Annotated in this window: 52 protein-coding genes (1 of these 52 cut by a window edge); 41 read left to right on the forward strand and 11 right to left on the reverse strand. The window is 54.6% G+C overall.

The genetic code is table 11. The annotated features are described in order from the left end of the window. Positions 1 to 468: 468 nt before the first annotated feature. A complete protein-coding gene (locus J9880_RS12850; RefSeq protein ID WP_095923064.1) occupies positions 469 to 1,806 on the forward strand; it encodes an MFS transporter in 1,338 nt (445 codons plus the stop codon). Continuing rightward, positions 1,799 to 3,145 carry an enolase C-terminal domain-like protein gene (locus J9880_RS12855; RefSeq protein ID WP_131692884.1) on the forward strand — a complete coding sequence of 449 codons (1,347 nt, stop codon included), beginning with the start codon at positions 1,799 to 1,801 and terminating at the stop codon, positions 3,143 to 3,145. Before J9880_RS12850 ends, J9880_RS12855 begins: the two co-directional genes overlap by 8 nt. Before the next feature lie 22 nt (positions 3,146 to 3,167). On the opposite strand, the gene J9880_RS12860 is transcribed toward J9880_RS12855, so the two are convergent. Both J9880_RS12860 and J9880_RS12865 read right to left on the reverse strand, forming a co-directional pair. After that, complete coding sequence (locus J9880_RS12860; protein WP_095923062.1) at positions 3,168 to 3,371, reverse strand: hypothetical protein; 204 nt, start codon at positions 3,369 to 3,371, stop codon at positions 3,168 to 3,170. Positions 3,372 to 3,507: 136 nt separating this feature from the next. After that, positions 3,508 to 4,770: an L-lactate MFS transporter gene (locus J9880_RS12865; RefSeq protein ID WP_095923061.1), complete on the reverse strand. Its 1,263-nt coding sequence runs from the start codon at positions 4,768 to 4,770 to the stop codon at positions 3,508 to 3,510. 361 nt (positions 4,771 to 5,131) lie between these two features. Here J9880_RS12865 and J9880_RS12870 point away from each other — a divergent pair, with 361 nt between their 5' ends. From J9880_RS12870 to J9880_RS12895, 6 genes are all read left to right on the forward strand, one after another. Then, the gene (locus J9880_RS12870; RefSeq protein WP_119822686.1) at positions 5,132 to 6,181 is read left to right on the forward strand and encodes a FecCD family ABC transporter permease; all 1,050 of its coding nucleotides are present in this window, start codon (positions 5,132 to 5,134) and stop codon (positions 6,179 to 6,181) included. Further along, the gene (locus tag J9880_RS12875) at positions 6,178 to 6,939 is read left to right on the forward strand and encodes an ABC transporter ATP-binding protein (protein WP_232769437.1); all 762 of its coding nucleotides are present in this window, start codon (positions 6,178 to 6,180) and stop codon (positions 6,937 to 6,939) included. The genes J9880_RS12870 and J9880_RS12875 overlap by 4 nt, the downstream gene beginning before the upstream one ends. Before the next feature lie 14 nt (positions 6,940 to 6,953). Continuing rightward, positions 6,954 to 9,086 carry a TonB-dependent receptor gene (locus tag J9880_RS12880; protein WP_408637203.1) on the forward strand — a complete coding sequence of 711 codons (2,133 nt, stop codon included), beginning with the start codon at positions 6,954 to 6,956 and terminating at the stop codon, positions 9,084 to 9,086. Positions 9,087 to 9,104: 18 nt separating this feature from the next. After that, a complete protein-coding gene (locus J9880_RS12885; RefSeq protein ID WP_232769438.1) occupies positions 9,105 to 10,118 on the forward strand; it encodes an ABC transporter substrate-binding protein in 1,014 nt (337 codons plus the stop codon). Between the two features lie 155 nt (positions 10,119 to 10,273). Further along, positions 10,274 to 10,504: a hypothetical protein gene (locus J9880_RS12890; RefSeq protein ID WP_232769439.1), complete on the forward strand. Its 231-nt coding sequence runs from the start codon at positions 10,274 to 10,276 to the stop codon at positions 10,502 to 10,504. A 50-nt stretch (positions 10,505 to 10,554) separates the two neighbouring features. Further along, positions 10,555 to 11,109, forward strand: coding sequence for a DNA-binding protein (locus J9880_RS12895; protein ID WP_119822682.1), 555 nt, complete (start codon positions 10,555 to 10,557; stop codon positions 11,107 to 11,109). A 10-nt stretch (positions 11,110 to 11,119) separates the two neighbouring features. Here J9880_RS12895 and J9880_RS12900 read toward each other — a convergent pair whose 3' ends face one another. Further along, complete coding sequence (locus J9880_RS12900; RefSeq protein ID WP_119822681.1) at positions 11,120 to 11,896, reverse strand: alpha/beta fold hydrolase; 777 nt, start codon at positions 11,894 to 11,896, stop codon at positions 11,120 to 11,122. A 188-nt stretch (positions 11,897 to 12,084) separates the two neighbouring features. Between J9880_RS12900 and J9880_RS12905 the strand changes: the two genes are divergently transcribed. The 3 genes from J9880_RS12905 (at position 12,085) to mrdA (ending at position 15,364) form a co-directional block, all read left to right on the forward strand. Beyond that, complete coding sequence (locus tag J9880_RS12905; RefSeq protein WP_095923054.1) at positions 12,085 to 12,708, forward strand: LysE family translocator; 624 nt, start codon at positions 12,085 to 12,087, stop codon at positions 12,706 to 12,708. A gap of 100 nt (positions 12,709 to 12,808) precedes the next feature. Then, the gene (locus J9880_RS12910; RefSeq protein ID WP_229921073.1) at positions 12,809 to 13,207 is read left to right on the forward strand and encodes a hypothetical protein; all 399 of its coding nucleotides are present in this window, start codon (positions 12,809 to 12,811) and stop codon (positions 13,205 to 13,207) included. 210 nt (positions 13,208 to 13,417) lie between these two features. After that, a complete protein-coding gene (mrdA, locus tag J9880_RS12915; protein ID WP_119822680.1) occupies positions 13,418 to 15,364 on the forward strand; it encodes a penicillin-binding protein 2 in 1,947 nt (648 codons plus the stop codon). A gap of 13 nt (positions 15,365 to 15,377) precedes the next feature. Here the strand turns inward: mrdA and J9880_RS12920 are convergent, their stop codons facing one another. Beyond that, a complete protein-coding gene (locus J9880_RS12920) occupies positions 15,378 to 16,145 on the reverse strand; it encodes a hypothetical protein (protein WP_119822679.1) in 768 nt (255 codons plus the stop codon). Positions 16,146 to 16,659: 514 nt separating this feature from the next. On the opposite strand from J9880_RS12920, the gene J9880_RS12925 reads away from it, so the two are divergent. From J9880_RS12925 to J9880_RS12960, 8 genes are all read left to right on the forward strand, one after another. After that, positions 16,660 to 17,637 (forward strand): GGDEF domain-containing protein, encoded by a 978-nt coding sequence (locus tag J9880_RS12925; RefSeq protein ID WP_119822678.1) that lies wholly within the window; start codon positions 16,660 to 16,662, stop codon positions 17,635 to 17,637. A 561-nt stretch (positions 17,638 to 18,198) separates the two neighbouring features. Continuing rightward, positions 18,199 to 19,641, forward strand: coding sequence for a sensor histidine kinase (locus J9880_RS12930; RefSeq protein WP_095925195.1), 1,443 nt, complete (start codon positions 18,199 to 18,201; stop codon positions 19,639 to 19,641). Further along, entirely contained in the window at positions 19,638 to 20,396 is a 759-nt protein-coding gene (qseG, locus tag J9880_RS12935) for a two-component system QseEF-associated lipoprotein QseG (protein WP_232769440.1), read from the forward strand. Before J9880_RS12930 ends, qseG begins: the two co-directional genes overlap by 4 nt. Next, the gene (gene glrR / locus J9880_RS12940) at positions 20,393 to 21,730 is read left to right on the forward strand and encodes a two-component system response regulator GlrR (RefSeq protein WP_119822676.1); all 1,338 of its coding nucleotides are present in this window, start codon (positions 20,393 to 20,395) and stop codon (positions 21,728 to 21,730) included. The genes qseG and glrR overlap by 4 nt, the downstream gene beginning before the upstream one ends. A gap of 154 nt (positions 21,731 to 21,884) precedes the next feature. After that, positions 21,885 to 22,223 carry a nitrogen regulatory protein P-II gene (gene glnB / locus J9880_RS12945; protein WP_013574351.1) on the forward strand — a complete coding sequence of 113 codons (339 nt, stop codon included), beginning with the start codon at positions 21,885 to 21,887 and terminating at the stop codon, positions 22,221 to 22,223. Between the two features lie 356 nt (positions 22,224 to 22,579). Continuing rightward, positions 22,580 to 23,101 (forward strand): sorbitol dehydrogenase family protein, encoded by a 522-nt coding sequence (locus tag J9880_RS12950; protein ID WP_095923048.1) that lies wholly within the window; start codon positions 22,580 to 22,582, stop codon positions 23,099 to 23,101. Between the two features lie 26 nt (positions 23,102 to 23,127). After that, on the forward strand, positions 23,128 to 24,729 hold the full coding sequence (locus J9880_RS12955; protein WP_095923047.1) for a GMC family oxidoreductase: 1,602 nt from the start codon (positions 23,128 to 23,130) through the stop codon (positions 24,727 to 24,729). 10 nt (positions 24,730 to 24,739) lie between these two features. Next, the gene (locus J9880_RS12960; RefSeq protein ID WP_095923046.1) at positions 24,740 to 26,140 is read left to right on the forward strand and encodes a c-type cytochrome; all 1,401 of its coding nucleotides are present in this window, start codon (positions 24,740 to 24,742) and stop codon (positions 26,138 to 26,140) included. Positions 26,141 to 26,204: 64 nt separating this feature from the next. Here the strand turns inward: J9880_RS12960 and hmpA are convergent, their stop codons facing one another. Then, positions 26,205 to 27,395, reverse strand: coding sequence for an NO-inducible flavohemoprotein (gene hmpA / locus J9880_RS12965; RefSeq protein WP_095923045.1), 1,191 nt, complete (start codon positions 27,393 to 27,395; stop codon positions 26,205 to 26,207). Positions 27,396 to 27,728: 333 nt separating this feature from the next. Between hmpA and glyA the strand changes: the two genes are divergently transcribed. Both glyA and J9880_RS12975 read left to right on the forward strand, forming a co-directional pair. Next, positions 27,729 to 28,982 carry a serine hydroxymethyltransferase gene (glyA, locus tag J9880_RS12970; protein WP_232769441.1) on the forward strand — a complete coding sequence of 418 codons (1,254 nt, stop codon included), beginning with the start codon at positions 27,729 to 27,731 and terminating at the stop codon, positions 28,980 to 28,982. A 164-nt stretch (positions 28,983 to 29,146) separates the two neighbouring features. Continuing rightward, the gene (locus J9880_RS12975) at positions 29,147 to 30,307 is read left to right on the forward strand and encodes a 3-phenylpropionate MFS transporter (RefSeq protein ID WP_095923043.1); all 1,161 of its coding nucleotides are present in this window, start codon (positions 29,147 to 29,149) and stop codon (positions 30,305 to 30,307) included. Here the strand turns inward: J9880_RS12975 and csiE are convergent. Beyond that, positions 30,304 to 31,584, reverse strand: a complete 1,281-nt coding sequence (gene csiE / locus J9880_RS12980; protein WP_095923042.1) for a stationary phase inducible protein CsiE — start codon at positions 31,582 to 31,584, stop codon at positions 30,304 to 30,306. The two genes, J9880_RS12975 and csiE, sit on opposite strands and share 4 nt — an antisense overlap. 185 nt (positions 31,585 to 31,769) lie before the next feature. Between csiE and J9880_RS12985 the strand changes: the two genes are divergently transcribed. Next, a complete protein-coding gene (locus tag J9880_RS12985; protein ID WP_232769442.1) occupies positions 31,770 to 32,435 on the forward strand; it encodes a DUF1007 family protein in 666 nt (221 codons plus the stop codon). After that, positions 32,426 to 33,445: a nickel/cobalt transporter gene (locus J9880_RS12990; RefSeq protein WP_232769443.1), complete on the forward strand. Its 1,020-nt coding sequence runs from the start codon at positions 32,426 to 32,428 to the stop codon at positions 33,443 to 33,445. The genes J9880_RS12985 and J9880_RS12990 overlap by 10 nt, the downstream gene beginning before the upstream one ends. Positions 33,446 to 33,551: 106 nt before the next feature. On the opposite strand, the gene suhB is transcribed toward J9880_RS12990, so the two are convergent. Further along, positions 33,552 to 34,355, reverse strand: a complete 804-nt coding sequence (gene suhB, locus J9880_RS12995) for an inositol-1-monophosphatase (RefSeq protein WP_112288934.1) — start codon at positions 34,353 to 34,355, stop codon at positions 33,552 to 33,554. 127 nt (positions 34,356 to 34,482) lie between these two features. Between suhB and trmJ the strand changes: the two genes are divergently transcribed. The 16 genes from trmJ to J9880_RS13075 all read left to right on the forward strand — a co-directional run bounded on the left by trmJ (position 34,483) and on the right by J9880_RS13075 (position 51,049). Continuing rightward, positions 34,483 to 35,220 (forward strand): tRNA (cytosine(32)/uridine(32)-2'-O)-methyltransferase TrmJ, encoded by a 738-nt coding sequence (gene trmJ / locus J9880_RS13000; RefSeq protein WP_113875974.1) that lies wholly within the window; start codon positions 34,483 to 34,485, stop codon positions 35,218 to 35,220. A 215-nt stretch (positions 35,221 to 35,435) separates the two neighbouring features. Then, the gene (gene iscR / locus J9880_RS13005) at positions 35,436 to 35,933 is read left to right on the forward strand and encodes a Fe-S cluster assembly transcriptional regulator IscR (RefSeq protein ID WP_095923037.1); all 498 of its coding nucleotides are present in this window, start codon (positions 35,436 to 35,438) and stop codon (positions 35,931 to 35,933) included. A gap of 206 nt (positions 35,934 to 36,139) precedes the next feature. Further along, the gene (locus J9880_RS13010; protein ID WP_133822844.1) at positions 36,140 to 37,309 is read left to right on the forward strand and encodes an IscS subfamily cysteine desulfurase; all 1,170 of its coding nucleotides are present in this window, start codon (positions 36,140 to 36,142) and stop codon (positions 37,307 to 37,309) included. An 83-nt stretch (positions 37,310 to 37,392) separates the two neighbouring features. After that, positions 37,393 to 38,703, forward strand: coding sequence for an aminopeptidase PepB (gene pepB / locus J9880_RS13015; RefSeq protein WP_162928550.1), 1,311 nt, complete (start codon positions 37,393 to 37,395; stop codon positions 38,701 to 38,703). Between the two features lie 77 nt (positions 38,704 to 38,780). Next, positions 38,781 to 39,644 carry an enhanced serine sensitivity protein SseB gene (gene sseB / locus J9880_RS13020; protein ID WP_095923035.1) on the forward strand — a complete coding sequence of 288 codons (864 nt, stop codon included), beginning with the start codon at positions 38,781 to 38,783 and terminating at the stop codon, positions 39,642 to 39,644. A gap of 222 nt (positions 39,645 to 39,866) precedes the next feature. After that, positions 39,867 to 40,292, forward strand: a complete 426-nt coding sequence (gene ndk / locus J9880_RS13025) for a nucleoside-diphosphate kinase (RefSeq protein ID WP_013574367.1) — start codon at positions 39,867 to 39,869, stop codon at positions 40,290 to 40,292. Between the two features lie 227 nt (positions 40,293 to 40,519). Beyond that, positions 40,520 to 41,719, forward strand: coding sequence for a bifunctional tRNA (adenosine(37)-C2)-methyltransferase TrmG/ribosomal RNA large subunit methyltransferase RlmN (locus J9880_RS13030; RefSeq protein ID WP_095923034.1), 1,200 nt, complete (start codon positions 40,520 to 40,522; stop codon positions 41,717 to 41,719). Between the two features lie 110 nt (positions 41,720 to 41,829). Then, complete coding sequence (gene pilW / locus J9880_RS13035) at positions 41,830 to 42,567, forward strand: type IV pilus biogenesis/stability protein PilW (RefSeq protein WP_195817544.1); 738 nt, start codon at positions 41,830 to 41,832, stop codon at positions 42,565 to 42,567. Continuing rightward, positions 42,557 to 43,558: a cytoskeleton protein RodZ gene (gene rodZ, locus J9880_RS13040; RefSeq protein WP_095923032.1), complete on the forward strand. Its 1,002-nt coding sequence runs from the start codon at positions 42,557 to 42,559 to the stop codon at positions 43,556 to 43,558. The genes pilW and rodZ overlap by 11 nt, the downstream gene beginning before the upstream one ends. 42 nt (positions 43,559 to 43,600) lie before the next feature. After that, positions 43,601 to 44,722, forward strand: coding sequence for a flavodoxin-dependent (E)-4-hydroxy-3-methylbut-2-enyl-diphosphate synthase (ispG, locus tag J9880_RS13045; protein ID WP_095923031.1), 1,122 nt, complete (start codon positions 43,601 to 43,603; stop codon positions 44,720 to 44,722). Between the two features lie 260 nt (positions 44,723 to 44,982). Next, positions 44,983 to 46,257, forward strand: a complete 1,275-nt coding sequence (gene hisS, locus J9880_RS13050; RefSeq protein ID WP_095923030.1) for a histidine--tRNA ligase — start codon at positions 44,983 to 44,985, stop codon at positions 46,255 to 46,257. Positions 46,258 to 46,270: 13 nt separating this feature from the next. Beyond that, the gene (locus J9880_RS13055) at positions 46,271 to 46,891 is read left to right on the forward strand and encodes a YfgM family protein (protein ID WP_119822670.1); all 621 of its coding nucleotides are present in this window, start codon (positions 46,271 to 46,273) and stop codon (positions 46,889 to 46,891) included. 11 nt (positions 46,892 to 46,902) lie between these two features. Further along, positions 46,903 to 48,084 carry an outer membrane protein assembly factor BamB gene (gene bamB / locus J9880_RS13060; protein WP_095923028.1) on the forward strand — a complete coding sequence of 394 codons (1,182 nt, stop codon included), beginning with the start codon at positions 46,903 to 46,905 and terminating at the stop codon, positions 48,082 to 48,084. A 211-nt stretch (positions 48,085 to 48,295) separates the two neighbouring features. Then, positions 48,296 to 49,780: a ribosome biogenesis GTPase Der gene (gene der / locus J9880_RS13065; protein ID WP_095923027.1), complete on the forward strand. Its 1,485-nt coding sequence runs from the start codon at positions 48,296 to 48,298 to the stop codon at positions 49,778 to 49,780. 69 nt (positions 49,781 to 49,849) lie between these two features. Further along, positions 49,850 to 50,806 (forward strand): AEC family transporter, encoded by a 957-nt coding sequence (locus J9880_RS13070; protein WP_095923026.1) that lies wholly within the window; start codon positions 49,850 to 49,852, stop codon positions 50,804 to 50,806. A 12-nt stretch (positions 50,807 to 50,818) separates the two neighbouring features. After that, complete coding sequence (locus tag J9880_RS13075; RefSeq protein WP_232769444.1) at positions 50,819 to 51,049, forward strand: zinc ribbon domain-containing protein; 231 nt, start codon at positions 50,819 to 50,821, stop codon at positions 51,047 to 51,049. On the opposite strand, the gene J9880_RS13080 is transcribed toward J9880_RS13075, so the two are convergent. The 3 genes from J9880_RS13080 to J9880_RS13090 all read right to left on the reverse strand — a co-directional run bounded on the left by J9880_RS13080 (position 51,034) and on the right by J9880_RS13090 (position 53,569). Next, positions 51,034 to 51,378 carry a protealysin inhibitor emfourin gene (locus J9880_RS13080; protein WP_095923024.1) on the reverse strand — a complete coding sequence of 115 codons (345 nt, stop codon included), beginning with the start codon at positions 51,376 to 51,378 and terminating at the stop codon, positions 51,034 to 51,036. The genes J9880_RS13075 and J9880_RS13080 overlap by 16 nt on opposite strands. Continuing rightward, positions 51,379 to 52,413 (reverse strand): M4 family metallopeptidase, encoded by a 1,035-nt coding sequence (locus J9880_RS13085; RefSeq protein WP_232769445.1) that lies wholly within the window; start codon positions 52,411 to 52,413, stop codon positions 51,379 to 51,381. Positions 52,414 to 52,486: 73 nt separating this feature from the next. Beyond that, positions 52,487 to 53,569: a LacI family DNA-binding transcriptional regulator gene (locus J9880_RS13090; protein WP_095923022.1), complete on the reverse strand. Its 1,083-nt coding sequence runs from the start codon at positions 53,567 to 53,569 to the stop codon at positions 52,487 to 52,489. Positions 53,570 to 53,783: 214 nt separating this feature from the next. On the opposite strand from J9880_RS13090, the gene J9880_RS13095 reads away from it, so the two are divergent. Continuing rightward, positions 53,784 to 55,097 carry an MFS transporter gene (locus J9880_RS13095; RefSeq protein ID WP_095923021.1) on the forward strand — a complete coding sequence of 438 codons (1,314 nt, stop codon included), beginning with the start codon at positions 53,784 to 53,786 and terminating at the stop codon, positions 55,095 to 55,097. Further along, positions 55,094 to 57,457, forward strand: a complete 2,364-nt coding sequence (locus J9880_RS13100) for a glycoside hydrolase family 31 protein (protein WP_232769446.1) — start codon at positions 55,094 to 55,096, stop codon at positions 57,455 to 57,457. The genes J9880_RS13095 and J9880_RS13100 overlap by 4 nt, the downstream gene beginning before the upstream one ends. A 70-nt stretch (positions 57,458 to 57,527) precedes the next feature. On the opposite strand, the gene xseA is transcribed toward J9880_RS13100, so the two are convergent. Beyond that, on the reverse strand, positions 57,528 to 57,671 hold the final stretch of the coding sequence (xseA, locus tag J9880_RS13105) for an exodeoxyribonuclease VII large subunit (protein WP_133822847.1). 1,230 nt of this gene lie beyond the right edge of the window; only the last 144 of its 1,374 coding nucleotides appear in the window; its start codon lies off the right edge, out of view; its stop codon occupies positions 57,528 to 57,530.

A 57,671-nucleotide genomic window follows, 5' to 3' on the forward strand; every position in this document is an offset into this window, starting at 1 on the left:
CTTATTTATCCGTCACAACTCAACGTTGCAGAATCACAGAAGTTCCATCATCAGGGCCATCGCATAGCCGATCCCGACAGAGCCTCCGGCCATGACTAACCAAAATGCTGTTGCTTTCATCTCACACTCCTTGTGCGGGACGGGTTGTCCCATCGATAAGTTTTAAGTCGCAATTATAACAAACATATAATCCATATGGATAAACATGTGCTTTTATTTTAAACAAATCAGCGGAAAGATCCTACCCTGAACTGTGAAGCACCTCGCTAATCTGCCTAAAAGCCCGCAGGCGGCACGTCGGGGTGTTGTGCTAATGCACATCAGGTAATGCATTGAAAATATGCAGTAATTTTCCTGTTTTATCCTTGTCGCGGATCAAAGCTTGTGCGGCTGCACAATGGCAAATCCCGGTGTTCACTTCTTACTTAGTGTTGCAGTTGTTCATAATTTCAACGCTAAGGGAACACCATGAACGGTCATGAAAACAAAGCGGTACGCAGTGCAAACCGCAAATTCTTTGCCCGCACCATTCCTATGCTCATCCTGATGTTGATCATTAATCAAATCGACCGCACCAATGTGGGGTTCATCAAACACAGTCTGGAAACCGACGTCGGGATCAGCACCGCCGCCTTTGGTTTTGGTGCCGGACTGTTCTTCGTCGGCTACGCGCTGTTCGAAATTCCCAGCAATATGCTGATGGATAAATATGGCGCCCGCGTCTGGCTGACCCGCATCATGATCACCTGGGGCGCGGTGGTATTCGCCATGGGCTTTGTCACCACGCCGATGCAATTCTATGTACTGCGCTTCTTACTCGGCGTCGCCGAAGCCGGTTTCTTCCCGGGGATTTTGTTCTATTTCCGCAAATGGGTGCCCAACATCTATCGCGGGCGGGCTACGGCGTTGATCCTCACCGGTTCTGCGGCGGCGTATCTGTTGTCTGGCCCGGTCACCGGCGGTCTGCTGGAACTGCATGATTTTATGGGATTGCCGGGCTGGCAGTGGGTGCTGTTTATCGAAGGGGCGCTGTCGGTGCTGGTCGGGATTGTGGCGGCGTTTTTCCTTGTTTCAACACCGCAGGACGCCAAATGGCTGACGGATGAGGAGAAACTGGCGCTGAGCACGGCACTGAGCACGGAAGCCAGCTCGCGCGATGTGCATACGCAGGGGATGTCGCGTTGGAAGCTGATCACTGACGGCAAAATGGCCTATCTGTGTTTTCTGTTCTTTGTGATGTGTATGACCGGTTACACGCTGGTGTTCTGGCAGCCAGAAATCATTGGCCGCATTCAGGGGCTGTCGCCATTCCAGATCGGTATGCTTAATTCCGTGCCGTGGATTTGCGCCATTATCGCCATCAATATTCTTGGCCGTGTCAGCGACCGTTTCCGGGGAAACCGTGAAACCATTCTGGCGCTGGCGCTGATTGTGGCAGCCATCGGGACCTGTCTGTGCACCTTGGGCAGCCCGTGGTTCGGTCTGTTTGCGCTTTGCGTGGTGTGCATCGGTACCAAATCCAGTGCGGTACTGTTCTGGCCGATCCCGCAGAGTCAGCTGCCGTCCTCCATCGTCGCGCCGGGCATTGCGCTGATCAATTCGCTGGGCAATCTTGGCGGTTTCTTTGCGCCGGCGGTGTTTGGTTATCTGCAACAAACCACCGGCAGCACAACGGCGGGGCTGTATATCCTCAGTGGCATTTCGGTTTTCGCTGCCATCACGCTGTTCTTCACCAAAACTCACCGTACGCCAACGCAACCTGAATATCACGCCCCGCAGGGAATGGAGACCAAACGTCATGTCTGATACGCCAAAAATTGTCGAAATGCAGGTTATCCCGGTCGCCGGTTATGACAGCATGCTGCTGAACATTGCCGGTGCGCATCACTGCTATTTCACCCGTATTTTACTGGTACTGAAAGACAACGCCGGGCATACCGGTGTGGGCGAGGCACCGGCCACCGGCGTGGTGCTGAAGATCCTCAATGATGCGGTCCCGCATATTGTCGGGCAGGAAATCGGCATCATGAATCAGCTGGTCAGTGATTTGCACAAACGGGATCTGGACGAAAACCGCCAGCCGAAGCCGGTGCTGCCGGGCTTTCGTCCGTGGGATCTCGAGCGGCACCATAATGCGGTCGCGGTGCTGGAAACCGCGCTGCTGGATCTGATGGGGCAGTTCCTCAATCAGCCGGTCGCGCAACTGCTCGGCCCCGGTAAACAGCGCGATGAAGTGCCGGTGCTCGGTTATCTGTTTTATATCGCTGACCGGCAGAAAACCGATCTGGATTATCTGCCGGGAAATGCGCAGGCGGGGCAGCATCCGTGGTATCACCTGCGCCATCAGGAAGCCATGAGCCACGACAAGGTCGTGCAGCTGGCAGAAGCCGCGCAGGATAAATACGGTTTTAAGGATTTTAAACTCAAAGGCGGTGTGCAGGCGGGCGAGGTCGAAATCGAAACGGTCAGGGCGCTGAAAAAACGTTTTCCGCAGGCGCGGATCACCGTCGATCCGAATGCCTCCTGGTCGCTGGATCAGGCGATTTCGCTGTGCAAAGACATGCACGGGATTTTGTCTTACGTGGAAGATCCGTGCGGCGCGGAGCAGGGTTTTTCCGGGCGTGAGACGCTGGCGGAATTTAAACGCGCCACCGGATTACCGGTCGCGACCAATATGATTGCCAACGACTGGCGGCAAATGAGCCATGCGCTGCAACTGAATGCCATCGATATTCCGCTGGCCGATCCGCATTACTGGTCAATGCGCGGGGCGAATACTATCGGCACATTATGCAGCGCGTGGGGGCTGACGCTCGGCTGCCATTCGAACAATCACTTTGATGTGTCGCTGGCGATGCTGGCGCATCTCGGGGCGGCCGCACCGGGTGAGATCACGCCGTTTGATACGCACTGGATCTGGCAGGAAGGCCAGCATCTGACCAAAAATCCGTTACAGATTAAAGAGGGCAAACTGGCGCTGAACGGGCTGCCGGGGCTGGGTGTCGAGCTGGATATGGACGCCGTCGGCATTGCCCATCAGCGTTACAACAACCTGCGGCAAAAAGATCGCGATGATGCGGTTGCTATGCAGTATCTGATCCGCGGCTGGGCATTTGACGGTAAGCGCGCCACGCTGGTGCGCTGACGGGGCTTGTTTCAGGGATTTTTTATTTCAGATAATCGCTGCTGGCGGTCAGTTTATTGTGCGCGCTGGCATCGATCGTCGTCGAAGGGCGGGTACTGCTTTCGCTGGCTTTACGGTTCAGTTCAGAAGCCACTTCCTGTGCACTGGAAGGGTAAGCCTGAGCGAAACTATTAAAGGTGGTCATGGCGATCATCATGCCAAAAAGCGCGAGGGTGGTGCGTTTCATTTTACGGGTGTCCGGTCTGTTCACATTCTGTCATAGGTTTTGCGTGATTCAGCGGCCGATGTTAACTGCTTTATACATAAGAAACGGGAGCTAATTGTGCTCCCGTTCATCATTTATGCTGCGCTCAGCTGCTGTATTACACGTGCTGGAGCGTATTATGACCTGCTTCTGATTTATTCGGTAAGCGAATCGTGGCAGAAAGAACCAATGACACAATCAATAATACAGTGATGATGCTGAAGGTCACCGCAAAGCCACCGAACAGGGACGCGACCAGGGACGCGAAGATGCTGCCGATACCGAAGCCGAGATACAGCAGGCCGTAGTTTTTGGTCATGTTGTTCAGGCCGAAGAAGTCGCTGACCAGTGAAGGGTAGACGGTGATGGTGCCGCCGAAACTGAAGGCGACGCAGGCCACGGAGAGGAAGAACATCATTTCATTCATCTGCGTGAACAGCATCAGGCTCATACCGGCCAGTGACACAATCTGCGCGATAGAAATCACGCGGATACGCTGCATTTTGTCGGACAGCACACCCAGCACCAGACGGCCACTCAGGTTGGCAATCGCAATCACGGTCACGGCATTGGCGGCGGTCAGGGCATCCAGTTTGACCAGGCTCTGGCCGATATCTTTCGCCACACCAATCACATACAAACCACTCATGCAGGCGGTCAGGAACATCAGCGCCAGCATCCAGTATTGCGGTGCGCGGATGGCTTCGGCCAGCGTGAAATCACGGCTGTCATTGCTGTTGTCATTCAGGCTGTTTTCTTCACGGGTGACATTCGCATTCGCCGCGGAATTTTCCTGTTTCGGCGCATCTTTCATCATCAGCGCCCCGGCAATGACCATCACCATCGCCACACCGCCCCAGATCATAAAGGTATTTTGCAGACCTTCTGTCGCCAGCAGATGACCACAGACGAATTTGAATAACAGGCTGCCGAGACCGTACGCCCCGATAGAACAGGCGGAGATCAGACCTTTGCGTTCAGGGAACCATTTCACGCAGTTGGTGAGGGTCAGCAGATACCCGGCACCGTCCGCCAGACCGACCAGCACACCGGCGCTGATGTACAGCATGATGACGTTATCGGAATGAGCGGTCAGCGCGAAACCCGCCGCCATCAGCAGACCGGCGGCGATAGTGACGGTACGCACACCGAAACGTTCCTGAAGTTTACCCGCCACGGAAGAGGCCAGCGCCAGACACAGGCTGAGGATACCGAAGGTCAGCGCGACGCGGCTGATGGGCTCACCGAGTTTCTCGGACAACTGACCGTTAAACAGGCTCCAGGTATAAACAGAACCCAGAGCAAGCTGAGTAAGAATGGTACCGACCAGTGTCAGCCAGCGGGTACGGTTGTAATTCTGCATGCCAGATGTGTCGCTCATAGTGGGTTCTCCCGGGCGAAGTAGATTCAATTAACTGTGGCTATGATAAGTCTGCTGAATGAGGCCGGCGCATTTGCGGAGTGAGTTGCATGAGTTGCGGAATGAAATGCATCCAGTGAGGTATGAGTCGCCATTTTCGGGTCAAAAACAGTGCGGAATTGGACTTAAAACACCGCTGCAGCCCTTGCGGGGCGCGGGTTTTAGTTGATCTGGATCACTAATCCGTCATTTAGTTTTTTCGGGCCGGGTTACAAATTTTGTTACAAAGGTTTCGTTGTATCATTTGGTACATAACGTTGTGCTCACAGACATTTGGTCGTACCCTTCCGGCACTCCTCATTTTTACTTTTAGTGCGCATTCATGACTCTTTCTGCGGAACCGGCGCCTGCGTCACCGTTTCAACGCGCCCGGTTTCTGACGCCCCGCCGGTGTTTTATTCTCAGCCTGCTGCTGTTGCTGGGCGGAATAATGATTTCACTGACCCTTGGCCGGTATCCGGTTTCATTTGCGGCGCTGATACGTTTCGTCGGTGCCGACGCGTCTTCGCCCCAATACGCTCTGCTGCATAACATCCTGATTGATTCGCGCCTGCCGCGTATTCTGGCTGCCGTGCTGGTCGGCGCCGGGCTGTCGGTATCCGGTGCGGCCTATCAGGCGGTGTTCCGCAATCCGCTGGTGTCGCCGGGGTTACTCGGGGTGCTGAGCGGCTGCGCATTCGGTGCGGCATTGAGTATCGTGGCAGGGCTGAACGGGTTGTGGATCCCCGCGCTGGCCTGCGTGGCGGGATTGCTGGCGGTCGCCCTCGGCGTCGGTATTGCCAGCCTGTTTGCCTCGCCGTCGGTTCTGATGCTGATCCTCGGCGGGATCATCAGCAATGCGGTGTTTACCGGGTTGTTATCGGTCGTGAAATACGTTGCCGATCCGCAGGATCAGTTGCCCGCGATTGTCTACTGGATGCTGGGCAGTCTGAGCGCGGTAGATAATCATGCGCTGCTGCTGACCGCGCCGGTGCTGGCGGTGGCGATTGTGCTGCTGGCCGTACTCGGGCGGGTGCTGGATGTCATGACGCTCAGCGAAGATGAAGCTTACAGCCTCGGCGTGCCGGTCCGATTTTACCGCTACGGCATTATTGTGCTGGCGACGCTGATTTCCGCCCTGACGGTCAGTCTCGCCGGGATGGTCGGCTGGGTCGGTTTACTGATCCCGCATCTGACCCGTCTGCTGACCGGCGCCAGTAACGTCTGGCTGTTGCCGGTATCGGTGTGTCTCGGCGGCTGTTTTCTGCTGTTGTGTGACGGGCTGGCGCGCACGCTGGCGCCGGGCGAAATTCCGCTGGGCATCATTACCGAACTGCTGGGCGCACTGGCCTTTATCGCGTTGCTGAAAACCGTGCGGCGGGGTTGGGCATGATCCTTTCTGTTGAAAACCTTTCATACCGGATCGGGCAACGTACGGTGCTCGATAACCTGTCTTTCGGGCTTGAGGCCGGAGAATGCGTGGCGTTGCTCGGTGCCAACGGTGCCGGAAAAAGCACGCTGCTGAAACTGTTGCTGCGGCTGATTAAACCGGCCAGCGGTCACATCGAACTGGCGGGTGTTGCACTGGAAAGCCTGACCCGCCGCGATATTGCCCGTCATATTGCCTGGGTGCCGCAACACCATCAGCCGCATTTTCCGTTCACCGCCTGGCAGGTGGTGATGCAGGGGAGATTGCCGGTCACCGGCCTGATGCGCAGCCCGACGCTGCAGGATATCGCCCGCGTGGAGCAGGCGTTTGACGATAACGGCATCGCACATTTATCTGCCCGCATTTATACCGACCTTTCCGGCGGTGAGCGCCAGCGCGTGCTGATCACCCGGGCGCTGGTGCAGGACACGCCGCTGATCCTGCTCGATGAGCCGGTGAATGGCCTCGATTACGGCCATCAGCTGCATTTGCTCGCCCAGCTTAAAAAACTCGCCTCGGAAGGCTACACACTGCTGATGATCACGCATCAGCCCGAACATGCACTGATGGCCGCAAGCCGGGCTTTGGTGCTGCACGAAAGTCGGCTGATCGCCGATGGCGCGCCGTCAGAGGTGGTAGACAGCGCGTTGATTTCCCGCATTTATCAGGCACAGGTACAACAAATCGATCTGAGCAGCGGGCACCGTTTTTTTATTCCTTAAGGGATTGATCATAAATGCAAAGAAAAATAACTGCGCCGCTTATGGCTGGCGCGTGCGGACTTCTGTTGTCTGCAGGTTCTGCACTGGCCGCAGACACCTCCGACACCATCACCGTTAACGCCAGTGCGAAAAATAGCGATACTGCAGCCGGTGATCCGTCAGCCTCCGGTACGCAAAGCGCCAGCATGGGCGTGCTGGGCAAGCGTGATGTGCTCAACACACCGTATTCCGTGCATGCCGTGCCGGAAAGCATCATTACCCGTCAGCAGCTAAAAAGCGTCAAAGACGTCTACAAATATCTGCCGTCGGTACAAGGTGACGGCGCGCGTCCGCAGACCCGTGGGATCCAGGGCAGCGTGGTACAAAACTCGATGATCGACGGTCTGAATGTGGTGTCGACCACCGATTATCCGGCGGAGCAGTTTCAGCAAATTGAAGTGCTGAACGGACTGGCGGGGTCGCTCTACGGGCCGGCAAACCCGGCGGGGATGTTTAACTTTGTCTCGAAACGTCCGGGTTACACGACTAAAAACAGCCTGACGTTGGGCATGGGCACTGGCATGTCTGGCCTTGGGGCGCTGGATCTCAGCGGGGCGCTGGACAGCGGCGAGCGGGTGCGTTATCGCCTGAATCTGCTCAACGATCAGGGCGGAAGTTATACCTCCGGCAGCAGTAAAAAACGTCAGCTCGCCAGCCTGGCATTGGATTTTCAACTGACCGACCAGACCGTGCTGGAAACCAATTTCAGCTATTACCGTTATGTGACGAAAGGTCTGCCGGGGACTTTTGCGCTGGCCAGCGGTGTGGCCTTCCCGAAAGCCATGAACCCGACACAGCGTAATCTGGGGCAAAGTTATGCCGGTGATGACAATCACACCAGCACCTACAGCGCGCACCTCAAACATGATTTCGATGGCAACTGGCAGTCGGATATCGGCTTCCTGCATCAGGTGGCTGACCGTCAGTCCACGGCGGTGACGAATACGCTGGTCAACAATAAAGGCGACTACAAAACCACGGTCTCCAGCGCCACCGCGACGCGTTTTGTCATCAACAGCTATATGGCCAACCTGAACGGCACGGTGAATACCGGCGGGCTGCAACATGATTTGTCCTTCGGCATGCGCGGTTTTGTGTGGAAAAACTACAACCCGATCCACGGCGGCACCGCCACATTAGGCACGGGCAATATCAACGATCTGCAGCATTTTGCCGAGCCGGATTTCCCGGATTTCTCTGACCGTTATCACTCGGCGACCAGCACCCAGCAGGCGTTCTCGGTGGGCGATACGCTGACCTTCTCGCCGAAATGGAGTCTGTTGCTGGCCGGTAGCGAAAGCTTCCTGACCTCGGCGAATTACGCGAAAACCCGTCAGCGTACCAGCGATTCCAATGACAGCGGATTCAGCGGTTCGGCCAGCCTGATGTACAAACCGGTCGAGAACCTGACGCTGTACACCACTTACGCCGACAGCCTGCAACAGGGCGACACCGCACCGGCAGGCGCGACAAACGCCGGGCAGATCACCTCGCCGTACCGCAGCAAACAGATTGAAGTCGGCAGCAAATTGCGCGTCGGTCAGGCGAATCTTTCTGCGGCCTTGTTCCAGATCGATCGCCCGTTTGCCTACACGCTGGAAAACGGCGAATTCGCTAACGACGGCAATCAGCGCAACCGCGGGCTGGAGCTGATGGCGGATGGCAACGTCAGCCGTGACGTGCACATTTTTGGCGGCGTGACTTTCCTCGATCCGAAACTGCGCGATACGGCGTCGGCGTCCTCCGATAACAAACAGATCGTTGGTTTGTCCCGTGTCACTGCCAATCTGCTGACCGTCTGGAGCCTGCCGCAGGTCGAAGGGCTGGATCTGGATGCCAACGTCCATTACGTCGGCAAACGCCCGACAGACAATGCCAACGACAACTGGGTCGGCAGCTATGCGGTATTTGATGCGGGCAGCAGTTACCGCATGCGTCTGTTTAATACCAACACCACCTTCCGCTTTGATCTGACCAACCTGACCAACCGCCATTACTGGACCAACATTGTGCCCGGCGGTCTGAACGGTTACAGCGGGGCGGGCAATGCGTCAGCGCAACTCGGCGCGCCACGCATGGCGCAGGTATCGATGCAGCTTGAGTTTTAAGTCCCCGGAGAAATAGAAATGAAATTACCGACAGGTTGGATTCTGGCGGGCGTACTGAGTCTGTTCAGCCTGAGCAGTGTCAGCGCAACCCGCGAAGTGACGGATGATGCGGGTAAACAGGTGATCCTGCCTGCCAGAGTGGCGCGGATCGCCGATGCCTGGTACGCGCATCATTCATTACTGATGACGCTGGGCGCAGGGAAAAACATCGTCGCTACGGTGAATCATCCCGAAAGCCAGCCGTGGATGTTTCACATTCAGCCGTCGCTGAATCAGGCGCTGTCGGTAAAAGGCACCACGTTTAATGCCGAAAGCCTGCTGGCGCAGAAAGTGGATGTGGTGTTTGTCAGCGCCGGTAATCGCGATGCAGTCGCGCTGCGTCAGGCCGGTCTGCCGGTGGTCGAAATGAAGTTCACCGATTTTGATTCCATGACGCGTTCCCTGCGCACCACCGCGCAGGTGCTGGGCACGCCGCAGGCCGAAAAACGGGCAGAGGATTACATTCATTATCTGGATGATCATTTGCAGGTGATTGCCGCGAAAACCGCCAGCCTGACTGCGCAGCAGCGTCCGCGAGTGCTGCATATTCAGTCGCTGAATCCGCTGAAAGTCGACGGCAGCGACACGCTGATCGACCAGTGGATCCGTGCCGCCGGTGGACGCAATGCCGCCGACGGGCTGAAAGGCAATATGCAGGCGGTTTCCGCTGAGCAACTGCTGGTATGGCAACCGGATGTGATCATTCTGGCTGCCAGCGCCGGAGATATCGCGACCTCCGCCTACGCCAGCCAGTTTGCATTGCTCGACGCGGTGAAACAGGGCCGCGTGTGGCGCAATCCGGCGGGGGTGTTCCCGTGGGACCGGTATGGCACCGAAACCGCATTACAAATTCAGTGGGCTGCGCAGAAACTGCATCCGGCACTTTTTCCGGATCTGAATATGGTGCAAACCACGCAAGATTTTTACCGCCGGTTCTTTGATTATCCGCTGACGCCAGCCGAGGCGGAGAAGATTCTGGCGGGGAGCTTCTGAGAGCAGCAACGGGCGAAATATTTATTTGTTCAGATGTCGTTTTTTGAAGGTTTCCATACCTGACGCGGAGTTACACTTTCGGCGTGCATGAGGATGTATGCATGCTGGTGTTGACGGATGTCAACGAGAGGATATACTACAGCAACAGGAGGCCAATGAAGGCACATCCTAATAAGCATATTCACGCAGCCATTGAATATGCGATGTCTGAAGGCTGGCATTTTGTCAGCGGCGGCGGCAGTTCACACTGCTTTGGTCGGCTCCGGTGCGGAACCTCTGCTCATCGAGAACATATGATGAGCATCTGGTCTACTCCCCGGAATCCGGAAAACCACGCTGCGCAAATTATCAGAAGGGTAGAACATTGCTTACCTGATAAGACATAACACCAGGGCGGGAAACCGCCTTTTCTGCCCTGACTGAATAAGGAGATTCTTTGCCACTCTATCACTTCATGCTGACGCTTTCCGGTGTCACGTCGGATACCGAAATGCTGGAAGACGCGCTCTGGGAGAGCGGCTGCGATGATGCACTGATCGCTTTTTATGGCACGTCGGTTTATCTCGAGTTTGACCGGGAGGGTACTTCATTCGCTAACGCCATTATGACGGCTGTCCGTGATATTGAATCCGCAGGTCTGAATGCCCGGGTTGAATCGGTAGATTCTGTGTTCGTCGGGCTCAGTGATATTGCCGGACTGGCCGGGCTGACCCGCCAGTCCGTCGCCTTATTGAAAGAGGGGGCAAGAGGGCCGCGTAATTTCCCCACCCCCGTTCAGCGGCTCAAAGGGAATTCCCCCCTCTGGCGCTGGAAGGATGTGGCGGACTGGCTGGTGAGAGAAAGGCGACTGGCAAACGACGCCCCTCAGGTGCAAAACGCAGTCATACTGGAGAATATCAATCTGGCGCTGCAATTACGTTCAGTGTCCGATGCCAGACAAGTCAGGGACTTTCTGCACTTGCTTGAGCATCAGGAAGAGATCACCGGTTGAGGATCCCGGCCTACAAGGCTGCCGTATTCAGCGCGGCATTGATGGCCGCTGCCAAACCGGTCGGGTTTTCCCACATCATCGAATGACCGGCCTGCGGCACGATGGCGGTCTGAATGCCATGTTGTGGCAGAACGGCGACATCCGGTTCCGGCAGTGAAAACTCACCAAATAATACGGTGGCGGGCATTTCCAGCTGATAGAGCTGTTCGCGCCATGACACGGCGTCGCCATTGACCAGTCCGACCGCCTGACGGTGGATCGCCAGTGGCGAGGCGATGCCCATACATCCCGCCCAGATATGATCGTTACCGCGAACTGCGACCTTAATCAGATGCGCATGACCTTCTCGCAGGTAATCAGCTTCTGAGTATTGCGTGACGGCATGGCTGAATACGCCGCCTCCGGCATCCAGATTCGGCTCGGCGACAATCAGCCGCTGGATCAGATCCGGCCGCTGCGCCGCCACCATAATGGCAATACTGCCGCCCATGCTGTGGCCGAACAGGTTGACCTGCGGCACGCCGAGACTGTCCAGCCAGGCAATGACGCAGTCAGTGTGTGCCTGCAGGCTGTAGCTGAAATCATCGGGTTTATCGCTGTAGCCTGAACCGGCGAAATCCAGCAGGTATGAACGACGCGGACGCAGTGATGCATCGGTCGCTACGCGCGGAAAATCGCAGGAAGCCGCACATCCCAGACCGTGCAGAAACACCAGCGGAACGCCCAGCCCTGACAACTCATGGAAACGTAAATGTATTTCCGTCCCCGGTACTTTGAACGATTTCATCTCAATCCTTTGTTAACGGCTTAAGTGCAATCTGCGGATTATAGGCAGGATTTTTCTTAGTGGCAGTACAAAAACTGAGTAAACGAGCAGAGTGATGTGTTTTACAGCGAAGTGCTCTTGTCCCTATTGACCAGCCAGATGATAAAAGTGAGATTTGTATTTTACCGGGATGAATAAAGGTGGATGAGATGCAAGCTGAATGGCTGTCGGTAGTGAGTATTGGAGTGGCGTTGTTGGTGGGGGCCATGAGCCCAGGACAGAGTTTTGTGCTGGTGGCAAAAACGGCAGTGTCTTCGTCGCGTCGTGACGGTCTGGCGACCGCGTTGGGAATGGGGGTGGGTTGTGCGATTTTTTCAGTGATTGCGCTTTCCGGTTTGCATTCCATTCTGCTGAATGTGCCGTGGTTGTATAAAGTGCTGAAAGTGGGCGGGGGGATTTACCTGATCTATCTGGCGGTGCAAATGTTCCGTGGTTCTCACAAAAGCCTGCATGTGGATGCGACGCAGTCTGCAGAAATCGGTTTCCGTAAAGGGTTCAGTTTCGGTTTGCTGACGCAGTTGTGTAACCCGAATACGGCGATTGTTCTGGCCGGGGTTTTCGCAGCATTGCTTTCGCATCACATCCCGTTTTATCTGTATATCGTGTTGCCGGTGTTGGCCTTCACCATTGATACGTTATGGTATGCGTTCGTGGCGTATGTACTGTCTTCAGCCCGTCCGCGAAATGCTTATCTGCACTACAAAAATGCGATCGATCGGGTGAGTGGCGGAGTGATGGCGCTGCTGGGTATTAAACTGATATTGTCTAAATAATCAGCGATCAAATTCATTTCGCGAGCTAATTTGGCTTAAAGTATTTGGCTCGTGAATATTTCTTCGGCAGGCTCTTTCTATCAGCCAGACAAGTGATAGCATGGAACTCTTGCTCACTTTATGGATTTATCTGATGGTCAGGTTAGGCAGTTTTGTGGCGGTTACCCTGGTGCTGGCGTCCTTTTCAGCATCTGCTGTCACTCAGTATCAATGTGTATTAACGCACCACACGCAGTCTGATGATGGCAACGATGTGTCCGAAGTCGTCAATAAAAACGCACCGGTCTATGACGCGGGTAATACTTTCAGTTTTTCACCGGATGGCAGCAAAATGGTCACCAGCCCGGAACTGACGGATATCATCGGCAAAGATAATCAGCCGATGAAAGCCGGTGCGCAAGATAACCTGATGTATATTCACGTCAAAGACAGTTTTGTGGTGGCTACCCAGACCGAAGGCTATGTCTACGGTGAGTGCAAAGTGAATACCGCGAAGTAAAAAGGTGAGCCTCCCGCATTTTCTGGATCAGGGGCGTTGAGCCAGTCCGCAACGCCCTGCAATAAATAGAAACACTCCTGCCACTTCATTAGCACACTTCTTATAGTCGCCTGTTGCACGACGGGCTATCCTTGCGCACTTTTCCAGTCCTCACGTTATTCCATTTTTCGCCCGCTTTAAGAAGCAGACAATAAAGGTATTTGCCCGCTTATGGCCTTACTTAACGACGAAATCCGCGACCATACCGCCGAGTCCGTCCTTTTCGTTCGTCGCGCCGTGATCGCATTTTTGGTTGTGGTGTTATTGTCTGCCGCCCTGGTGTTCAATCTGTACCACCTGCAGGTGGGAATGCATGATTTTTACCAGACCCGCTCGAATCAGAACGACATCAAAATGCTGCCGATCGCCCCAAGTCGCGGGCTGATCATGGATCGCAACGGGGTGGTGCTGGCGCAAAATATCACGCTGTATCAGATCCAGGTGATCCCCGGCAAAGTGCCAGATCTTAATGCGACACTGAAGGCACTGACGCCGATTGTCGATCTGACAGCCGACGATCTGACCAGTTTCCACGATGCCATGATCCACGGCCGTCGCTTCGCGCAAATCCCGCTGAAACTGGCGCTGACCGATGTCGAAGTCGCGCGTTTTTCCGTCAATCAGTTTGATTTCCCCGGCGTATCCATCAGCACTTATCAGCAGCGCCGCTATCCGTACGGCGCGGAACTGGCGCATGTGGTGGGGTACGTTTCCAAGATCAACGATAAAGATGCCAAACGTCTCGATGCGGAAGGCATTTCAGAAAACTATGCCGCCGACCACGACATCGGCAAGCAGGGCGTTGAAAAGTATTATGAAAATATCCTGCATGGCCGCACCGGCTATCAGGAAGTGGAAGTGGATAACCACGGCCATGTGGTGCGCTTACTGAAAGAAGTGCCGCCGCAGGCCGGGCAGAATATCTACCTGACGCTGGATCTCGGTTTGCAGCAGTACATCGAAAAAGTGCTGAAAGGCCAGCGCGCCGCCGTGGTGGTGATGGATCCGCGCGACGGCGGCATTAAAGCCATGGTCTCCAGCCCGAGCTATGATCCGAACCCGTTTGTGAACGGGATTTCCAGCAAGCAATACAGTGCGTTACTGAAAAACCCGGATCTGCCGCTGATCAACCGTGTGACGCAGGGGCTGTATCCTCCGGCCTCCACGGTGAAACCGTTTATGGCGACATCAGCACTGTTTGAAGGCGTGATAACACCGCAAACATCGTTCTTTGGCGCGCCAACCTGGACGCTGCCCGGCACCCAGCGCCATTACCGCGACTGGCTGAAAACCGGTCACGGCATGCTGAATGTCACCAAAGCCATTGAAGAATCCGCTGATACATTCTTCTATCAGGTGGCTTATGAAATGGGCATTGACCGTATTCATACGTGGCTGAGCAAATTTGGTTACGGGCAATCAACCGGTATTGATCTTGATGAGCAATATAACGGTGTGCTGCCGAGTCGTGAATGGAAACTGAAGGTACATAAAAAGGGCTGGTATCAGGGCGATACGGTGTCTGTCGGTATCGGTCAGGGCTACTGGGTGGCGACGCCGATCCAGATGGTGAGGGCGCTGAGTGCACTGGTGAACAACGGCAAGCTGGAAACGCCGCACCTGTTATATTCTGCCAAAAGCGGCAAAGTGATCACGCCGTATAAAATGCCGCCGACGCAGCAAATCGCTGATCCGAAATCGCCGATCTGGGGCATCGTGAAAAACGGGATGTTTGGCATGGCGAATTTCCCGAACGGCACCGGCTATAAACTTTTCCACACCGCGCCTTATCAGATTGCGGCGAAATCCGGCACCTCGCAGGTGTTCAGTCTGCGTGAGAATCAGGTATACAACGCCAAAATGACGCCGGTACGTTTGCGTGACCACATCTTCTATACGGCGTTTGCCCCTTATAAACACCCGACGGTGGTGATGGCGCTGATCATGGAAAATGGCGGCGGCGATGGTGTGGTGGCCGGGCCGACCGCGCGGGCGATCCTCGACCATATTTTCCTGCCGCCGCAGGCGGTGATGTGTGATCCGGCCAAAGCGGATAATCCGGCAGACTGTGAACAACCGGTGCCGGCGCCAAATTCACTCGGTTTCAGTGAGCATTGATCCGGGCGCGGGATCAGAGCATTTCAAAGGGCACGTTGTTGAGCCGGGCAACGTGTTTTCCAATCTCTTCCGTGGTCTTCATGTGACCAGCAGGGACCTTACTGTAGTCAGGAAACGGCACATCATCGACGCCTAACACTCTCGTCACCCGGATGCTTTGAGTTGCGGGGAGCCCGGCATAGAGATTCAGACCCGGGCGGCCGATAATCAGTATTTCATTGTGGGTATATTCACGACGGATCGCTTTATCTTGTGTCATGAGCGCAGCGGGGGTCAAAAGTTGCTGATAGCCACCCTCGCATCTGAAGCCATTTACTCCTACTCCGGTCCGAATGCAGTCCACAAGTTCATAGGGGTCGATCAGCCGCCCCTGGGGGTGACCTCCTTCCCGTCCGGCATGGTTCATAAACGACACGTCACGCGGGAATGTCCCGAGAATATTTTGTCGGGGAACGTCAAGAACCAGCGCGATGTTGTGATACATCCCTGTGTAACGAGAAGACTGTGTCGTGAATTTTTTAATATCGTTTAAATCAACCAATGATGTGCTGAAGACATCCCAACTATTAAACAGGGAGGCTGCGTCCTGACGGCAGAACGGGCTTTCGTGCCGTTTAATGGTATGGACCAAAACATGGCGCTCAGGCAGTACGGCCCAGCTTTGTAGTGTGGCTGCTTTTTGCTTATCCCACACTTTTCTTCTATTTAACCACTTATCCCGCTCAGCTAAATACATTGCACGCGTGTAAGATGATGGGTTTTTTTTTTTGAAAAAGGGCATGATTTACATCCTGTAAATGTGCGTGTTGCTATTGTTTTGGGGAAGTAAAATGAAGCGATAACGGTTCTAAAATATATCATGTTGATATTATTAATATAGTTAATAACATATTAAGAATAAGCAGAAGGGAAGCCTGTTCCCTTGACTGTCGGAGCAGTGGATTGCCTTGCAGGAGGCCGGAAGGGGGATAAATGGTTTTACCTTTTCTCCGAAAAGCATTTTTCACTTTACAGATTTCTTTGTAGAGATGTGCCATCTTAAGCGGGCTGGCGAGATTCAGAGCGCTTAAAAATATTATTGATAATAAAATTCCTAACACAAACATATACAAAACTTGCGGTGGGCGCCCATCCAGTACAATTTTTTTGCTATTGTTTTTGTTCGCTAATATAAAGGGTAAAAATCTCCAAACGCTCTCTTTATTTTTTTATTTGAATCCGGGAAATCTGTTTCACCTGACGACTGGCATCTTGCAGTCTGAAGTAGGGGGAAGCATGAAATATGAGGTCCGTGAATGAAAACGCCAGAAATCCCCGCTGACGAGGCGAAACGCATCCATGCGCTGCGTGCCTATAATTTACTTGATACGCTGCCCGAAGAGCGTTTTGACCGCCTGACCCGTCTGGCAAGACGCCTGTTCGATGTGCCTATCGCGCTGGTTTCACTGGTGGACGTTAACCGCCAGTGGTTTAAATCCTGTCAGGGGCTGGCCGCCACCGAGACGTCCAGAGACGTTTCATTCTGCGCCCACGCCATTTTGCAGGATGACATTCTGCTGGTCCCCAACACCCTCAGTGACGAACGCTTTTATGACAACCCGCTGGTGACCGGCGATCCGGGGATTCGTTTTTACGCTGGTTGTCCGCTGATTGTGCCCAACGGCAGTTCCCTCGGCACCTTGTGCCTGATTGACATTAAGCCCCGCGACATGGGCGATGACGAACGCCAGCTTTTGCGCGATTTAGCCAAAATGGCAGAACAGGAGATCGGTGCCCTGCAGATGGCGACGATGGATGAACTGACGCTGGTGGCCAACCGTCGGGGCTTTGAGGCTCAGGCGCAACAGGCGCTGACGGCCTGCCAGAAGTTGGGCGTACCGGCCACCATGCTGTTTTTTGATCTCAATGATTTCAAAGGTATTAACGATCAATTTGGTCATGCTGAAGGCGACCGGGCGCTGACTGTTTTTGCCGGTATTCTCAGCGGCTTATTGCGGGAAACCGATGTCGTCGGCCGCCTGGGCGGTGATGAATTTGTCGCGCTGCTGACCAATGCCAGCCATCTTGAGGCGGCAGAGATTATGCAGCGTCTGCATGAGGCGGTTGTGGCGTGGAATCTGCTTGAGCAGCGCGGATACAACATTAAATTCAGCGTCGGGCAGACGGAATATGACAGCGGTAAACATGCCTCTGTTCAGGCGTTACTGGCAGATTCCGATCAGGCGATGTACAGCCATAAACAGCTGAGTAAAAAGGCCGTCATTAATCACTGATCCCGGTGTGTCATAAATTGGCGACAATCGCGCCTGGCGTTGTCGCCATTTAGCGACATATAAGTTATTGATAATTATAGATTGTGATTGCGGGGGCCTGGAGTGTTGCGATATGGCGACAGTGTGGGTGTTTTTTCGTCGCCAGAAACGCGTCGCGCAGAGAATCTGATTGCGGAAATTATATTTAAATCCTTTATATTCATTCAGTTGATGTTTTTGTTTAAAAGTTGGCACGTATCCTGCTAGAATGGGGTAGTTGCTCATTCACCTGATTATGATTGGCTCACGCGAAAGCGTTGATATGCTCATAATGTCCGAATGACGCCAAAGAAACGGTGCCTATCGTTCACCAGACCGATAATCGTTGCGCAAGCACGTTATCAAGCATCGAACGACACGTTGAGTGAGGCACCACCTCTTCCGGCCTGCTGAATTTTCTGAAGAAGTTTCAGCAGGCCAACCCCTCCCGGCTTTCGCCCATCAAATCGCTTTCAATTCCCTCTCTGAGACTGGCTGTTCAAACCGTTGTCCGCTAGCATGACGTTATCTGTGGTCAATGAGATGAATGCGTTGAAAAGAGGACGTTTATTCCCCGGTTCGCTCCGCCAGCTGGTACTGATGGCTTTCCTGCTGGTTCTGCTTCCGTTGCTGGTGCTGGCTTATCAGGCGTATGACAGCCTCGATCAGCTCAGCCGTCAGGCGGCACGCATTAACCGCACCACGCTGAGCGACGCCCGTCGCAGTGAATCCATGTCCAGTATTGCGCTGGAGATGGAGCGCAGTTACCGCCAGTATTGTGTTCTCGATGATCCGACCCTTTCCCGCCTTTACCAAAATCAGCACAAACAATACGCGCAGTTGCTGGATGCCCATGCGTCGGTATTGCCGGATTTACGTTACTACCAGACGCTGCGCACCTTGCTGACGCAACTGACCCAACCGGTTTGCCGCAATAACTCGCCGGATGCCGAATCCTCGGCGCGGCTGGAGAATTTCTCACGTACTAACGCCGAAATGGTACAGGCGACGCGGGAAGTGGTGTTTTCGCGCGGGCAACAACTTCAGCGCGCGATTGCCGAACGCGGCCAGTTTTTTGGCTGGCAGGCGCTGGTGCTGTTCCTGCTCAGTGGCGCGCTGGTGCTGCTGTTTACCCGCATGATTATCGGACCGGTGAAAGGCGTCGAGCGGATGATCAACCGGCTGGGAGAAGGGCGTAATCTCGGGGATGTCACGCGCTTTAAAGGCCCGCGGGAAATCCGCTCGCTGGTGCAGCGCATCGTCTGGCTGAGTGAGCGGCTGGCGTGGCTGGAATCCCAGCGTCACGAGTTTCTGCGCCATATTTCTCATGAGCTGAAAACGCCGCTCGCCAGTATGCGTGAAGGCACGGAATTACTGGCGGATGAAGTCGCCGGGCCGCTGACGCCGGATCAAAAAGAGGTGGTGGCGATCCTCAATAACAGCAGCCGCCATTTACAGACGCTGATCGAGCAACTGCTCGACTATAACCGCAAGCTGGCAGATGCGCCGACGCTGAGTGTGGTGGTCGACCTTAACGCGCTGATCGATGAGGTGGTGACCGCCAACAGCCTGCCTGCCCGCGCCAAGAAGATCCGTACCGAGGTTTCCATCGATGCGCCGCAGTGTCTGGCCGAGCCGACGTTACTGAAACGCGTGCTGGATAATCTCTATTCCAATGCGGTGCACTACGGGGCTGAATCCGGTACTATTTGGGTCCGCAGCCGGCAAGCTGAAGGACGGGTGAGAATTGAGGTGGCGAACACCGGCACACCGATCCCGCAAGCCGAGCGCGCGATGATTTTTGAACCTTTTTACCAGGGTAGCCAGCAGAGAAAAGGGGCCGTAAAAGGCAGCGGTCTGGGGCTGAGTATTGCTCAGGATTGTATTCGCCGTATGCATGGAGAGCTGCAACTGGTTGCCGTTGAGGATGCGGACGTCTGTTTCCGTATCGAATTGCCCCTGACGGCTGAGAAGAATGAAGAATGATCACATTTTCAGGCTGGCTGCGTGCCGTATTCCGCCGCCGGGTCATCGTATTGAGCGCCACACTGGCGCTGGCGGGCTGCGTCACGCATTCCGCCGATAACCGCTATTATCAGCAAGTCTCCGATCAGGTTGTCCCGGACAGCAAAGTGATCGATTTTCGCATCGCGCCCTGTGAAACCTTGTGGGCGCTGGATGACAGCGACGCCGTGACCAATTCACTGTACTGGTTGCGGGCGATGGATTGCGCCGAACGCATGAGTGATGCACAGGCGCGTTTCCAGGCGCAGCAGATCCCCGCCACCCGCTGGGAAGAGGTGTTTAAACAAAGCATCCTGCTGGCCGGTGCGGAACCGGATCAGCAGCAGCGCCGTGCGTTGCTGGCGAAAGTCAGCCAGTACCGTGGCGAAATGCCGGGGTCGATCCGTCCGCTGGTGCAGTTATGGCGTGAGCGCCAGAACCTGCAGGTGGTGCTGGGGGATGAAAAAGCCCGCAACGCCCGTCAGCAGGCAGTAAACGAAGAAAAAATTCAAATGATGACGGCACAGCAACAGGTGCTGGAAGACAGTCTGGCAGACACGCGCCGTAAGCTGGAAAACCTGACCGACATTGAACGTCAGCTTTCCTCGCGTAAACAGATCCAGGGGGATTTACCGGATAACGACGCCAGCACGCCGGCGACGAAACCGGCTTCCGGCAACGCAGTGAAACCGGCTGAGACGTATACGCCACCGTCTAAGGATCCGAACGCAAAATGACGATACGCAAAGCGGCCAGTTTATTGCTGGTTGATGATGATCCCAGCCTGCTCAAGTTGCTGGGAATGCGCCTGACCAGCGAGGGTTTCCGTGTCACCACGGCGGAAAGCGGTGCCGAAGCGCTGCGTGTCCTGCACCGGGATCGTATCGATCTGGTGCTGAGCGATTTACGCATGGATGAAATGGACGGCATGGCGCTGTTCGCCGAGATCCAGAAATTTCAGCCGGGCATGCCGGTGATTATTCTTACTGCCCACGGCTCGATCCCCGATGCAGTAGCGGCCACCCAGCAGGGCGTCTTCAGCTTCCTCACCAAACCGGTCGACCGCGATGCGTTGTATAAAGCCATCGATGAAGCGCTGGCGCAGTCCAGCCCGTCGGCGGATGAAAGCTGGCGTGAGGCGATTGTCACCCGCAGCCCGATCATGCTGCGCTTGCTGGAACAGGCCAATATGGTCGCGCAGTCTGACGTCAGCGTGCTGATTAATGGTCAGAGCGGTACCGGCAAGGAAGTGCTGGCGCAGGCCATTCACGGTGCCAGTCCGCGCGGCAAGAAAGCCTTTATCGCCATTAACTGTGGTGCGTTGCCCGAACAGTTACTGGAATCCGAACTCTTTGGACACGCCAAAGGTGCCTTTACCGGCGCGGTGAGCAGCCGTGAAGGGCTGTTTCAGGCGGCGACCGGCGGCACGTTGTTCCTCGATGAAATCGGCGATATGCCGCTGTCGTTGCAGGTGAAATTGTTGCGCGTATTGCAGGAGCGCAAGGTGCGCCCGCTCGGCAGCAATCAGGATGTCGATGTGGACGTGCGGATTATTTCGGCGACGCACCGTGATTTGCCGAAAGCGATGGAAAAGGGTGAGTTTCGCGAAGACCTGTTTTACCGCCTGAACGTGGTCAGCCTGAAATTGCCGACGCTGAGTGAACGCTCTGAAGATATCCCGCTACTGGCGAATCATCTGTTGCGCGTGGCAGCCCAGCGGCACAAACCTTTTGTGCGCAGTTTTTCCATCGATGCGCTGAAACGGCTGATGGCCGCCAGCTGGCCGGGCAACGTGCGTCAGCTGGTGAACGTGATCGAGCAATGCGTGGCGCTGACGTCGGCGCCGGTGATCAGCGAGGCACTGGTGCAACAGGCGCTGGAAGGTGAAAACACCGCGCTGCCGACATTTGCCGATGCGCGTAATCAGTTCGAACTCAATTATCTGCGCAAGCTGCTGCAAATCACCAAAGGCAATGTCACGCAGGCCGCCCGTATCGCCGGGCGTAACCGCACCGAATTTTACAAGTTGTTGTCGCGCCACGAGTTAGAAGCGACCGATTTTAAAGAGTAACCGGAATTTACTTTCAGAGGCTTGAGGTACATTCCTGCCGCTGAACTATGATACCTTTAGCGCCTTCGCATGCCTCAGGCATCCGAAACCAGACTGTGAACCATGCTGCCGCTCAGGAAGGCGGAGAGCAAACGAATGATTATAAGGGTCCGCCATGAAAAAGATTGATGCGATTATCAAGCCATTCAAACTCGACGACGTCCGTGAAGCACTGGCTGAAGTCGGGATTACCGGGATGACCGTGACCGAAGTGAAAGGCTTTGGTCGTCAGAAAGGTCACACCGAACTGTACCGTGGTGCGGAATACATGGTCGATTTCCTGCCAAAAGTGAAAATCGAAATTGTCGTGGCGGATGACATCGTGGATACCTGCGTGGAAACCATCATGACCACCGCACAGACCGGTAAAATCGGCGACGGCAAAATCTTCGTGTTCGATGTCGCGCGTGTGGTGCGTATCCGTACCGGCGAGCAGGACGAAGAAGCGATTTAATGTGTCAGCAGGGCGGGTAATGTCCCGTTACCGGCCCTGAGTTTTACCCTTCTGCTTTTTTCTGCACTCTCCTCCCTGTTATACCAATCCATAATCCCCCGCGCATTCCCTTTGCCTGAATGACCCCAAAAAATGCTATTTGTTAGTTTTGTGTGAAGTTTGTAGGGTTTTTATTGTGACTTCATTGAAAAAGTGAGAGTAAAATCACGTTTGTTGTTATACCAGTTCGATAAATATGTCAGATACGTTGTAGTCACCAACTAAAACAATTCAGGGTGAAAGTATCTGGCTGCCGGAACTGGTGTGGATTGATCTCCGTTGATCGTGGTTTTCACACCCATTCAAAAGGCTTTGCAATGTCACCACATGAAAAACCCATACGCATTTCCCGTCGCGTATTTTTAGGGGGCGCACTGGCGGCGCTTTCCGTCCCGCTGATGAACAAACTGCTGCTCAGTCCGGTTTATGCCGCGCCGGTAGCCGGTTTGTCTCAGGCAAAACAGGATTTCACCCAACTCTCGCTGTATTTAACCGGTCATGATCAGTTAGATCCGGTCCTTTCTGAACGTTATTACCAGACCATGCTGGCGCTGTACCCGGATTTCACCGCGCAGGTCCAGGCGTTGCAGGCGTTTATCACGGCGAATCACCTTGACGCCGCTGACCTGCAAAAAGCCCTGGATACCCGGCAGCCCGCGCTGGCGAAACTGCCGCGCAGCATCTTACAGGCGTGGTATCTCGGCGTGGTCGGCGATGGCAAACAGGCGGTGTGTCTGGCGTATGAAAATGCGCTGATGAATGTCGCGGTTCGCGATCATCTCAACCCGCCGAGCTATGCCTACGGCGCTTACGGCACCTGGGCAAAACAGCCTGTCTGAAAATAACGTTCAAAAAGGGTTAAACAATGAGTGAACAACTTTCCGCTGACGTCGTCGTCATCGGCTCAGGGATCTGCGGCTCGCTGGTCGCGCAGCGTCTGGCAAAACAGGGCATCTCCGTCATTATTCTGGAATCCGGCCCGCGTATTGATCGCGGTACGCTGACCGAAAACTTCCGTAATTCACCACGCAAAAAAGACTTTATGTCGCCGTATCCTTACTCGGACTGGTCGCCGCATCCGGTATACAAACCGGAAGATAATGATTATCTGCAACAGCAGGGGCCGTATCCGTTCCCGGCGGAATATATCCGTATTATGGGCGGCACCACCTGGCACTGGGCGGCGCAGGCGTGGCGCGTTCTGCCAAACGATATGAAGATCAAAACGTTGTACGGCGTGGGGCGTGACTGGCCGTTATCCTATGACGAACTGGAACCGTTTTATTACGAAGCCGAAGTGAAAATGGGCGTCTCCGGTGCGCCCGATAACGGTTCACCGCGCAATCAGCCGTTCCCGATGGAACCGGTCGCGGAATCCTGGCTGCAACAGCGTTTTCGCGAACGTCTGGCACCCGGCGGCTATGACGTGATTGTGAACACCACCGCGCGTAACAGCCGTAACTACGACGGGCGTCCGGCCTGTTGTGGCAACAACAACTGTATGCCGATTTGCCCGATTGACGCGCAATATCACGGCGGCATCGCCGCGCAGGCTGCCGAAGCGGCGGGCGCAAAACTGATCACCAGCGCGGTGGTTTACCGCCTCGAGCACGACGAGAAAGGCCGCATTGTCGCCGCGCATTATTACGATCCGGATAAAGGCGAACATAAAGTCACGGCGAAAAACTTCGTTCTGGCCGCCAATGGCATCGAAAGCCCGAAACTGCTGCTGATTTCCGCCAGCGATAAATACCCGGACGGACTGGCCAACAGTTCCGGCACCGTTGGCCGTCATCTGATGGATCACCCGAGTAACTCGCTGACTTTCGAAACCGAAGAGCCGCTGTGGGCCGGGCGCGGACCGATGAGTCCGGCGTCGATCAACAGCCTGCGCGACGGCGATTTCCGCAAAGATTACGCCTCATTCCGCATCGATATCGCCAACTCGTCGCAGGTGCAGTCCGTCACCCAGGACTTGCTGGCGGAAGGCGTTTACGGCATCAGCCTGGATAACGAAATCCGTCGCCGTGCCTCGCACCAGACCAGCCTGAAAAACGTCATGGAGCAACTGCCGAACTACGACAACCGCATCATTCTCAGCGACAAAAAAGACAAACTGGGTATTCCTAAACCGGCGGCGATTTACCACATGGACGATTATGTACATCGCGGTATGGCGCGCGCCGTGAAGGAATATACCGAGATTGCCAGACTGATGGGCGGCACCAATTTGCGCTTCAGTAAGCCGGGCGTTTACGGCAACAACCAGCACATTACCGGCACGATGAGCATGGGGCATGACCCGAAAGATTCCGTGGTGGATGCGTTCGGACGCACTCATGACCATGAAAATCTGTTCATCACCAGTACCGGCGTAATGCCAACGTCTGCCACGGTCAACTCCACGCTGACTGCGGTCGCTCTGGCGTTACGTACCGCTGATCATCTTGCCAAAACTGCGCTATAGGCTGACTGACATGACTCTGAACCGTTTATCTCAAAAACGTCTGACGGGCGCATTGCTGGCCTTTGGCCTGAGCCTCAGTGCGGGCGCAGCGTATGCCGCGTTGTCGCCGCAACAGGATGCGCTGATTAAGAAAGGCGAATATGTCGCGGTGGCCGGTGACTGCGTGGCCTGCCATTCCACCGAAGGCGGCAAGCCGTTCGCCGGTGGCCTCGGGCTGGCGACGCCGCTGGGCACCATTTATTCGAGCAACATCACGCCGTCTAAAAAAGACGGCATCGGCAATTACACGCTGGAACAGTTTGAACACGCGGTGCGCGATGGCGTGCGTGGCGACGGCGCGAATCTTTATCCGGCAATGCCGTATACCTCGTATGCCAAAATCAGCGATGACGACATGAAAGCGCTGTACGCCTATTTCATGCAGGGCGTACAACCGGTGGATGTGCCGTCAACGCCGACCGCGCTGCCGTTCCCGTTCAACGTGCGTTTGTCGATGGCGGGCTGGAATCTGCTGTTTCTCGAGAAAGGCGCGTTTAAAGCCGATCCGTCAAAAAGTGATCAGGTGAACCGCGGCGCGTATCTGGGGGAAGCCCTCGCGCACTGCAGCACCTGCCATACGCCGCGTAATGCGCTGATGGCCGAGCAGGGCGATAAAGCCCTGGGCGGCAGCAGTCTGGGCACCTGGTTTGCGCCGAATATCACCCCGGACGCGGTCAGCGGCATTGGAAACTGGAGCACGGATGAAATCGCCGGTTACCTGAAAACCGGTCACGCGCCGGGTAAAGCACAGGCAGCGGGGCCGATGGCGGAGGCGATCGATCACAGTCTCAGCCATCTGAGTGACAGTGATTTGCAGGCCATTGCCGTGTGGCTGAAACAAACCACCCCGGTGAGTCAGGAAGGGCAGGCGAAAGCCGCCGACCAGTTCGGCACTCCGGCCAGTTATGTCGATAATCTGCGTGGCGTTGCGCGTCCGGCCGATGCCGATAAAATGACCGGCTGGCAGGTGTACGACGGCTATTGTGCCAGCTGTCACCAGCCCGACGGGCGCGGCAGCAAGGACGGCGGATTGCCTTCGCTGGTCAACAATACCGCGCTGGGACACCTGAACAGCGACAATCTGGTGATGGCGATCCTGCATGGCGTGCAGCGTGGTCCGGAAAGCCACAATGTCGCGATGCCGGCATTTGAACATTTGCTGTCAGATACGCAGGTTGCCACACTGAGCAATCAGCTGTTGCAGCAGTTCGGTAACGATCAGGCGAAAGTGACGCCGCAGCGGGTGAAGGAATTACGCGCTGGCGGTAAACCTTCGCCGTTGCTGGAACTGGCGCACTGGGGCATGGGCATTGCGGGGCTGATTGTTATCCTGCTGATCGCGCTGTTCCTGGTTCGCCGCCGCCGTCGTTAATCTCTGCTGACGCGGCAACAAAAAAGGCTGACATTTTGCGTCAGCCTTTTTTTTCGGGCGCGGATTAAATCACTTTATGCGGGCCGAAGCATTCGTAGTGAATGTTCGCTTCGCTGACGTTCATCGCCAGCAACTGTTTCGCCGCGAACTGCATAAAGCTCACCGGACCGCACAGATAGAAATGCATCGCCGGATCGCTCAGCTGACCGCTGACTTTGCTCAGATCCATCAGCCCCTGATACTGGAAATCTTCACCGGGTAAATCATTCGCCTGTGGCTGGTTATACCAGACATGGCTTTCCAGTTTTGGCAGACGGGCCTGCGCGCTTTTCACTTCACCGGCAAACGCATGCACCGCGCCGTTTTCTGCTGCGTGCAGCCACTGCACCGGCGCGTGATGTCCGCATCCGGCCAGCGTGCTGAGCATACCTAACATCGGCGTCTGACCGACACCGGCAGAAATCAGTGCCACCGGCGTGGTATCGCTGATATCCATAAAGAAATCACCGTGCGGGGCGGCCAGATGAACGATGTCACCCGTTTGCGCGACATTGTGCAGGAAGCTGGACACCGCGCCCTGGCCTTCGCGTTTTACCGCGATGCGGTAAGTTTTGCCGTTCGGTGCCTGGGTCAGGGAATACTGACGGATTTCCTGATTTTCCAGCGAGGCATCGCGGATGTACACCGCCAGATATTGCCCCGGCCGGAAGTCAGCCACCGGTTTGCCATCCACAGGTTCCAGCAGGAAAGAGGTGATCAGTTCACTCTGCGGTTGTTTTTCAACAATGCGGAATTCACGGGTGCCACGCCAGCCACCGGCTTTTCCGGCGCTGTCCTGATAAATCTCGGCCTCACGATGGATAAACACATTTGCCAGCACGCCATAGGCTTTGCCCCACGCATCCAGCACTTCCTGACCCGGACTGAACATTTCATCCAGCGTCGCCAGCAGGTGTGCGCCGACGATGTTGTATTGCTCAGGCTCAATGGTGAAGCTGGTGTGTTTTTGCGCGATGCGTTCCACCGCAGGCAGCAACGCCGCCAGATTGTCGATATTGGCAGCGTATGCGCAGATGGCATCAAACAGCGCCTGACGCTGATCGCCGTTGCGCTGGTTACTCATATTGAAGATGTCTTTCAGCTCGGGATTATGCGCAAACATGCGGTCATAGAAGTGTGCAGTCAGTTTCGGGCCGGTCGCGGCGAGCAAAGGAAGGGTGGATTTAACGGTGGCGATAGTGGCTGAATCAAGCATGGTGAACTCCGTGTCTGTGATGACTTTATCTAAACATGTATTTTAAATGCATCTTATATAAACCCACAATTTCTGTAAACACCCCCTAAAGGGGTAGGGGGATTCAGGGGGGCGCGCTGAGTCACAAAGCTGAAATTTGTACATGTTCAGGTGAATATATATCCCTTGATTATGGGCGGAGGTTCTTAGATCAAAGCCTTGCTGTATCTGGAGCCAATCGTTTGCCTAAAAACCTGAAACTGACCCTATCCGAAGGCCGCTTAAACATTTACACTGTTGCGCAGAACCCGGAAGGGGCGTTTATTTTTTAGTTTGTTGAGTCAGGAGATGCGGATGTTAAAGCGTGAAATGAACATTGCCGATTATGATGCTGAGCTGTGGGCAGCAATGGAAAAAGAAGTTGTTCGTCAGGAAGAACATATCGAGCTGATTGCGTCAGAAAACTATACCAGCCCGCGTGTCATGCAGGCTCAGGGTTCGCAGCTGACCAACAAATATGCCGAAGGCTATCCGGGCAAACGTTATTACGGTGGTTGTGAGTACGTCGACATCGTTGAGCAACTGGCTATCGACCGTGCAAAAGCATTGTTCGGTGCCGATTTCGCCAACGTTCAGCCACACTCCGGCTCACAGGCCAACTTTGCGGTATACACCGCGCTGCTGCAACCGGGCGACACCATTCTGGGGATGAACCTCGGCCATGGCGGTCACCTGACTCACGGTTCACCGGTTAACCTGTCCGGCAAACTGTACAACGTGGTGCCTTACGGCATCGACGAAAGCGGCGACATCGATTACGAAGACGTGAAACGTCAGGCCGAAGCGCACAAACCAAAAATGATCATCGGCGGTTTCTCCGCATTCTCCGGTATCGTTGACTGGGCAAAAATGCGTGAAATCGCAGACAACGTGGGCGCTTACTTCTTCGTTGACATGGCACACGTTGCCGGTCTGATCGCAGCAGGCGTTTATCCGAACCCGGTTCCGCACGCACACATCGTGACCACCACCACGCACAAAACGCTGGCGGGTCCACGCGGTGGTCTGATTCTGGCAAAAGGCGGCGACGAAGAGTTCTACAAAAAACTGAACTCGGCTGTCTTCCCTGGCGGCCAGGGCGGCCCGCTGATGCACGTGATTGCCGGTAAAGCGGTTGCACTGAAAGAAGCGATGGAACCTGAGTTCAAAGCGTACCAGCAGCAGGTGGCGAAAAACGCCCAGGCAATGGTGGCGGTGATCCTGGAACGTGGCTACAAAGTGGTTTCCGGCGGCACCCATAACCACCTGTTCCTGATGGATCTGGTGGATAAAAATCTGACCGGTAAAGAAGCCGATGCCGCACTGGGTCGCGCGAACATTACCGTCAACAAAAACAGCGTTCCTAACGATCCGAAGAGCCCGTTTGTGACGTCCGGCGTGCGTATCGGTACTCCGGCCGTGACCCGTCGCGGCTTCAAAGAAGCGGAAGTCCGTGAACTGGCTGGCTGGATCTGTGACGTGCTGGACAACGTGAACGACGAAGCGACCATCGAACGCGTTAAACAGAAAGTTCTCGACATTTGTGCACGCTTCCCGGTTTACGCGTAATATTTTGCGAAGCCGTTAAGCTGCTAAAACCCGCCACGGCGGGTTTTTTTATGGGCATGTATCAGAATTTGTGAGCTGGCAGACATTACGGGAGTATGAAAGCGTCTGCGGATTGCTAGCGATTGTGAGCTTTGTCAAAGTATTGGCCTCACACCGGAGGATTTATGGAATTGCGTTCCACGCGCTGGCTTGCACTCAGTTATTTCACCTATTTTTTCAGTTACGGTATTTTTCTTCCCTTCTGGGGCTTATGGCTAAAAGGCGAAGGCATCTCCTCCGAAAGCATCGGCCTGCTGCTCGGCGCGGGTCTGGTCGCCCGTTTTCTTGGCACGTTAATCATTTCGCCCTCCATTAAAGATCCTTCTTATCTCATCACCGGTTTGCGTATTCTGGCGCTGCTGACTCTGGCCTTTGCCGTCGGCTTCTGGTTTGGCAACGGCTGGGCGTGGCTGATGATCAACATTGCCGGTTTCAGTCTGTTCTTTGGTCCGCTGGTGCCGCTGACCGATGCGCTGGCGGGGACGCTGCAACGTCAGATCAACATGGATTACGGCAAGGTGCGCGTCTGGGGTTCCATTGCGTTTGTGATCGGTTCCGCAGTGACCGGCAAGCTGGTTGAGGTCTATGGCCATAACGCGATTTTGTACACGCTGACCGCCGGTGTGGCAGCGATGCTGCTGGGCATGTTGCTGCGTCCGAGCGTGAAACCGGTGGGCGAGCCGAGGCAAAGCGGCGCGGCGGGTATTTCGTGGAAAGCGTTGCTCGGCGAAAAACCGGTCTGGCGGTTTCTGTTATGCGTCACGCTGTTACAGGGCGCGCATGCGGCCTATTACGGTTTCAGCGCGATTTACTGGCAGGATGTCGGCTATTCCTCAACGACCATTGGTTATCTATGGTCGCTGGGCGTAGTGGCAGAAGTGCTGGTATTCACTTTCAGTCATCAGCTGTTCCGGCGCTGGTCGGCGCGGGATCTCCTGTTGCTGTCGGCGTTCTGCGGGGTGGTCCGCTGGGGACTTATGGGGGCGTTTACCGCGTTGCCATGGCTGATCGTGATTCAGATTTTGCACTGCGGTACGTTCACGGTTTGCCATCTGGCCGGGATGCGTTTTATCGCGGCGCGTCCGCGTGATCAGGTGATCCGTCTGCAATCGGTCTATTCCGCGCTGGCGATGGGCGGCGGCGTGGCGGTGATGACCATGGTGTCCGGTTTCCTGTTCGAACATCTGCATGCCGGATTATTCTGGGTGATGGCGCTGCTGGCCGTACCGGCGATTTTCCTGCGTCCGGCGGTTACGCCGTCAGCGCCGGAGGTTTCCACCCGCTAGGGGGCTTCGAGCAGCGAGCGGATACGTTTTCGCTGCTCTTTTGCCAGCGGCAATTGTGTGTGGATCACCAGCGGATCGGCGTCGGTGCTGCGGGTGGCGTAAGGCGTGACAATCATCGCCACGCCGCTCGGCGCACCGAATTTATAGAAATCCGCCAGTGTCTGATATTTGATATTCAGCGGCAGCAGCGTCGCTTCGCGGATCTGCTGTTCAACGGCCTCTTCCAGCTCGGGATTATCATGGGTCAGCAGCAGGATCTGTTTCTCCTGCAAGGCGTTACCCTGCATCAGCCACGCGCCGAAGGTGATCGCCACCAGCCCGACTTCATCTTCTGACAGCGTGATCAGGTATTCGTGTTCAAAACCCTGCAAGGCTTCGCGGGTGGTACGCACCAGACGCGGATACATGCGGTTCACTTCTTCCTGCATCAGATTGTCGATGCCAATGCCGAAATGACAGCGTTCAATTGCCGGGCCAAGATGGGCGAAAAGCTGGCCGACCAGCCCTTCATAGCTGCTGAACTTCATCCCGGCGATGTCCTGAAAACGCGCCACCATGTTCTCAATTTCTAACAGCAGCCGCTGATCTTCGGTCGAGCCGGAACTCTGGTAACTGTGGATTTTCAGCATGCGTAACATCAGGGTGAAAAACTCACACTCGCAGTCATCCAGCAGGCCGTTGCTCAGTTCCTGTAGCTGGATAAACAGCTCACGGGCCGCCGGATATTCAGGCTTTTCGCGCAGCCAGCGGCGCTGTTGTTCGGTGAAGCGCAGACCGGTCGCACCGTTGTTTTGCCACAGACAATATTGCAGACAAATCAGCATCAGCTGGCGGTCATGCCCGCTGAGCGGTTTGGGTAACAGCGCGCCGGAATCTTCCAGCACCATGCCCAGAATGTCGGTGCGCAATGCCGCCTTCGGGCAGGTCTGACCTTCGAAAGCGATATGCAGCCACGGGATAAAATGGCGGGAAACAAAGTCCGGCGAAATGCGCAACGTCCGGCGCAATCCCTGAAATAAACACAGCCGCTGCGCCAGCGCATCGCCCTGAATGCGGCATTCTTTCTCGCTGTATTGCAGCACATCAAGCTGGTGGATCCGCTGAATTTCGCAGGTCACTTCCGCCAGATCTTCCCAGGTCGTGCCTAATCCGACGCCGTTAATTTCGCTGATGATCTCCAGCTGAACCGCCGTCAGCGGCGCGTACAGCATCAGCAACACGTGGCAACGGCGTTGCGTAGCGGAAAGCGCAGGGGAGGGCTGTTTGTCTGGATTCATATCACCTACCGGAAAGGTATCACCTGAAATTATTAGTCAAGCATAGCAAAGGCAATGCCCGCAATAAGGCGCGGGGATTGGGTTTTACTCCGGCTTACAACTCAGATCACAGATATTTTTGACGACTGCTTAAATGCACAGCAAAATACTGTTACTTAGTAACAATATATGGCGCTGATATGGAAATGACGTTAACCCGGGCCCGGAACCGGCCTTTCTCCCGTTACGGCAAATGGCTGGGAGTTGCGCTGTTCTGCCTGCCCGCCACGGTCATGGCGCACCCGCACAGTTTCATTGATATGCAAACCACGCTGGTGGCGAATGACACCTCGCTGACCGGGCTGAAAATGGTCTGGACGATGGACGAAATTACATCCGCAGATTTGCTGTACGACGCGCAGAACGCCAAACCCGGTTCAGATATCTGGAAAAAACTGGCGGCGGAAGTCATGGCGCGGGTGCTCAGTCAGCATTACTTCACTGACTTTTATCGCGAAGGTAAACCGGTTAAATATCTCGACTTGCCCAGCGAATATCAGCTGTCGCGTAAAGGCGATCAGGCGGTGCTGGAATTCGTATTGCCGCTGGCGAAGCCTCAGGCTCTGGCCGGTAAACCGATGGAATTCTCTACCTTCGATCCTTCGTATTTTGTTGATATGACGTATAAAGACAAAACCGCGCTGCACCTGCCGCCGGAACTGGAAAAACGTTGCACGCTGGCGCTGTTTACGCCGAAGCCTGATGCCTCGCTGCAAAACTACGCGCTGTCTCTCGATAAGGCTGATGCCCCGCCTGAAGATATGGATCTTGGTCAGCAATTTGCTCAGAAGGTCACGCTGGAATGTCATTAATCTCCACGCCACCGAAAACCCTCTCATGGCGCGATCTGTGGCCGCTGGCCATATTTCTGTTGCTGCTGGCGGGCGGCGCTTTTCTGTTAATCCATTACTGGCCGCGCATTTTGCTTAGCAGCATTATCTGGCAGCGGGAATTGCATCAGGAACTGGCCGGACTGTTGCGGCAGGTGAAAGAAAATCCGATGCAGTCGGGCATGACGCTGGCCGGTTTCAGCCTGATTTATGGCGTGATCCACGCCATCGGGCCGGGGCACGGTAAAATTGTGATCACCACGTATCTGGCAACCCATCCTTCGCGACTGAAAAGCAGCCTGAAACTGACGTTTGCCTCGGCGATAGTGCAAGGACTGGTGGCGATATTGCTGGTCAGCGTGGTGCTCGGTGTGCTGCAACTTTCCTCGCGTCAGCTGCATCAGAGCAGTTTCTGGATGGAGCGGGGCAGCTTCATTCTGGTGATGTTGCTCGGGTTATTGCTGTGCTGGCGGGCGCTGAAACGGGTGTGGCAGACGATAAAAAGTCTGCGTCCCGCGCCGGCAATGAAAATCCACAGCCTGTCGCCGATGGGCAGTGAAACACATGTCCACGATGAACATTGCGGCTGCGGACATCAGCATGTACCGAGCGATCAGCAACTTCAGGCGGGCGGCGATTTACGCACACAGATAGCGATTGTGCTGGCGATGGGATTACGCCCGTGCTCCGGTGCGATCATGGTGTTGCTGTTTTCCAAAGTGATCGGCGTGTACAGCTGGGGCGTGATTTCAGCCATTACGATGGCCATCGGCACCTCGCTGACCGTCTCGCTGATTGGCGTACTGGTGTTTTACAGCCGTGCGCTGGCGGTGAAACTGAGCGCAACCCGTACGCCTGCGGCCTGGCAGCGGATCACCTGGTCGCTGCTGGCGCTGACCGGTGGGATGGTATTGCTGGTGGTGGGGATAGTGCTCTACAGCACCGGCGGCGGAGACGTTTCGCCAATCACCGGCGGACCTTTCCGGGGATAAGTTCCGGGGTGCAACCTTCATGGGATAAACAGCAGGCATAAAAAAACGGACGCCCGAAAGGACGTCCGTTTTTCTTTGTATTTCTTTCTATCAATAACCGGCGAAATTAACGCTTCAGCGCTTCGCTCAGTTCATCACGCATGGTCATCAGAATACCTTTAACGACGCGTGGGTTGCCTGCAACGATGTTGCCAGACGAGAAGTGGTTATGGCCGCCAACGAAGTCAGTCACAACGCCGCCTGATTCACGAACCAGCAGTTCGCCACCGGCGAAATCCCAAGGCTTGAGGGCGATTTCGAAGAAACCGTCAACGCGGCCAGCCGCCACGTAAGCCAGATCCAGCGCAGCAGAACCGGTGCGACGGAAATCTGCACATTCGGTGAACAGTTTGCCAACCACATTCATGTAGCTGGTCGCGTGTTGTTTTGCTTTGAACGGGAAGCCGGTCGCCAGAATGGTGCCGTCGAGATCTTTCGCGTTAGTACCGCGCAGACGATAACCGTTCAGCTGTGCGCCCTGACCACGGGTTGCGGTGAACAGTTCGTTACGCATTGGGTCGTAAACTACCGCGACTTCAGTGCGGCCTTTGATGCGCACGGCGATAGAAACAGCGAAGTGTGGGAAGCGTTTAACGAAGTTGGTGGTGCCATCCAGCGGGTCGATAATCCATTGTACGTCTTTGTCTTCGCCTTCCAGTTCGCCACACTCTTCACTGATGATGGTGTGTTTTGGATAGGATTTGCGAATGACATCGATAATCATGTGTTCTGCATCGCGGTCTACGTTGGTAACAAAATCGTTGGTACCTTTTTGTGTAGATTCTACAGAGTCTGGCGTTTCGTAATGTTTGGCAATCAGGTTACCGGCCTTGCGCGCAGCGCGCACGGCGATGGTGAGCATCGGATGCATGGATATCTTCCAACTAGGATGTTAAAGAACGGGAATACGGGAAACGGCGCGCAGTATAGCAGGGGTTCTGAAAATTAACTACCGTTGTGTTAGGCTGTTGTGATTTTCCGTCTGGCTAAGAGTTCCTATGCTGCCCAATATCCGCATTGTATTAGTAGAAACGTCTCACACTGGCAATATGGGCTCTACCGCCCGTGCCATGAAAACCATGGGTTTATCAAGTCTTTATCTGGTGAATCCGCTGGTAAAACCTGACTCTCAGGCTATCTCGTTATCTGCCGGTGCCAGTGATGTCATCGGTAACGCGACCATTGTGGATACGCTTGATGAAGCGCTGGCCGGTTGCAGCCTGGTGATCGGCACCAGCGCGCGTTCCCGCACACTGCCGTGGCCGATGCTTGAACCGCGTGAATGTGGTGAGCACAGTGCGAAAGCGGCACAAACCGCGCCGGTTGCGCTGGTGTTTGGTCGCGAACGCGTCGGGCTGACTAACGAAGAACTGCAAAAATGTAACTACCACGTGTGTATTCCGGCGAACCCTGAATACAGCTCGCTGAATCTGGCGATGGCCGTGCAGATTATTGCCTATGAAGTGCGCGTTGCGCATCTGGCGTTGCTGGAAGCGGAAAAACCGCAAATCGAATACGAAGAAACGCCGTATCCGCTGGTCGACGATCTCGAACGTTTCTATCAGCATCTGGAAAAAACCTTGCTGGAAACCGGCTTTATTCGTCAGGCACATCCGGGGCAGGTGATGAGCAAATTACGCCGTCTGTTTACCCGTGCGCGACCTGAATCTCAGGAATTAAACATCCTGCGCGGTATCCTGACGTCGATTGAAAAGACAAATAGCAACAAAGAATAAGCAAAGGGATTTGATTATAAAAACAGTATTCAGTTTTTTAATCAAAAGGTTATGCGTTGTTCGTGAATGACAAAATTAGTGCGTAATGGCCGGGTTTGTAATACTTGAGTAAAACAGTAGGTTAAATAGTTGACTGTTTTACTCGGGAATGGCAGACTCGTTTGCATGTTCCGTACTATTGAATTTTTAAGTCATTTTAAACAGGTAACCATGCTATGAGACTGACATCCAAAGGCCGTTATGCCGTGACCGCTATGCTCGACGTTGCACTGCATTCACAGGAAGGACCAGTACCACTGGCTGACATTTCTGAGCGTCAGGGTATTTCCCTTTCTTACCTGGAGCAGCTTTTCTCGCGCTTACGCAAAAATGGTCTGGTTGCCAGTGTTCGTGGTCCGGGCGGTGGTTATCTGTTAGGTAAAGATTCCGGCGATATCGCCGTTGGCGCAGTGATTACTGCCGTTGACGAATCTGTCGATGCTACCCGTTGTCAGGGTAAAGAAGGCTGCCAGAATGGCGAACGCTGCCTGACTCACACCTTATGGCGTGATCTGAGCGAGCGCATCAGCGGCTTCCTGAACAACATCACGCTGGCAGAGCTGGTCAACAACCAGGAAATCCTGGAAGTGGCCGACCGTCAGAACGGTGAAATCCGTCGTCAGCCTGCTAATGGCCGACAAATCGAAACGATTAATGTGAACTTACGAGCGTAATTGCTTAGTCAGCATTGATAACTGATTTAAAAAGCCCGCGGAAATGCAGATTTCCGCGGGCTTTTGCTTTTATGACGTCAATTCTTACCGATTAGTGCCAGCAAAGTGTCATTTCCCTTTTAAGAATCTGTGAACCCGTTTTAAACTGGATGTCGTTTTTAATTCTATCGTTCGACGCCGAACGCGCAGTCCGGAGCTTACCCGCCATGAAATTACCTATTTATCTCGATTACTCTGCCACCACGCCGGTTGATCCGCGTGTTGCACAGAAAATGATGCAGTGTTTAACACTGGACGGTACTTTCGGTAATCCGGCTTCCCGTTCGCACCGTTTCGGCTGGCAGGCTGAAGAAGCAGTGGATGTGGCGCGTAACCAGATTGCTGAGCTGATCAATGCCGATCCGCGCGAAATCGTCTTCACGTCGGGCGCGACGGAATCGGACAATCTGGCGATTAAAGGCGCAGCCCATGCGCATCGCGCGAAAGGTAATCACATTATTACCAGCCAGACGGAACACAAAGCGGTGTTGGACACCTGTGCGCAGCTGGAAGCGGAAGGCTTCGAGGTGACGTATCTGGCTCCGCAGCCTGACGGTTATATTCCTCCGGCGGCGATTGAAGCGGCGCTGCGTCCGGATACCCTTCTGGTGTCCATCATGCAGGTGAATAATGAAATCGGTGTGGTGCAGGATATTGCGACTATCGGCGAACTGTGCCGCAGTCGTGGCATTCTTTTCCATGTCGATGCCACGCAAAGTGTGGGGAAAATCGCCATTGACCTGAGCGAACTGCCGGTTGATCTGATGTCATTTTCCGCGCACAAAATCTACGGCCCGAAAGGGATCGGGGCGCTGTACGTGAGCCGTAAACCGAAAGTGCGGATTGACGCGCAGATCCACGGCGGTGGCCATGAACGCGGCATGCGTTCCGGTACCTTGCCGGTGCACCAGATCGTCGGAATGGGCGAGGCGTATCGCATCGCCAAAGAGGAAATGACCGCTGAAGTCGCGCGACTGACCGAACTGCGCGATCGTTTATGGAAAGGCATTCAGCAACTCGATCAGGTGTTTCTCAACGGCGCACCAAAACATGCCGCGCCAAATATTCTCAACGTCAGTTTTGCCGGTGTTGAAGGGGAATCCCTGATCATGGCACTGAAAGATCTGGCGGTGTCATCAGGGTCGGCGTGTACGTCGGCCAGCCTTGAACCTTCTTACGTTCTCCGTGCGTTGGGATTAAGCGAAGAACTGGCGCACAGTTCCCTGCGTTTCTCTCTCGGACGCTGGACGACAGAAGAAGAAATTGATTATGCGATTGCGCTGGTGGTGAAATCTGTCCGCCGCCTGCGTGAGTTGCCCCCTGTCTATACGAAATGAAGTGCCGCCCGATAAAAGGGTGATTTGCCTGTCATTGAAAAAATGAATATTCATTGAAGATAAAAAACATCAGGAGTGCAGTTATGAGTTCCGAAGTCACCACCAATGAAGCAATGTCCGTATTCCTTTCCTCTCAGCCTGCCGATGCGCGCTGGGGCGAAAAAGCCACGCTGAGCACCGATTCTGCCGGTATGACCATTCATTTGAATGGCGGCGATGTGCTGACGGTCATTGCCCGTGCTGCGCGTCGTATCGACGGTCAGGGTGTTAAAAACGTGAAGCTGGCCGGTGAAGGCTGGGATCTCGAAAACAGCTGGGCATTCTGGCAGGGCTTCCGAGGCCCGAAAGGCGCACGCCATGTTGAATGGGCTGAACTGTCTGAAGATGACGCGAACACGCTGAAACAACGCCTGAAAATCATCGACTGGGTGCGTAACACTATTAACACCCCGGCGGAAGATTTGTCGCCTGAACAGCTGGCGACCCGCGCGGTTGATCTGATGTGTGAATTTGGCAACGAAAAAGTCAGCTACCGCATCACTAAAGGCGACGATCTGCGTCAGCAAAGCTACATGGGCATTCACACTGTCGGCCGTGGTTCTGACCGTCCGCCGGTATTCCTGGCGCTCGATTACAACCCGAGCGGTGACGCTGAAGCACCGGTTTACGCCTGTCTGGTCGGCAAAGGGATCACCTTTGATACCGGCGGCTACAGCCTGAAACCGAGTGCTTCCATGGATTCCATGAAAGCGGATATGGGCGGCGCGGCCACCCTGACCGGCGCACTGGCGCTGGCGGCGGCTAACGGCCTGAACAAACGCGTGAAACTGTACCTGTGCTGCGCGGACAACATGGTCAGCGGCAACGCGCTGAAACTGGGCGATATTATCCGCTACCGCAACGGCAAAACCGTTGAAGTGATGAACACCGACGCCGAAGGCCGTCTGGTGCTGGCCGATGGCCTGATCGACGCGTCTGCGCAAAACCCTGAACTGATCATTGATGCGGCAACGCTGACCGGCGCGGCGAAAACTGCACTGGGTAACGATTATCACGCCCTGTTCAGCTTTGACGATGCACTGGCGGGCGAGCTGCTGGAAAGCGCGAAAGCCGAACACGAACCGTTCTGGCGTCTGCCGCTGGAAGAGTTCCACCGTTCACATTTACCGTCTAACTTTGCCGAGCTGAATAACATTGCCGGTCCTGCGCATACTGCGGGTGCGAGCACGGCGGCAGCGTTCCTGTCGCATTTCGTGACGGAATATAAGAAAGGCTGGCTGCACATTGACTGTTCTGCGACTTACCGTAAAAGCGCGGCGGATCAGTGGTCTGCCGGTGCAACCGGTTTAGGCGTACGTACCGTGGCTAATCTGTTATTAGCCAAAGCAAAATAAGCCGTAAAACATTTGCATGAAGCACAACGGGGCGCTTAACAGCGCCCCGTTTTATACCATTACCGGAGTCAAGAAACATGAGTGTCCCACACGATCATCTTCCTGCTGGCGCGGCGGCGACCGACGGTGAAAACGAGCTGGAGCGTCTGCTCCGCCTGTCTGTCACCGCGCCTGCCTGGCGTCCGGCGTTTTATCAAACGTTGCTGGAATCCACCGTCTTTGTGCTGGGTGATGCAGGGCAGGATGACGCTGAAAAGCAGGGCAGTGTGGCGATCACCGCAGGCAGTGAACTGAATATTTTGCACTGGGAAAAACAGGACGGCAGCTCAATTATTCCTTTCTTTTCCTCAGTGGAGGTGCTGGAAAAAGCCAGTGCAGGCGAAAGCCCGGATGAGCAGGCGTTTGTCGCGCTGCCCGCCCGCGTATTGTTTGAAATGACACAGGGTGAAGAACTGTTCCTGAACCCGAAATCAGAGTACGGAAAGGAATTTTACCCGAGCGAAGTCACGCTGCTGCTGAGTAATGGCGGGCTGAATGCGCCGTCGGAACTGGTGCTGGATAAAGAAAGCCAGTTGCTGATCGGCCAGCCGGAAGAATACCCTTCTGCGATGATCGACGCGCTTACCACACTGTTTACGCAGAAAAAACCGGTGCGCCGCGCCTTTATGGCGCTGATCCATGACAAAGCGGTGGATGACCAGCCGAACCTGCTGATTGGTGTGGAAGCCGACGGCGATGAGCAGGAAATTGACGCGCTGATCCGCGAGGCGGGAAATGTGGCGAGTGAAACCTCTCCCGACGACCGTCCGGTGGATTTCTGTATCGTTTCCGAAAAAGAGCGCGGCATCAGCCATTATCTGATCAGCCACACCCAGCCGTTCTATCAGCGTAAGTGGGGAAGCTGGCTGCGCAACATTATTCCTTCCTCCGGTCAGGCTTAAAAGATCACGAAACCACAGGGGAAACGCCATTTTGCCCCTGCTTTGTTTAAGGGGAATGGGCGGTTTAGGTTCATTAGTGAATCAATCACGCATTTTTTTAATTAAATGTTGTGATTCGGGTAGGCAATCGTAACTTCGCTCCCTATAATCACCGCCATTTTACGGCAGGTATAACATTAAATTAACCGGCCCTACCTATAAAAGTCAGACAGAGGTTTTTTCATGACTATCGAACGCACTTTCTCCATCATCAAGCCAAACTCCGTAGCGAACAACGACATCGGCGCTATCTACGCACGTTTCGAGCGCGCGGGTTTCACCATCATCGCGTCTAAAATGCTGAAACTGACTAAAGAACAAGCTGAAGGTTTCTACGCAGAACACAAAGGTCGTCCTTTCTTCGACGGTCTGGTTGAGTTCATGACCTCTGGCCCAATCATGGTTCAGGTTCTGGAAGGCGAAAACGCCGTTCAGCGTAACCGTGACATCATGGGCGCGACTAACCCGGACAACGCACTGGCCGGTACCCTGCGTGCAGACTTCGCTGACAGCTTCACCGCTAACGCGGTTCACGGTTCTGACGCGGTAGAATCTGCACAACGCGAAATCGCTTACTTCTTCACCGAAAGCGAAATCTGCCCGCGTTAAGATTTTTGAGTCACCGTTGCTGGAAGATGTGCCGCAAATTCGCAAGAATTTTGTAACAGCCACTTTCCAAACATGGCAACTGTGCCCTAAAATTTGTACAATGTTGCGCCCCGAATGAGCCAGCCTCTTCGGGGCGCACTTTTATTTGCAGGCCAGCCGTTTTCTGTCAGGTCAGGCTCTGCACTTCCAATACGCCATAACGTGTAACAACGAGGCCATTTTTCATCATGTTAGAATCCAACACGTCCGAGCCAATCTTGTCTGAAAATAACGCTGTTTCCGCAGAAGCCGTGAACACTGTCGTGCCTGCTGCCGCCAAAATTAACCTTCTTGACCTTAACCGCAAACAGATGCGCGAGTTCTTTATCAACATGGGCGAAAAACCGTTCCGTGCTGATCAGGTCATGAAGTGGATGTATCACTACTGCAGCGATGATTTCGAGCAAATGACCGATATCAATAAAGCGCTGCGTGAAAAGCTGGCCCGCGTTGCCGAAATCCGTGCGCCGGAAGTCGCTTCTGAACAACGTTCAACCGATGGCACCATTAAATGGGCGATTCAGGTGGGCGGACAACTGGTCGAAACCGTGTATATCCCGGACGGCGACCGCGCAACGCTTTGCGTTTCCTCTCAGGTCGGCTGTGCGCTGGAATGTACGTTCTGTTCCACGGCGCAGCAGGGCTTTAACCGTAACCTGCGCGTGTCCGAAATTATCGGTCAGGTGTGGCGCGCGGCAAAAATTATCGGTGCCGCGAAAGTCGCGGGCACACGTCCGATCACCAACGTGGTGATGATGGGCATGGGCGAGCCGTTGCTGAACCTCAATAACGTGGTGCCGGCGATGGAAATCATGCTCGACGATTTCGGTTTTGGTCTGTCAAAACGTCGCGTGACGCTGTCCACATCAGGCGTAGTCCCTGCACTGGACAAACTGGGCGACATGATTGACGTCGCACTGGCGATTTCGCTGCATGCGCCAAACGACACCATTCGTGACGAAATCGTGCCGATCAACCGCAAGTACAATATCGACACCTTCCTGGCTGCCGTTGAGCGTTATATTGGCAAATCCAACGCCAATCAGGGCCGCGTCACCATTGAGTACGTTATGCTGGATCACATCAATGATGGTACCGAGCATGCGCACGAACTGGCGGAGCGTCTGAAAAATACGCCGTGCAAGATCAACCTGATCCCATGGAACCCGTTCCCGGGCGCGCCGTATGGCCGCAGCTCGAACAGCCGTATCGACCGCTTCTCAAAAGTGCTGATGGATTATGGCTTTACGGTTATCGTGCGTAAAACCCGTGGCGACGATATCGATGCCGCGTGTGGTCAGCTGGCCGGTGATGTGATCGACCGTACCAAACGTACGTTGAAGAAAAAAATGGCAGGCGAGCAGCAGATTTCCGTAAAAGCTGTCTGATCCTGACGTTGTGTGCGGGGCTTTACCATGCCGTTGCGGTGAAGCCCGCTGTTTTATTGTCGCTGGCAGGGTAAAGGGAATTAAGCATGACAATGAAGGGCAGTGTGAAAATGTTGATCGTCACCGGCATGACGGTGGCTTTACTGGCAGGATGCGCCGGTTCCCCGAAAAAAACGCAACAGGCCAGTGGGGCGGCACAAACGCGCCTCGAACTTGGCATGGCTTATCTGAATCAGGGGAACATGGACGCGGCAAAGCAGAATCTGCAAAGTGCCGCTGACAGCGCGCCACAGGATTATCGTACACAGCTGGGTATGGCGCTTTACGAGCAAAAAAACGGCAATCAGAAAGCAGCGGAAAGCCGCTACCAGCAAGCGTTGCAGCTGGCACCGCAAAATGGGACGGTCTTAAATAATTACGGTGCGTTTTTGTGTAGTTTAGGGCAGTATGTACCGGCACAACAGCAGTTTAGCGCCGCAGCTAACGCGCCTGATTACGGTCAGGTTGCTGACAGTCTGGAAAATGCAGGCTACTGTTTTCTGAAGGCCAATCAGAATGAGGAAGCGCGAGTGTTACTAAGCCGGGCATTGAAAGTTGATCCCGATAAAGGCGCACCCTTGCTGACTGAGGCAACCAAAGAATTTGGGGAAGGGAACCGCGCTCAGGCGAAACTATTACTGGATGTATATCAACATGTTCTGCCAGCCACAGCTGACAGCCTTATGTTGCAAATTCGATTCGCTGCGTTAGCGGGCAACCCGGATAGCGTTCAACGCTACGGTAAGCAACTTGCGCGTAGTTATCCACAATCTAAACAGTACCAGCAGTTCTTAGCCAATGAATACTGAAGCCCCTCAAGAAAATAATGCAAAACTGACGACAGGCGAACGTCTGCGTCAGGCTCGTGAACAGTTAGGTCTCAGTCATCAGGCCGTTGCAGAACGCCTGTGTCTGAAAGTCTCAACTATTCGCCAAATCGAAGAAGAAACGACGCCGGCCGATCTTGCGCCGACTTTCCTGCGTGGTTATCTCCGTTCTTACGCCAAACTGGTTCATGTACCTGAAGAAGAATTATTAGGTCTGATCGGTAAACAAGCGCCGATTAAAGTGCCAAAAGTGGCTTCCATGCAGGGATTCTCGCTCGGTAAGTCTCGCAAAAAACGCGATGGCTGGCTGATGGGCTTTACCTGGCTGGTGGTGTTTGTGGTGATTGGCCTGACGGGTGCGTGGTGGTGGCAAAATCATCAGGCGCAGCAGCAGGAAATCGCAACCATGGCCGACCAGTCATCGGCACAGCTGAATCAGGATAACGGCCAGGGGCAAACTATTCCTCTGGGCGATAACGCGAATTCAGCGCCAACTACCGATGACACCTCTGCTCCGGCACCGGATGCAGCATCCACCGCGCCAGAGCAACAAAACAGTATTCCGCTGAACACCACGCCGGGTGCAGCCGCAAGCAACGCGCCTGCAGCCTCGGGGACACCAGCGGATCAGGCACCTGCAGCGGTGTCGACCAGCCAGCCTCCTGCCACTGCGGAAAATGGCCTGCCAACCGGTGATGCACAAACTGCTGCGGCAGCGGGTGTGGATCCAGAAGCGGTCACATTTACCTTTAAAGCAGATTGCTGGTTCCAGATTGATGACGCGTCAGGGAAAACCCTGTTCAGCGGCATGAAAAAAGGCGGTGAAACCTTCAGCGTGAAGGGGACTGCGCCATATAAACTGAAAATCGGTGCGCCGGGTGCAGTGGATATCCAGTTCCAGGGCAAACCGGTGGATTTAAGTCGTTTTGTAAAATCAAGCCGTGTTGCGCGCCTGACCTTAGCTGCCGAGTAATCGGCAGTTTTTCAGACGGTTGCAACGATGGAGAGAGAAGTAATGCATAACCAGTCACCCATTACCCGTCGCAAATCAACCCGGATTTATGTCGGCAAGGTGCCTGTCGGTGACGGAGCACCGATTGCTGTACAATCGATGACCAACACCCGCACCACAGATGTGGCGGCAACCGTCGCACAGATCAAATCACTGGAGCGCGTCGGTGTTGATATTGTTCGAGTTTCTGTGCCTACCATGGATGCGGCTGAAGCCTTCAAACTGATCAAGCAGCAGGTGAATGTCCCGCTGGTTGCAGATATTCATTTCGATTACCGCATCGCCCTGCAGGTTGCAGAATACGGCGTGGATTGCCTGCGTATTAATCCGGGCAACATCGGTAACGAATCCCGCATCCGCTCCGTGGTGGATTGCGCGCGCGACAAAAATATTCCTATCCGTATCGGTGTGAACGGTGGCTCTCTGGAAAAAGACATCCAGGAAAAGTACGGTGAACCTACGCCGGAAGCACTGCTGGAATCCGCTATGCGTCACGTCGATATTCTCGACCGTCTCAACTTTGACCAGTTTAAAGTCAGCGTAAAAGCTTCTGACGTTTTCCTGGCCGTTGAGTCCTACCGCCTGCTGGCCAAACAGATTGTTCAGCCGCTGCACCTCGGGATTACCGAAGCCGGGGGCTTGCGTGCTGGTTCCGTTAAATCGGCGATCGGTTTAGGCCTGCTGCTTTCTGAAGGTATCGGTGACACGCTGCGTATTTCGCTGGCAGCCGATCCGGTTGAAGAAGTCAAAGTTGGTTTCGATATCCTAAAATCCCTGCGCATCCGCTCCCGTGGTATCAACTTTATTGCCTGCCCGACCTGTTCGCGTCAGGAGTTTGATGTCATCGGCACCGTGAATGCCCTGGAACAACGTCTGGAAGATATCATTACGCCAATGGATGTCTCGATCATCGGGTGTGTGGTAAACGGTCCGGGCGAAGCACTGGTTTCCACCCTGGGTGTGACCGGCGGTCATAATAAAAGCGGTTTCTATGAAGACGGCGTCCGTCAGAGAGAGCGTTTTGATAACAACGATATGATCGACCAGTTAGAAGCAAAAATTCGCGCCAAAGCAGCGCTGATGGATGAGAGTAAACGTATCGTTATCAATCATCTTGAAAAGTAACATCGGGTGCGGGTCATAATACTTATACCCAAATAATTCGTGTTGCACAAAGGCGGCAATCGAGCGAATCCCGGGAGCTTACTCAGGTAAGTGATTCGGGGGAGTGAGGACAGCCAACGCATCTGCGACCCGAAGAATGACGGGTATAGACCTGCATTATTATAGTGAACCCGTTGGGGTGATTGAGACTGTGCGTTGAACCACAGCCCACAAAGCCCCTATAATCGGGTTCATTTTTTATAAAACGATAGAGAACTGACGTGGCAAAGAATATCCAGGCCATTCGCGGCATGAACGACTACCTGCCTGAAGATACCGCACTGTGGCAACGCATCGAAGGATCGTTGAAACATGTGCTCGGCAGCTACGGCTACAGTGAAATCCGTATGCCGATTGTAGAGCAGACCCCATTGTTTAAACGCGCTATCGGTGAAGTGACCGACGTCGTGGAAAAAGAAATGTATACCTTTGACGACCGCAACGGCGAAAGCCTGACGCTGCGTCCGGAAGGTACGGCGGGCTGCGTGCGCGCCGGTATTGAACATGGTCTGCTGTACAATCAGGAACAGCGTCTGTGGTACATCGGTCCGATGTTCCGCTACGAGCGCCCGCAGAAAGGCCGCTATCGTCAGTTTAATCAGCTGGGTGTGGAAGTCTTTGGCCTGCAAGGCCCGGACGTTGATGCCGAATTGATCCTGCTGACCGCCCGCTGGTGGCGTGCGCTGGGTATTTCAGAACATGTTGCGCTTGAGCTGAACTCTATCGGTTCACTGGAAGCCCGCGCCAACTACCGTGATGCGCTGGTGGCTTTCCTCGAGCAGCACAAAGACAAACTGGATGAAGACTGCAAGCGTCGCATGTACAGCAATCCGCTGCGCGTTCTGGACTCTAAAAATCCCGATATTCAGGCGTTATTAAATGATGCACCGGAACTCGGTGATTACCTTGATGATGAATCAAGAGAACACTTTGCAGGTCTGTGTGAACTTTTAGAGCAGTCTGGTATCCCATATACGGTTAATCAGCGACTTGTGCGCGGTCTGGATTATTACAACCGCACCGTGTTCGAATGGGTAACCCGCAGTTTAGGTTCACAAGGTACCGTGTGTGCCGGTGGCCGTTACGACGGTCTGGTCGAACAACTGGGCGGTCGTGCCACACCGGCAGTCGGTTTCGCCATGGGGCTGGAGCGTCTGGTATTACTGGTTCAGGCCGTAAACCCGGACTTCAAAGCACCGGCAACCGTCGATGCCTACGTGATTTCTTCCGGTGCCGGTACGCAAAGCGCGGCCATGCAACTGGCTGAAACACTGCGTGATGCATTGCCTGAGCTGAAAGTGATGACTAACTACGGTGGCGGTAACTTCAAGAAACAATTCGCCCGTGCTGATAAATGGGGTGCGCGTGTTGCCCTGGTATTAGGCGAAACTGAAGTCGCTAACCAGCAGATCGTTGTTAAAGATCTGCAGAGTGGAACGCAAGAAACGCTGGCGCAGAGCGAAATCGCCGCGCGTCTGGCTTCGATGTTGGGTTAAGGAGAAGGACACTGTGGAAGTCTATACCACTGAGAATGAACAGGTTGATGCTGTACGTCGCTTCTTTGCCGAAAACGGTAAAGCGCTGGCCATCGGCGTGGTTCTGGGTATTGCAGCCCTGGGCGGCTGGCGTTTCTGGCAGAGTCATCAGGACTCAGCCCTGACGGAAGCTTCTGCGTCTTTCCAGCAAGCTAATCAGTCGCTGACCAGCAATAACGCGAAAGGCGTGGCTGATCTCGAAAAATTTGCTCAGAGCAATGACAATAACTACGGGGTGTTTGCTGCCCTGCAACTGGCTGATCATTTTGTCGGGACTCACGATTTCGCCAATGCTGAAAAGCAGTTAGCGCAGGCGCAAGGTCAGGCTAAAGAAGATAATTTACATTCGCTGGTGAACTTACGTCTGGCTCGTGTCCAGATGCAGCAAGGCAAATTTGATGATGCACTCAAAACGTTAGACGGCGTGAAGGGTGAAGGCTGGACGGCTATGCAGCAAGGCATCCGTGGTGATGTTCTGCTTGCGAAAGGCGATGCAAAAGGTGCACGTGAAGCCTACAGCAAAGGACTCGATTCTAAACCCTCTCAAACGCTGCAAACCGTGCTGCGTATGAAATTGAACAACTTAGCCAGCTAAGGGGAACCCCGATGCAATTGCGTAAAACACTCTTGGTAGGATGGGTTTCTGTTGCCCTGCTGAGTGGCTGTTCATTGTTTAACAGCGAAGAAGACGTGGTAAAAATGTCTCCGCTGCCAAAAGTTGAGAACCAGTTTACTCCGACAAAAGTATGGAGCAAATCCGTAGGCGATGGCATTGGCGAATTCTATTCCAACCTGCGCCCGGCCTGGCAGGACAGCACCATTTTTGCCGCTGACCGTTTTGGTGTGGTCAAAGCACTGGACGCAGACAGCGGTAAAGAAAAATGGAGCGTTAACCTTTCTGAGAAGACCGGGTTCCTCTCCAGAAATATTTCCGCGCAGCTCTCTGGCGGTCTGACGGTTTCCGGCGATCACGTCTACGTCGGCAGCGAAAAAGCCATTGTTTATGCATTAAACACAAGTGATGGTAAAATCGCCTGGCAGACCAAAGTCGCGGGCGAAGCATTGTCCCGTCCGGTGGTCAGCGATGGTCTGGTTCTGGTTCACACCGGCAACGGCATGTTGCAGGGTCTGAATGAATCCGACGGTACCATTCAGTGGACCGCTAACCTGGATATGCCAACCCTGTCTCTGCGTGGCGAATCTGCCCCGGCCGTGGCCTTTGGTGCTGCGATTGTCGGTGGCGATAATGGCCGCGTCAGTGCCGTGCTGATGAAAGAAGGTCAGTTGATCTGGCAACAACGTATTTCTCAGACCACGGGTACCACTGAAATTGACCGTCTGAGTGATGTGGATACCACGCCGGTTGTTGTTGATGGCGTAGTGTATACGCTGGCGTATAACGGCAATCTGGCCGCGATGGATCTGCGTTCCGGTCAGGTCATGTGGAAACGTGATGTCGGTTCCGTCAATGACATCATTGTTGATGCAGGCCGTATCTACATGGTTGATCAGGATGACCGCGTGATGGCGCTTGATACACAAGGCGGTGTCAGCCTGTGGCGTCAAAGTGATTTGCTGCACCGTAACCTGACAGCGCCTGTGCTGTATAATGGTTACATTGTGGTCGGCGATTCCGAAGGCTATCTGCACTGGATTAACACCACTGATGGTCGTTTCGTTGCTCAGCAGAAAGTCGACAGCGATGGCTTCCTGAGTGCGCCGATTGTGGCAAGTGACAAGCTGGTTGTGCAGGCGAAGGGTGGCGAAGTTTACTCCTTCACCCGTTAATATCGCGACCGGCATCTGGCTCTGAGATCGGTTGATCCCGGGCTTTAAAACGGCTCCTGAATTGCTCAGGGGCCGTTTCGTATTCTGAAATCTGCGTAATCGTGAATGACGGATTGCGCTGTAACAATTTGAATTATAGTGGTTTGTATCGAAATTCTACAGGCCAGCTATTTGCGTTTAGCACCACCTATAAAAACACTGAGGCTTCAAAATGATACCTGTCGTTGCGCTTGTTGGGCGCCCGAATGTGGGTAAATCCACTTTATTTAACCGTTTAACCAAAACGCGTGATGCGCTGGTGGCGGATTTCCCGGGGCTTACGCGTGACCGCAAGTATGGTCGTGCCGAAATTGAGGGTAATGAATTCATCATCGTGGATACCGGCGGTATCGACGGTACCGAAGATGGCGTTGAAACCCGCATGGCAGGGCAGTCTCTGCTGGCAATCGAAGAAGCGGATATCGTGTTGTTCATGGTCGATGCCCGCGCGGGTCTGATGCCAGCCGATCAGGGTATCGCCCAGCATCTGCGCAGCCGCGAAAAAGCCACTTTCCTGGTCGCGAACAAAACGGACGGTCTGGATCCGGACAGCGCCACCGGTGATTTCTATTCACTCGGTTTGGGCGACGTGTACGCCATCGCCGCTTCACATGGCCGCGGTGTCACACAGCTGATCGAACACGTGCTGATCCCGTTCGTAGGTGAAAAGCCGGAAGAAGTTGAGCTGACCGAAGAAGAGGCAAACGCCGCTTACTGGGCCGAGCAGGAAGCGACCGGTGACGAAATTCCTGAAGACGAAGAAGACGATTTTGATCCGCAGTCTCTGCCAATCAAACTGGCGATTGTCGGGCGTCCGAACGTAGGTAAGTCCACACTGACTAACCGTATTCTCGGTGAAGAACGTGTTGTGGTGTACGACATGCCGGGCACCACCCGCGACAGTATTTATATCCCGATGAACCGTGACGATCGTGAATACGTTCTTATCGATACAGCCGGTGTGCGTAAACGCGGCAAAGTCACTGAAACCGTGGAGAAATTCTCGGTAATCAAAACGCTTCAGGCCATTGAAGATGCTAACGTGGTGATGCTGGTGATCGATGCCCGCGAAGGCATTTCCGATCAGGATCTCTCGCTGTTAGGCTTTATCCTCAATAGCGGGCGCTCACTGGTTATCGTGGTTAACAAGTGGGATGGCATGAGCGAAGAAGCGCGTGCTCAGGTGAAAGACCAGCTGGATCTGCGTCTTGGCTTCGTCGATTTTGCCCGTATTCACTTCATCTCTGCGCTGCACGGCAGCGGCGTCGGTAACCTGTTTGAGTCCGTGAACGAAGCCTACACCTGCGCAACTACGCGTGTGAGCACTTCCTTACTGACCCGTATCATGCAAATGGCGGCTGACGATCACCAGCCACCGCTGGTGAACGGTCGCCGCGTGAAACTGAAATACGCGCACGCCGGGGGTTATAACCCGCCAATCGTGGTGATCCACGGTAATCAGGTGAAAGATCTGGCCGATTCCTATAAACGCTATCTGATGAACTATTTCCGTCGTTCACTGAAAGTCATGGGTACGCCAATCCGTATTCAGTTCAAAGAGGGTGAGAACCCGTTTGAAGGCAAGCGTAATACGCTGACGCCAAATCAGCTGCGTAAACGTAAACGCCTGATGTCTCACCTGAAAAAAAGCAAGTAATCCGCAAGCGGGGCGCATAAGAATGTGCCCCTTTTTTTCGTCTCATTTTCCCCGCAAGGAGCTGGCTGGATGTTCTGGCAGACCTGGAGTTTTGCATTTGGTGTTACGGTCCCCAACTTACTGATTTTGTTACTGGGTGTGGTGCTGCGTCGCACCGGCCTGATGGATGACAGCTTCAATGAGAAAGCCAGCCGGTTAGTGTTTAATATTGCCTTACCTTGCCTGCTTTTCTTCAGTGTGGCGCAGGGACATGACTCCTCAGGTTCAAACCTGCCGCTGGCCATTTACGGTGGCCTTGGCACCGTCGTTTCATTCCTGTTGCTGGAACTGGTGGCAATAAAACTGGTGAAGGATCCGCGTGAGCGCGGTATTTTCGTGCAGGGCGGTTTCCGCGCTAATACCGGCATCGCAGGGCTGGCGTATGCGTCACTGGCCTTCGGCAGTGAAGGGATTGCGCTGGGATCGATGTATCTGGCCGTTACGGTGATTTTGTTCAACGTATTGTCGGTGATCACCCTGACCCGCAGCCTGAAGGGCGGCCATGGCAAGCGTATCGGGCTGAAGCCGGTTCTGTACGGGGTCGTGACTAACCCGCTGATTATCGGTCTGGTGCTCGGGCTGGCATTCCAGTACAGCCATCTGCCGATGCCTGCCACCCTTGCCAGTACCGGGAATTTTATTTCCGGCATGGCGTTACCGCTGGCGATGCTCTGCGCGGGTGCCAGCCTTGACTGGCAAGCCATGTTCCGCAGTTCCAATGTGGCGGCCTGGTCTTCTGCATCACGTGTGATCTTCGTGCCTGCACTGATGACGTTCGGCGCGTGGCTGTTCGGGTTTCGCGACGCGGCACTTGGGGTTATATTTCTGTTTTCCTGCACGCCGACGGCGGCAGGCAGCTATGTCATGACCCGCGCGATGGGCGGCAACGCCACGCTGGCAGCGAACATTATTGCCGTCACCACGTTGGGTTCATTTTTCACGACCGCACTGGGCCTGTATTTACTGCGAACGCTGGGTGTTATTTAGAAGGGGAATACCATGGAAGCTCTTTGTCCGGTCTGCCGTCAGCCGATGAACTGGGTAAGCGGTCACTTTCACTGTGATGCCTGTCAGATCGATTATAAGCAAACGGCATTATGCCCGGATTGCCAGCAACCGTTGCAGGAACTGAAAGCCTGCGGCGCGGTCGATTACTTCTGCCAAAACGGGCACGGGATGATTTCGAAAAAACGGGTACAGTTTATTTATTCCCCTTATTCAGAAGAGTGATCGTCCGGCGGCGCCTGTTTCCATAAATCCACCAGTTCTTCCGGGGTTTCGGTTTCAGGAATAATCACCACCAGACTGGCCGAATGCTCTGCCGACGCATAGTAAATCTCCAGCCGGAAATAACGCTGGTCTCCATGACCGGCGTTTTCTTTTTCCTGAGCATACGGCAGGGCTTTGTTGATGAGCTGGCAAATTTCCCGCCGCTTGTCATCACTCATGCCTGAAAGTTCCACCCGTCGTGGCCCGCTGAGTTTGGGAATAAACGCGATGCCGCCTTCGCGGTAAATTTCAATCACCGCATTACTTTCCAGCGAATCTAAAGGTTTCATTTACATCACTCCAACCTGCTCCCAGGCTTCACGCACCGCCTGAGCGACGGAAGCGTCAAATCGTTTTTCCGCATGCTGAACCGTCAGTTGAGCGAACGTGACGAAATCGGCATCTTTCGGCAGGGATTTATCGCAAATCGTGTCGTACCAGACGTAACCTGCACGTTCCCAGGCGTGACCGCCCAGTGCCGTGGCGGCCAGATAAAATGCGCGGTTTGGGATGCCTGAATTAATGTGGACGCCGCCATTATCGTCGCGGGTATTCACATAGCCGCTCATGTCGGCGGGTTGCGGATCTTTACCCAGCAGCGGATCGTCGTAGGCGGTACCGGGGTGAGACATCGAGCGCAGACCGGTGCCATGAATGCCTTTTGCCAGCAAGCCTTCGCCAATAATCCAGTCGGCCTGATCCGCCGTCTGTTTCAGATGGAACTGTTTCACCAGCGAGCCAAACACATCCGACATTGATTCGTTCAGCGCGCCCGACTGGCCGTTATATTCCAGACCGGCTTCCGTTTCGGTCACGCCGTGCGACAGCTCATGCCCGACCACGTCGATGGCAATGGTGAAACGGTTGAAGATTTCGCCGTCACCGTCGCCAAAGACCATCTGCTGCCCGTTCCAGAAGGCGTTCTGATAACCTTTGTCGTAATGCACCGTGCCAAGCAGCGCCAGCCCTTTGTTATCGAGGGAATTTCGCTGATAGGCCTGCCAGAAGAAATCATAGGTGACGCCGAGATAATCATAGGCTTCATCCACCGAGACATCGCCGTTACCGGGCTGACCTTCTTTTCGCACGGACTCACCCGGCAGGCGGGTGGTATTTTTGGCATCGTAAATATCCCGCTCTGCCTGTCCCGCTTTGGCTGTCACGATTTTTTGCGGTTTGGCGTAAGGCTGCGCCATCAGGGTATTCACATGCACCAGGGTTTGTTTTGCACACCGGCGCTGCGGTTCTGAACCGTGCTCAATAATACGATTGAGCATGTAGGGCGGGATCACGCTGTGGTAACGCTTTGCTGAACTGTGATTCATGATGAATCTCCTTATCAAAAGAGTCACTGGTCAGTATAGGACCGCTGCGCGTTCCGTCGGTCAAAGATGAGATTTATCTGTCCGGCTGCGGGTCATACAACGTATGCGGATGACAGGTCACGGCGCGTCCGGTGGCTTTCCTGACCGATTCGCGCACCACCAGTTTCCCCTGTAACAACTGCGTGGTGTGGGGCGCATCGGGGCGTAACATGCGACGCTGCAACAGGGAAATGGCTTCTGCGCCCAGTTCATCGCGCGGGACGTGCACCGCCGTCAGCGGGACGTCGTGGATCTCCGCCAGATTGAATCCGTCAGTGCTGAGGACGCTGATATCGCCCGGCACCGAATACCCGCGCTGAGCCAGTGCCGCCACAATGCCGGACGCCATGAAATCTCCCCCGGCCAGAATGGCCGTCGGCATCGGCTGGCCGGGCGGTAAGGCATCGAGATATTCCAGCAAGGCCTGTTCGCTTTCCTGCGCACCGAATCCTGAGGTATTCAGCAAATGCTGGCTGTCACTGAAGGTCATATGATGGCGGGCGAACGCCTGTCTGATGCCGGTAAGGCGCAATTCCATGGTATGACGGCGCAGACACTGCACGGTCACGATATGGTTATGCCCCTGAGAAAACAGGTAGTCGCAGGCGAAATCGCCCATGGTCTGATGATCCGGACTGACGCTGTCGTGACGCATATGGCGGTCATGACAATTGACCAGCACGCACGGTTTGCCCATCTCGGCAGCGAGCTGATGAATGTGCGGATCGTCGATACCGACCAGCAACACGGCTTCGGTCTGCGGATCGGTCATTTTGGCGATGAACAGCGCAGCATCGGCGTTTTCTTCTTCCATCGCACAATACCGGACGCGCACTTCATGATGGGCAGTGGCCGCCAGAATGCCCTGGATCACTTTGTAGTAAAAAATATCACTGCGCACATCAAAGGCGCGAGCCGGTGCAAAAATCAAAATGTTGTTGAGCATCAGCCTGCCGGTGGAAAGCTCGTTCAGCACCCCCTGCGCTTTGGCGCATTCAAGCACGGCGTCACGCGCCTTGCTGCTGGTGTTATTTTTCCCGGCTAAAACCCGCGAAACGGTACTGATCGACAACCCTGTCTGGTCGGCAATTTTCTGGATATTTAACTTTCCTTTCAAACTGTGATCTCCTTCAAAATCGTCCCTGCAAAAATTTTCATATCAGAAGATGTGCTGCCTGTGAGCATTTATCCTCCCTGACTTCCCGGTGCAGTTATAGCGTGAAAGCTTTTGCAAAAAATCACGTTTCCCTCACAAATCCGTGTGCCTACTCTGCAGAAGTACCTCACATACCACATCATCTGCGGCAAGGCCGACGGGTGGGAGAACGGACATGACAATTCAAATAAATACCGGGACAGCTGCGGTCGCAGGACGCAGAAAAATAAAAGCCTTACGCTGGTGGATGCTGGCGCTGTTTCTGCTTGGCGTGACAGTCAACTACGTCACCCGAAATTCACTGGGGTTACTGGCGGCTGAACTGAAAACCAGCCTGAACATGACCACTGAACAATATTCTTATATCGTCGCGGCGTTTCAGGCGGCTTACACCATTTTCCAGCCATTGTGCGGCTGGCTGATTGATGTGATTGGCCTGAAGCTGGGCTTCCTGATTTGCGCCTCCATCTGGGCAGTGGTGTGTATGCTGCATGCGGGCGCGGGCAGTTGGATCCAGCTTGCCGTGCTGCGCTTCTTTATGGGCAGCGCCGAAGCGGCGGCCACACCGGCCAACGCCAAAGCCATTTCCGACTGGTTCCCGCGCAAAGAGCGTCCGGTTGCCGCGGGCTGGGCAGGCGTGGGCTTCTCGATTGGTGCCATGCTGGCTCCGCCGATTATTCTGGTGGCGCATGTGTCATTTGGCTGGCGCGGTGCGTTCCTGTTCTGCGGCGTGCTGTCGATGTTATGGGTTCTGCTGTGGTGGAAGTTCTACCATTCACCGGAAACCCATCCGAATCTGAGCAAAGATGAACTGGCGCTGATCCGCTCTGACAACGAGCCGCAACAAACGCGTCTGCCGTTTATCAAATCGCTGAAGATCGTCTGCAAAAACAAAAAATTCTACGGTATCGCCATTCCGGCATTTCTGGCTGAACCTGCGTGGGCGGTGTTCAGTTTCTGGGTGCCGCTGTATCTGGCTAACGAACGCGGAATGGATTTAAAACACATTGTGATGTTTGCCTGGCTGCCGTTCCTGGCCGCCGACCTCGGCAGTATTGCCAGCGGCTACCTCACCACGCTGTACCGCAAAGTGTTTGGCTGCACCCGCATTAACTCCATCGTCGCCAGCTCCGTCACCGGCGCATTTATGATGCTCTCGCTGGCACTGGTTGCCGTGACGCAAAGCCCGTACGCCGCCATTGCTCTGATTTCCATCGGCGGGTTCGGTCATCAGGTGATTTCCTGCATGTTGAGCGCGGTGGTGGTGGAGACATTCGATAAAAGTCAGGTGGCGACGGTCAACGGTATGCGCGGTTCCTCCGCATGGATCGCCAGCTTCCTGTTTTCACTGCTGATCGGCGCAGTTGCCGACAAAATGGGTTTCAATCCGCTGTTTATCGCGATGGGTTTCTTTGATTTGATTGGCGCAGTCTTCCTGATTGCTCTGATCGCTGAACGCCGCAATCCGGCTAAAAGGGAGAGTGTATGAAGACGTTAAAACACTGGGAGCTTGCCGGGCAACATGACGCAGGCGTGGATTTGCGCGTTGATGATAAGCATCTGTTTTCTCTGCGCGTGCTGGAGCAGGGGCTGGTCCGCGTGTTTATCCAGCGTCATGGTGAACTGGCGCTGGATCGTACCTGGAGCATCGCGCCGCAAAATGACGTGCCGTGGGAAGGGCGTGACCGCCTGAGCAACGACGGTTTCACCGTGCCGGGTTATCAGCTGACGCAGGGCGATGACCATCTGATACTGACCACTGACGCGCTGCGCGTTACGGTTCATCAGCCGTTGTGGCTGGAATGGGAATACAAAAACGAGGCGGGTACCTGGTTGCCGCTGGCGAAGGATCGTAAAACCGGCGCCTACATGCTCGGCGTGAAAGGGGACGAATCCGCACACTATCAGCTGCGCGAACCGCAGGACGGCGTGTTCGGGCTGGGCGAAAAAGCCGGTGATCTCAACCGCAGCGGCCGCCGCTTCGAAATGCGCAATCTGGACGCGATGGGCTATAACGCCGCCAGCACCGATCCGCTGTATAAACATATTCCGTTTACGATGACCCGCCGCAATGACGTCAGTTTCGGCATGTTCTACGACAATCTCAGCAATGTCTGGCTGGATCTCGGCAATGAACTGGACAATTACCATCTGCCATACCGTCGTTTCAGTGCGGAAGCCGGTGATCTGGATTACTACCTGTTTGTCGGGCCGACCTCGCTGGACGTCACCAAAAAGCTGGTCAGGCTGACCGGTAAAACCACCTTCGGGCCAAAATGGAGCCTCGGCTACAGCGGTTCCACCATGTATTACACCGATGCGCCGGATGCCCAGCAGCAGCTGATGAAATTCATCACGCTGTGCGAACAGCATGAAATTCCATGCGATTCATTCCAGTTATCATCGGGTTACACCTCGATCGGCAACAAGCGCTACGTCTTTAACTGGAACTATGACAAAGTGCCTGAGCCGGAAGTGATGTCGAAAGCGTTTCTTGACGCCGGTATCCGCCTGGCGGCAAACATCAAACCTTGCCTGTTGCAGGATCATCCGCAATACGGGCAGGTCGCTGAGCAGGGATTATTTATCCGCGACAGCGAAAGCGACGTGCCGGAACGCTCTGTGTTCTGGGATGACGAAGGCTCGCATCTGGACTTCACCCATCCTTCCGCCGTGCGCTGGTGGCAAAATGGCGTGACGCAACAGTTGCTTGCAAAAGGCATCGGCTCGACGTGGAACGACAACAACGAATATGAAGTCTGGGACCGTGATGCACGCTGCCATGGTTTCGGTAAATCCATCGCCATCAAACATATCCGCCCGGTGATGCCGCTGCTGATGATGCGTGCGTCGTTTGAAGCGCAGCAGAAATTTGCGCCGGAAACCCGTCCGTACCTGATTTCCCGTTCCGGCTGTTCCGGCATGCAGCGTTACGTGCAAACCTGGAGCGGTGACAACCGAACCAACTGGCAGACGCTGCGCTACAACACGCGCATGGGGATTGGCATGAGTCTGTCCGGTTTGTACAACGTCGGGCATGACGTCGGCGGGTTCTCAGGCGATAAGCCGGATGCCGAACTCTTTGTCCGTTGGGTGCAAAACGGCGTGATGCATCCGCGTTTCACCATTCATTCCTGGAACGATGATCACACCGTGAACGAGCCGTGGATGTATCCGCAGGTGACGCCGCTTATCCGCGATGCCATTCGTCTGCGTTACCGCCTTCTGCCGTATTTCTACACCTTGTTGTGGCAGGCGCATGCGGATGACGAGCCGATGTTGCGGCCGACATTCCTCGATCACGAGCACGATAAAAATACCTTTGTGGAAACGGATGATTTCCTGATGGGCCGGGATTTGCTGGTCGCCAGTGTGGTCGATGAAGGCCAGCGTGAGCGTCAGGTTTATCTGCCGGATAACGGCATTGGCTGGTGCGATTTCTACACCGGCGAATGGTTTGCGGGGGGGCAGACAATCACGCGGAATGCGCCGCTGGATCGCCTGCCGCTGCTGGTGCGTGCGGGGGCTGCGTTGCCACAATCCTGCCGTCTGGCACATGTCGATATCCGCAAAGATACGCTGCGTGAGTTGCATGTGTATCCGGCACCGGGTCAGGCGACATCCTCAGGGTTGCTGTTCGAGGACGACGGCGAAAGTCATCGCTGGGAACAGAATCATGCGTTGTGGCTGAACTGGGATATTGTCAGTGACGATCAGCGAATCGAGATCACGCTGACGCAGCGCGGCGATTTCAAACCTGGCTGGAAAACGCTGGATATCGTGTTGCCGGAAGGTGAAACGCGCGAAGTGCGGGTCAATGGTATGAAGACCAACAGCTATAATTTGTAAGCTTTTCAATCTCCTCTCCCCGTCTCCCCCTGCGAAGGGGGAGACGGGGAGGGGGCTTTAAACCCAACACTTATTTAACTGCACGTTTCCGCGCTTTCTTCTCCACCACAATCGATTTCACTTCACTTTCAATCCAGCCATCGGCCAGACGCGTTTTCAGTGTTTCGCCCGGCGCAGTCTGCGTGGTTTTCTTCAACAATGCGCCCTGTGGCGT

It is taken from the genome of Rahnella victoriana (assembly GCF_021276285.1).
GTDB lineage: Bacteria > Pseudomonadota > Gammaproteobacteria > Enterobacterales > Enterobacteriaceae > Rahnella > Rahnella victoriana.

Coding starts and splice junctions, on each gene's coding strand:
- J9880_RS12850 (WP_095923064.1), top strand. CDS start 469: ATGAACGGTCATGAAAACAAAGCGGTACGCAGTGCAAACCGCAAATTC.
- J9880_RS12855 (WP_131692884.1), top strand. CDS start 1,799: ATGTCTGATACGCCAAAAATTGTCGAAATGCAGGTTATCCCGGTCGCC.
- J9880_RS12860 (WP_095923062.1), bottom strand. CDS start 3,371: ATGAAACGCACCACCCTCGCGCTTTTTGGCATGATGATCGCCATGACC.
- J9880_RS12865 (WP_095923061.1), bottom strand. CDS start 4,770: ATGAGCGACACATCTGGCATGCAGAATTACAACCGTACCCGCTGGCTG.
- J9880_RS12870 (WP_119822686.1), top strand. CDS start 5,132: ATGACTCTTTCTGCGGAACCGGCGCCTGCGTCACCGTTTCAACGCGCC.
- J9880_RS12875 (WP_232769437.1), top strand. CDS start 6,178: ATGATCCTTTCTGTTGAAAACCTTTCATACCGGATCGGGCAACGTACG.
- J9880_RS12880 (WP_408637203.1), top strand. CDS start 6,954: ATGCAAAGAAAAATAACTGCGCCGCTTATGGCTGGCGCGTGCGGACTT.
- J9880_RS12885 (WP_232769438.1), top strand. CDS start 9,105: ATGAAATTACCGACAGGTTGGATTCTGGCGGGCGTACTGAGTCTGTTC.
- J9880_RS12890 (WP_232769439.1), top strand. CDS start 10,274: ATGAAGGCACATCCTAATAAGCATATTCACGCAGCCATTGAATATGCG.
- J9880_RS12900 (WP_119822681.1), bottom strand. CDS start 11,896: ATGAAATCGTTCAAAGTACCGGGGACGGAAATACATTTACGTTTCCAT.
- J9880_RS12905 (WP_095923054.1), top strand. CDS start 12,085: ATGCAAGCTGAATGGCTGTCGGTAGTGAGTATTGGAGTGGCGTTGTTG.
- J9880_RS12910 (WP_229921073.1), top strand. CDS start 12,809: ATGGAACTCTTGCTCACTTTATGGATTTATCTGATGGTCAGGTTAGGC.
- mrdA (WP_119822680.1), top strand. CDS start 13,418: ATGGCCTTACTTAACGACGAAATCCGCGACCATACCGCCGAGTCCGTC.
- J9880_RS12920 (WP_119822679.1), bottom strand. CDS start 16,145: ATGCCCTTTTTCAAAAAAAAAAACCCATCATCTTACACGCGTGCAATG.
- J9880_RS12925 (WP_119822678.1), top strand. CDS start 16,660: ATGAAAACGCCAGAAATCCCCGCTGACGAGGCGAAACGCATCCATGCG.
- J9880_RS12930 (WP_095925195.1), top strand. CDS start 18,199: ATGAATGCGTTGAAAAGAGGACGTTTATTCCCCGGTTCGCTCCGCCAG.
- qseG (WP_232769440.1), top strand. CDS start 19,638: ATGATCACATTTTCAGGCTGGCTGCGTGCCGTATTCCGCCGCCGGGTC.
- glrR (WP_119822676.1), top strand. CDS start 20,393: ATGACGATACGCAAAGCGGCCAGTTTATTGCTGGTTGATGATGATCCC.
- glnB (WP_013574351.1), top strand. CDS start 21,885: ATGAAAAAGATTGATGCGATTATCAAGCCATTCAAACTCGACGACGTC.
- J9880_RS12950 (WP_095923048.1), top strand. CDS start 22,580: ATGTCACCACATGAAAAACCCATACGCATTTCCCGTCGCGTATTTTTA.
- J9880_RS12955 (WP_095923047.1), top strand. CDS start 23,128: ATGAGTGAACAACTTTCCGCTGACGTCGTCGTCATCGGCTCAGGGATC.
- J9880_RS12960 (WP_095923046.1), top strand. CDS start 24,740: ATGACTCTGAACCGTTTATCTCAAAAACGTCTGACGGGCGCATTGCTG.
- hmpA (WP_095923045.1), bottom strand. CDS start 27,395: ATGCTTGATTCAGCCACTATCGCCACCGTTAAATCCACCCTTCCTTTG.
- glyA (WP_232769441.1), top strand. CDS start 27,729: ATGTTAAAGCGTGAAATGAACATTGCCGATTATGATGCTGAGCTGTGG.
- J9880_RS12975 (WP_095923043.1), top strand. CDS start 29,147: ATGGAATTGCGTTCCACGCGCTGGCTTGCACTCAGTTATTTCACCTAT.
- csiE (WP_095923042.1), bottom strand. CDS start 31,584: ATGAATCCAGACAAACAGCCCTCCCCTGCGCTTTCCGCTACGCAACGC.
- J9880_RS12985 (WP_232769442.1), top strand. CDS start 31,770: ATGACGTTAACCCGGGCCCGGAACCGGCCTTTCTCCCGTTACGGCAAA.
- J9880_RS12990 (WP_232769443.1), top strand. CDS start 32,426: ATGTCATTAATCTCCACGCCACCGAAAACCCTCTCATGGCGCGATCTG.
- suhB (WP_112288934.1), bottom strand. CDS start 34,355: ATGCATCCGATGCTCACCATCGCCGTGCGCGCTGCGCGCAAGGCCGGT.
- trmJ (WP_113875974.1), top strand. CDS start 34,483: ATGCTGCCCAATATCCGCATTGTATTAGTAGAAACGTCTCACACTGGC.
- iscR (WP_095923037.1), top strand. CDS start 35,436: ATGAGACTGACATCCAAAGGCCGTTATGCCGTGACCGCTATGCTCGAC.
- J9880_RS13010 (WP_133822844.1), top strand. CDS start 36,140: ATGAAATTACCTATTTATCTCGATTACTCTGCCACCACGCCGGTTGAT.
- pepB (WP_162928550.1), top strand. CDS start 37,393: ATGAGTTCCGAAGTCACCACCAATGAAGCAATGTCCGTATTCCTTTCC.
- sseB (WP_095923035.1), top strand. CDS start 38,781: ATGAGTGTCCCACACGATCATCTTCCTGCTGGCGCGGCGGCGACCGAC.
- ndk (WP_013574367.1), top strand. CDS start 39,867: ATGACTATCGAACGCACTTTCTCCATCATCAAGCCAAACTCCGTAGCG.
- J9880_RS13030 (WP_095923034.1), top strand. CDS start 40,520: ATGTTAGAATCCAACACGTCCGAGCCAATCTTGTCTGAAAATAACGCT.
- pilW (WP_195817544.1), top strand. CDS start 41,830: ATGTTGATCGTCACCGGCATGACGGTGGCTTTACTGGCAGGATGCGCC.
- rodZ (WP_095923032.1), top strand. CDS start 42,557: ATGAATACTGAAGCCCCTCAAGAAAATAATGCAAAACTGACGACAGGC.
- ispG (WP_095923031.1), top strand. CDS start 43,601: ATGCATAACCAGTCACCCATTACCCGTCGCAAATCAACCCGGATTTAT.
- bamB (WP_095923028.1), top strand. CDS start 46,903: ATGCAATTGCGTAAAACACTCTTGGTAGGATGGGTTTCTGTTGCCCTG.
- der (WP_095923027.1), top strand. CDS start 48,296: ATGATACCTGTCGTTGCGCTTGTTGGGCGCCCGAATGTGGGTAAATCC.
- J9880_RS13070 (WP_095923026.1), top strand. CDS start 49,850: ATGTTCTGGCAGACCTGGAGTTTTGCATTTGGTGTTACGGTCCCCAAC.
- J9880_RS13075 (WP_232769444.1), top strand. CDS start 50,819: ATGGAAGCTCTTTGTCCGGTCTGCCGTCAGCCGATGAACTGGGTAAGC.
- J9880_RS13080 (WP_095923024.1), bottom strand. CDS start 51,378: ATGAAACCTTTAGATTCGCTGGAAAGTAATGCGGTGATTGAAATTTAC.
- J9880_RS13085 (WP_232769445.1), bottom strand. CDS start 52,413: ATGAATCACAGTTCAGCAAAGCGTTACCACAGCGTGATCCCGCCCTAC.
- J9880_RS13095 (WP_095923021.1), top strand. CDS start 53,784: ATGACAATTCAAATAAATACCGGGACAGCTGCGGTCGCAGGACGCAGA.
- J9880_RS13100 (WP_232769446.1), top strand. CDS start 55,094: ATGAAGACGTTAAAACACTGGGAGCTTGCCGGGCAACATGACGCAGGC.